Origin of the sequence: Mycolicibacterium sphagni (assembly GCF_002250655.1) — a bacterium.
Taxonomy (GTDB): Bacteria; Actinomycetota; Actinomycetes; order Mycobacteriales; family Mycobacteriaceae; genus Mycobacterium; species Mycobacterium sphagni.
The window spans coordinates 1-52,844 of the sequence record NZ_NOZR01000019.1 but is presented as its reverse complement, the minus strand read 5'-3'; the positions used below and the strand labels follow the sequence as shown (position 1 = coordinate 52,844).

The following is a 52,844-nucleotide window of genomic DNA, read 5'->3' as shown; positions in this document are numbered from 1 at the left end:
AGCGTGGTATTGCCAGCGGTGGCACGTCGGTGACATTCGGCGACTACGGCATCCAGGCACTGGAGCACGCCTACGTCACCAACCGGCAGATCGAGTCCGCTCGTATCGCCATCAACCGACACATCAAGCGTGGCGGCAAGGTCTGGATCAACATCTTCCCCGACCGTCCGCTGACCAAGAAGCCCGCGGAAACCCGTATGGGTTCGGGCAAGGGCAGCCCCGAATGGTGGGTGTCGAACGTCAAGCCCGGCCGCGTGCTGTTCGAGCTGAGTTACCCCGACGAGAAGATCGCCCGGGAAGCCCTGACGCGTGCGATCCACAAGTTGCCGATCAAGGCACGCATCGTGACCCGAGAGGAGCAGTTCTGATGGCAGTGGGCGTCAACGCCGGTGAACTGCGTGAACTCACCGACGAAGAATTGACCGACAAGCTGCGGGAGTCCAAGGAAGAGCTGTTCAACCTGCGCTTCCAGATGGCGACCGGTCAGTTGGACAACAATCGCCGGCTCCGCGTCGTGCGTCAGGAGATTGCGCGCATCTACACGGTGCTGCGCGAACGTGAACTGGGTCTGGCCTCCGGACCCGCTGGTGAGGAATCGTAAAATGGCAGATGACACTAAGAAAGAGGCCGGTCCCGAGCACACTCCGGCCACCGAGAAGCCCCGTGGTCGTCGTAAGACGGTCATCGGCTACGTGGTCAGCGACAAGATGCAGAAGACGATCGTGGTCGAGCTGGAATCTCGCAAGAGCCACGCGCTCTACGGCAAGATCATCCGGACCACCACGAAGGTCAAGGCGCACGACGAGAACGGCGATGCCGGTGTCGGCGACCGCGTCTCGCTGATGGAAACCCGTCCGCTGTCGGCGTCCAAGCGCTGGCGGCTGGTCGAGGTTCTCGAGCGCGCCAAGTAAGTTCGATCGGTAGAAACCCCCGTCGGAATGGACGGGGGTTTTTGCGTGTGCGGAGTTACCGTGTGGTCGTGCCCGACGAATTGATCGCCGTGTACGACGCCGGAGGCACCGAGATCGGTTCGGCGCCGCGCTCGCGTGTCTACGCCGACGGCCTGTGGCATGCCAGCGCCGGTGTCCTGGTCCGCTCGATCGATGGCCAGCGCATCTATGTGCATCGACGCACCGACACCAAGGCCGTGTTCGCCGGCATGCACGACTGCTTGGCCGGCGGCGTGATCGATCCCGGGGAGACCCCGCTTGAGGCAGCCACCAGGGAACTGCGCGAAGAACTCGGCATCGACGGGGCGCCGCTGACCGATCCGGTCGCCGCGAGCTGGGATGGCCAGTGGGCAGGAAGACCGATGCGATGTCATCTGTTCGCTTATCAGATTCGGCATGACGGGCCGGTCCGACACCAGCCTGAGGAGATCGCCGACGGCTGGTGGTGGACCGACGCGGAACTTCAGACCAGCCTGGCTGATCCGGGTTGGCCGTTCGTCCCCGATACGAGGATCCTGCTCCCGCATTTGCTGATTCGATGAACGCCCCACAGACCTGATACGGGCGAACTCCGGCTCCTTGAGATCGTGAAGACCCGGGCCGACGTCGCCACCCACGCCTACCGACAATCGCCAACGATGGTGATGGCCAACCAGTTTGGCGGCTGTACCAGGTCTACGAGCCGGCGCCGGAAAGCTGGGGCGGCACCGCGTGGCGGGTGTAGTCTTCGGGCCAAGCGCCCAACGCCGACCGGAATGAGCACCGATGACCGCTGAATTCAACGGCACGATCGCACTCGACATCCGTGACTCCGAGCCGGACTGGGGGCCGTACGCGGCGCCCAAGGCGCCGGACAACGCACCCAACGTGCTCTACCTGGTGTGGGACGACATCGGCATCGCGACGTGGGACTGCTTCGGCGGCCTGGTGGAGATGCCGGCGATGACGCGGATCGCGCAGCGGGGTGTTCGGCTCTCCCAATTCCACACCACCGCGTTGTGCTCACCGACCCGGGCGTCGCTGCTCACCGGTCGCAACTCCACGACCGTTGGCATGGCCACGATCGAGGAATTCACTGAGGGTTTCCCCGGTATCAATGGGCGCATTCCGGATGACACCGCGCTGATCTCGGAGGTACTCGCCGAGCGCGGCTACAACACCTATTGCGTGGGCAAGTGGCACCTCACCCCGATCGACGAGTGCAGCGTGGCAGCCACCCGGCGGCATTGGCCGCTGTCGCGTGGCTTCGAACGGTTCTACGGATTCATGGGCGGCGAAACCGACCAGTGGTATCCCGAGCTGATCTACGACAACCATCCTGTGGAGGCGCCGGCCACCCCGGAAGAGGGCTACCACCTCTCGGAAGACTTGGCGGACAAGGCAATCGAGTTCATTCGTGACTCTACGATGATTGCCCCGGACAAGCCATGGTTCACCTATCTATGCCCCGGCGCAGGGCACGCACCGCACCACATCTTCAAGGAGTGGGCCGACCGCTACGCGGGCAGCTTCGACATGGGCTACGAGCGCTACCGCGAGATCGTGCTGGAAAACCAGAAGAAGCTCGGGGTCGTGCCGCCCGACACCGAACTGTCGGCGGTGAACCCCTACGCGGATGTCACCGGACCCAACGGCGAGCCGTGGCCACTGCAAGACACCGTGCGGCCGTGGGACTCGCTGAGCGATGACGAGAAGCGGCTGTTCGCCCGCATGGCAGAGGTTTTCGCCGGTTTCCTGTCCTACACCGACGCCCAGATCGGGCGGATCCTGGATTTCCTGGAGGAGTCCGGGCAGTTGGACAACACCATCATCGTGGTGATCTCCGACAACGGTGCCAGCGGTGAGGGTGGCCCCAACGGCTCGGTCAACGAGGGGAAGTTCTTCAACGGCTACATCGACACCGTCGAGGAGAGCATGGCGTTCTTCGACGAGCTGGGCAGCCCGAAGACGTACAACCACTACCCAATCGGCTGGGCGATGGCGTTCAACACGCCCTACAAGCTGTACAAGCGCTACGCGTCTCACGAGGGCGGCATCGCTGACACGGCAATCATCTCCTGGCCCAACGGGATTGCGGCGCACGGGGAGTTCCGGGACAACTACGTGAACGTCGCCGACATCACCCCCACGATCTACGAGCTGCTGGGCGTCGTGCCGCCGGAGACCGTGCGGGGTATTCCTCAGAAGCCGCTCGACGGCGTGAGTTTCAAAGCCGCCCTTGATGATCCGTCCGCCGAGACGGGCAAGGAGACCCAGTACTACACGATGCTGGGCACTCGCGGCATTTGGCACAAAGGGTGGTTCGCCAACACTGTGCACCCCGCGTCCCCGGCCGGGTGGTCGAACTTCGACAAAGACCGCTGGGAGCTCTACAACATCGAGAACGACCGCAGCCAGTGCCGCGACCTGGCTGCCGAGCATCCGGACAAAGTGGCAGAGATGGAGGCGCTGTGGTTCTCCGAAGCCGAGAAGTACAACGGTCTGCCGCTTTCTGACCTCAACATGCTCGAGACGCTCGGGCGTCAGCGTCCGACGCTGGCCGGCAATCGCCCGCGATACATCTATTACCCCCATACCGCGCCCGTTCCGATGGGTGCCTGCGTGATGATCGCCGGCCGTTCGTTCTCGGTGCTGGCCGAGGTGAACGTCGAGAGCCCGGACGCTGAGGGCGTATTGCTCAAGCAGGGGGCAGGCCACGGCGGGTACGTGTTGTTCGTCGCAGACGGGCGGCTGCAGTTCGTCTACAACTTCTTCGGTGAGGAAGAACAGCGGGTGATCGCGCCCGACCCGGTGCCGCTCGGCGACCACACCCTGGGGGTGGCGTATGCCCGCACCGGCACGGTCGACGGCAGCCACACACCCGTCGGCGATGTGAGCTTGTACGTCGACGGCGACGTGGTCGCCACGGCGACGGGCGTCAAAGCCCATCCGTTCACCTTCGGGTTGGCCGGCGGCGGGGTCAGCGTCGGGCGAAACCTCGGACAGTCGGTGTCGGCGGCTTACCGGGCGCCGTTCGACTTCCGGGGCGGAACCATCAGCCGGGCGACCATCGACGTCTCGGGTGCGCCCTATCGCGACGCGGAGCGAGAACTCGCAGCGGCTTTCGCCAGGGACTGAGGGTCGCGTCATACTGGACGGGTGACTCGGCTGGTGTGCACCGCTGCGGCGGTGCTCGTGCTAGCCGTCCCGGGGGTTGCCGCATGTGTGCGGGACAGTGCGGGAACAGCTGTTCGTGACGAGGCGGCTTCTTCGTCGACCGGTGTCGCATCACCGTCGACCAGAGTGACCGACACTCCGGAATCCTCCGAGCCGGGAGTCCTGGAAACCACCCGCGTGCCGGTGCCGCCCAACGCCATGGTGTGCCGCCCCGAGCAGTCCGGACCGACGGCGCTGGCCACCGTCGCCGACCCGGTCGCGCCCCGGATCACAGTCCGCGTGCCGGACGGGTGGTCGTCGAAGAAGGGGACCGCTGACGTCGGCCTTGTGTTGTCCGGGCCCGACGACATGGTCGCTTCCGTCACCATCGCGGCCACTCTGCTGGACCCGGCCGCGGCTTTCACGCGGTACGGCGACGATGTGATGGCCAGATTCCCGATCAGCACGCTGAGCCTGCTGCCCGGCGACTTCTGCGGCTTCAGCGGGCAGAAGCTGATGGGCACGTGGGCCAGGGATCCCGACGCGTCGCTCGAATACCAGGACCGCATCGCCCACATCTGGACCAACACCGCCAACTATCTAGTGGCCGTCCACGTTGAGGCGCCGGCGGGAACGCCCGGCTTCGACGCCGCTGCCTCGGTGCTGACCGACGATTTCAACGTCGTCATACCCTGAGCCCATGCTCACTGAGCTCGTCGAGGTGCCCGGCGGTTCGTTCCGGATGGGGTCGACCAGTTTCTACCCCGAGGAAGCACCGATCCACACCGCGACCGTGGGGGCGTTCGCCATCGAGCGGCACCCGGTGACCAACGCCCAGTTCACCGAATTCGTCGCCGCCACCGGGCACGTCACCGTCGCTGAGAGACCCCTGGATCCGGCGTTGTATCCCGGTGTCGCCGAAGCTGATCTGCTGCCGGGATCGCTGGTGTTCCGCGCGACGCCGGGCCCGGTGGATCTGCGGGACTGGCGGCAGTGGTGGGACTGGGCGCCCGGCGCGAGCTGGCGCGCGCCTTTCGGCCCGGGCAGCGACGTCGCCGACAAGCCGGACCACCCCGTCGTCCAAGTCGCCTATCCCGACGCGGTCGCGTATGCGCGCTGGGCCGGCCGGCGATTGCCGACCGAGGCGGAGTGGGAGTTCGCGGCCCGGGGTGGCAGCACTGCGGCCTACGCCTGGGGTGATGAGCCGACGGTCGGGGGAGCGCTGATGGCCAATACTTGGCAGGGCCGCTTCCCGTTCCGCAACGACGGCGCGCTGGGCTGGGCGGGCACCTCGCCGGTCGGAACCTTCCCGCCGAATGCGTACGGCCTGGTCGACATGATCGGCAACGTGTGGGAGTGGACGACGACGCGGTATACGGCTCATCACGCCGTGCCTGGGGCACGAGCGCAGCGCACCGGGGAAGGCGGGAGCCAGCAGAATTCCTGCTGCCCGGCGCCCACTGAACCAGACCCGGCGGTCAGTCAGGCCCTCAAAGGCGGCTCGCACCTATGCGCCCCGGAGTACTGCCACCGCTACCGGCCGGCCGCTCGCTCGCCGCAGTCTCAGGACAGCTCGACCACACACATCGGTTTCCGCTGCGTGGTGGGCTAGCGCAGCTGCGCCGAGATCGACGACATGGCGCATTCCACTCGCAGTTGTGTGGCCGGGTGTCGGTTTGGGCGTGCGAGCTGGGCGGATTTGGTGCTGAGCTGCGGATCGCCTAAGCTCTAGGGGTTGCCTAGGGCAGACCTCGGTTATCTCGTCGCGAGAAAACCCTGCGTGCTCTTTGGGTGACAAAGACCGCGCACGTCAGGTCACGTCCGGGCCCCGGCCCGGGCCGTGGGTTTCCGTCTGCCGTGCACACAATAACCAGGTCGAGGAGATCTAGTGATTCAGCAGGAATCGCGGCTGAAGGTCGCCGATAACACGGGCGCCAAGGAGATCTTGTGCATCCGTGTGCTGGGTGGCTCGTCGCGGCGCTACGCCGGCATCGGCGACATCATCGTGGCGACCGTCAAGGACGCCATCCCCGGTGGCAACGTCAAGCGCGGTGAGGTCGTCAAGGCCGTCGTGGTGCGCACCGTCAAGGAGCGTCGCCGGGCCGACGGCAGCTACATCAAGTTCGACGAGAACGCCGCCGTCATCATCAAGAACGACAACGATCCTCGTGGCACCCGCATCTTCGGCCCGGTCGGCCGCGAGCTGCGCGAGAAGCGCTTCATGAAGATCGTCTCGCTGGCTCCGGAGGTTTTGTAAATGAAGGTCCACAAAGGCGACACCGTTCTGGTCATCGCCGGCAAGGACAAGGGCGCCAAGGGCAAGGTCATCGAGGCCTACCCGACTCGTAACCGCGTGCTGGTCGAGGGCGTCAACCGCATCAAGAAGCACACCGCGGAGTCGGCCAACGAACGCGGCGCATCCTCGGGCGGCATTGTCACCCAGGAGGCGGCGATCCACGTTTCCAACGTGATGGTCGTCGACTCCGACGGCAACCCGACCCGCATCGGCTACCGCGTGGACGAGGAATCCGGCAAGCGGGTTCGCATTTCCAAGCGCAACGGCAAGGACGTCTGACGATGACTACCGCAGTGAAGGTTCAGCCCCGGCTGAAGGCGCGCTACCGCGAAGAGATCAAGGCAGCGCTCAACAACGAGTTCAACTACGCCAACGTCATGCAGATCCCCGGCGTGGTCAAGGTTGTCGTCAACATGGGTGTCGGTGACGCCGCCCGCGACGCCAAGCTGATCAACGGCGCAGTCAACGACCTGGCGCTGATCACCGGCCAGAAGCCCGAGATCCGCAAGGCCCGCAAGTCGATCGCACAGTTCAAGCTCCGCGAAGGCATGCCGATCGGTGCGCGGGTGACCCTGCGCGGCGACCGTATGTGGGAGTTCCTCGACCGGCTGGTGTCGATCGCATTGCCGCGTATCCGCGACTTCCGCGGCCTGAGCCCCAAGCAGTTCGACGGGCACGGCAACTACACCTTCGGGCTCGCCGAGCAGTCGGTGTTCCATGAGATTGACGTGGACTCCATCGACCGGCCCCGTGGCATGGACATCACTGTCGTCACTTCGGCGACGAATGACGACGAAGGTCGGGCGCTGCTGCGCGCGCTGGGCTTCCCCTTCAAGGAGAACTGAGCAGATGGCAAAGAAGGCACTGGTCAATAAGGCCAATAAGAAGCCGAAGTTCGCCGTGCGGGCCTACACCCGCTGCAACAGGTGCGGACGTCCGCACGCCGTTTACCGCAAGTTCGGCTTGTGCCGAATCTGCTTGCGCGAGATGGCCCATGCCGGCGAACTGCCCGGCGTGCAAAAGTCCAGCTGGTAACAGACCCCTACAGAACAGGTGCGCAGCAGGCCCCCAAGGGAATCGACCCGAGTGGGAACCGCTGCGAGGAAGGTAGACAGGCCCAGTCATGACTATGACGGACCCGATCGCAGACTTCTTGACACGTCTGCGCAACGCCAATTCGGCGTATCACGACGAAGTGACCTTGCCGCACAGCAAGATCAAGGCGAATATCGCCGAGATCCTCAAGCGCGAGGGTTACATCAGCGATTTCCGGACCGAGGATGCCCGGGTCGGAAAGTCGTTGATTGTTCAGCTCAAGTACGGCCCCAACCGCGAGCGCAGTCTCGCCGGCTTGCGCCGGGTGTCCAAGCCCGGTCTGCGGGTGTACGCGAAATCCACCAATTTGCCGCGAGTGCTCGGCGGACTGGGCGTGGCGATCATCTCCACGTCTTCAGGCCTGCTGACGGACCGTCAGGCAGCGCGATCCGGCGTGGGCGGCGAAGTCCTCGCCTACGTGTGGTGAGGGAGGCTTAGACATGTCGCGTATTGGAAAGCAGCCGGTGACGATTCCCGCCGGTGTTGATGTGACGATCGACGGCCAGAACGTGTCGGTCAAGGGCCCCAAGGGCACGCTGGAACTGGCGATTGCCGCGCCGATCACCGTGGCGCGCAACGACGATGGCGCCATCGTGGTCAGCCGGCCCGACGACGAGCGGCTCAGCCGTTCGCTGCACGGGCTCTCGCGCACGCTGGTGTCCAACCTGGTGACCGGTGTGACCGAGGGTTACACCACCAAGATGGAGATCTTCGGCGTCGGTTACCGCGTGCAGCTCAAGGGCACCAACCTCGAGTTCGCGCTCGGGTACAGCCATCCCGTGGTCATCGAGGCTCCGGAGGGCATCACCTTCGCGGTGGAGACGCCCACCAAGTTCTCGGTCACGGGTATCGACAAGCAAAAGGTCGGCCAGATCTCGGCCAACATCCGTCGTCTGCGCCGCCCGGACCCGTACAAGGGCAAGGGCGTGCGTTACGAGGGTGAGCAGATCCGCCGCAAGGTCGGAAAGACAGGTAAGTAAGCCATGGCTCAAGCACAGAAGGAAGCCACCGATCGCACGCCGGTCGGGACGAGCGTTTCGGCCGCGCGCCGGGTTTCGCGCCTGCGTCGGCACAACCGGCTGCGTAAGAAGGTCGTCGGCACCGCCGAGCGGCCCCGCCTCGTGGTGAACCGCTCTTCGCGGCACATCCATGTGCAGCTGGTCAACGATGCCAACGGCACCACGATCGCCGCGGCGTCGTCGATCGAGGCCGATGTCCGCGCCGTCGAGGGTGACAAGAAGGCCCACAGCGTGCGGGTCGGTCAGCTGATCGCCGAGCGCGCCAAGGCCGCCGGTGTCGACGCCGTCGTGTTCGACCGCGGTGGCAACACCTACGGCGGACGGATCGCGGCGCTGGCCGATGCCGCTCGCGAGAACGGACTGAAATTCTAATGACTTACAACGGAAGGACCGCATGATGTCGGAGCAGAGCGCAGCGCCGGATACCGGCGCACCCTCGGCCGGCACCCGTACGGACGTACAGCGCAGCGGTCGTGACGACCGCGGTGGCCGAGGCCGTCGTGACGACCGCGGAGACCGCGGCGGACGTGGCGGTCGCGACGGCGGCGAGAAGAGCAACTACCTGGAGCGGGTTGTCACCATCAACCGAGTTTCCAAGGTGGTCAAGGGTGGTCGGCGCTTCAGCTTCACCGCGCTGGTCATCGTCGGTGACGGCCACGGCCTGGTCGGCGTCGGCTACGGCAAGGCCAAAGAGGTGCCTGCCGCGATCGCCAAGGGTGTCGAGGAAGCTCGCAAGAACTTCTTCCGTGTCCCGCTGATCGGCGGCACGGTCACCCATCCCGTGCAGGGCGAGGCCGCGGCCGGCGTCGTGATGCTGCGTCCGGCCAGCCCCGGTACCGGTGTCATCGCCGGTGGCGCGTGCCGTGCGGTGCTGGAATGCGCTGGCGTGCACGACGTTCTGGCCAAGTCGCTGGGCAGTGACAACGCGATCAACGTGGTGCATGCCACCGTTGCCGCGCTCAAGCTGTTGCAGCGTCCTGAAGAGGTAGCCGCCCGTCGCGGTCTGCCCATCGAAGACGTGGCGCCGGCCGGCATGCTGCGCGCGCGTCGGGAAAGTGAAGCGCTGGCTGCTGCAGCCGCGCGTGAAGGAAGCGCATAACCATGGCAGAGCTGAAGATCACCCAGGTACGTGGCATCGTCGGTGCCCGCTGGAACCAGCGGGAGAGCCTGCGGACCCTGGGCCTGCGCAAGATTCGCCAGTCGGTGGTTCGCGAGGACAACCCGCAGACGCGCGGACTGATCAACGTCGTGCACCACCTCGTCGAAGTAGAAGCGGTTGAGGGCAAATCATGAGCGTCATCAAACTGCACGACCTGAAGCCGGCTCCCGGCTCCAAGACCGCGAAGACTCGCGTCGGTCGCGGTGAGGGCTCCAAGGGCAAGACGGCCGGTCGTGGCACCAAGGGCACCAAGGCCCGCAAGAACGTGCCGGTGACCTTCGAGGGCGGGCAGATGCCGATCCACATGCGGCTGCCCAAGCTCAAGGGTTTCCGTAACCGGTTCCGCACCGAGTACGCCGTCGTTAACGTCGGCGACCTGAACAACGCCTTCCCGCAGGGCGGCACCGTCGGTGTCGACGACCTCGTGGAAAAGGGCCTGGTTCGCAAGAACGTGCTCGTGAAGGTGCTCGGCGACGGCAAGCTGACCGCCAAGGTCGACGTCACCGCCCACAAATTCAGTGGGAGCGCCCGCGAGGCCATCACCGCCGCCGGCGGTTCGGCCACCGAGCTGTAGATAGTCAACGACAAATGCCCCCGCCTCGGCGGGGGCATTTTTCGTTGTCAGCTCAGCTGCGGAATGACTTCGGCGGCAAGGCGTTCCATTTGCTCGCGATCTTCGGCGATGCTGGCTCCGGTCGGGTTCAGCAGCAGGGTCTGCGCGCCGGCCTCGATCACCTCACGCAGCCCGGCGGCGACCTCGGCCGGTGTGCCCGCCACCGGGACATCCTCCACGCCTGGCATTGTCCCGTAGATCCGGTGCAGACCCGCCAGTACCCGTTCGCGGGCTCGCGCGGATTCGTCGTCGATGATCAGGTAGACGCGTTTGCCGACCCGGAACGTCGCCGGGTCCTTGTGCTGTTCGTCGAGTTCGGTGCGAAGGTGTTGCACCGCCGTCGCGAAGTTCTCAGTCGTGGTCGATCCCGCACCCATGAACGCATCGCCATGGCGCACCGCCCGTGCGATCGCGCGAGGGGCATTGGCACCGAACCAGATCGGCGGGTGCGGCCGCTGCACAGGCTTGGGAGAAATCGGCAGATCGTCGACATCGCGGAAGCGGCCGTGAAACGTCACCCGCGGCTCGTCGGACCAAGCCGCCTTCATCAACGTCAGTCCCTCGGTGAAGCTGCTGATGAACGTGTCGGGGTCCACGCCGAAGGCTTGGAATTGGCGCCGCCCGCCGCCGGGCGCGACACCGAGCTCGAGGCGGCCATGGCTGAGCCGGTCCACCGCGGTGATGGACGAGGCCAGCTGAAGGGGGTCGTGCAACGACGTGATCAGCACAGCCACCCCCAGCCGCAGTGTCGTGGTACAGCCCGCTGCCCAGGCCAGCAGTTCCAGCGGCGCGATCAACGGGGCGGGCCCGATCACCTGTTCCAACGTCCAGCCGCCCTCGAAACCGAGCTCTTCGGCGCGAGCCAGATAACTGCGTAACCCGTCGCCGTCGAAGCCGTCGACGTCGAATTGCGGTATCGAGATGGAGTGCTTCACCACTCCACCGTACGAGCGTGCCCAGGATCAGCGCCGGTAGCCTCGACTGTATGTTCGCTTTCCTGCCCGCCGTCCCGGGTGCCGATGACATCCGCGACGCCCTGCGTCGCATCGACACCGCCCGCCACCACGGAGTGCCCGACGGCTGCATTCTCGAGCTCGACCTGCAGTCGATACCGCCGGAGGCCAGCGGCTTCGACCCGCTGACCTTCATCACCGGAGGCGGCCGGCCGATGCTGCTGCGGGACGCGGTCGCCGCGATTCACCGTGCGGCCGAGGATTCGCGGGTCGCGGGACTGATTGCGCGGGTACAGCTTTCGGCGGCGCCGGCCGGACCGGTGCAGGAACTGCGGGCGGCCATCGCCACCTTCAGTGAATCGAAGCCGTCGCTGGCGTGGGCCGAGACCTACCCCGGCACACTGTCGTATTACCTGGCTTCGGCGTTCTCCGAGGTGTGGATGCAGCCCACCGGCACCGTCGGTTTGATCGGTTTCGCCACCAGTGCGCTGTTCCTGCGCGACGCGCTGGGCAAGGCCGGCATCGAAGCGCAGTTCATCACGCGCGGCGAGTACAAGTCGGCGGCCAACCTGTTCACCCAGGACCGCTACACCGACGCCCACCGCGAGGCCGACTCCCGGCTGATCGCCAGCCTGCACAGCCAGGTGTGGCAGGCCATCGCCGAATCGCGGCACATCGACGTCGACGCGGTGGACGCGCTTGCCAACCGCGCGCCGCTGTTACGGGACGACGCGGTCACCGGTCGCCTGGTCGACCGCATCGGATTCCGCGACGAAGCGTACAACCGCATCGCTGAACTCGTTGGCGCTCAATCTATTCCCGGGTCGCTTCGCTCCTGCCCTCCGGAGGGGATTTCACCCGAGACCGGCGATGCCGACACCGACGACAACGCCCCGCCGCGGTTGTTCCTGTCTCGCTACGCGCAGGTCCGCAAGGGCGGCTCTCCGGTGCCGATGCCGCCTATGCCGTCGGTGCCGGGCCGCAAAAAGCGCCCCCGGATCGCGGTGGTGACTGTCGCCGGATCGATCGTCAGCGGCCGAGGCGGTCCGCAGGGTCTTCCGTTCGGGCGCTCCAGTGCCGGTGGTGACACCATCGGCGCGGCGCTGCGGGAGGTCGCCACCGACGACGATGTGACGGCGGTCGTGGTGCGGGTGGATAGCCCCGGTGGGTCGGTGACCGGCAGTGAGACGATCTGGCGGGAAGTGACGCGGGTGCGCGGCAAGGGCAAGCCGGTGGTGGCCTCGATGGGCGCGGTGGCCGCCTCGGGTGGTTACTACGTCGCGATGGGCGCCGACGCGATCGTCGCCAACCCGGGCACCATCACCGGATCGATCGGAGTGCTGACCGGCAAGCTGGTGGCCCGCGAACTCAAGGAGCGTCTCGGGGTCGGATCCGACAGCGTGCGCACCAACGACAATGCCGATGCCTGGTCGGTCAACGCGCCGTTCACCCCGGAGCAGGAAGCCCTGGTGGAGGCCGAGGCGGACCTTTTCTACACCGATTTCGTGCAACGAGTCGCCGAGGCACGTCACATGGCGGTCGAGGCCGTCGACGCAGTGGCCCGCGGCCGGGTATGGACCGGTGTCGACGCGCTCGAGCATGGACTGGTCGACGAACTCGGCGGACTCCGCACGGCAGTGCGGCGGGCCAAGGTGCTCGCCGGGATCGATGTCGACGCCGAGGTCGAACTGGTCTCTTACCCCAGCTCGTCACTGCGGGATTTCCTGCGCCCCAAGGCATCCTCGCAACCCGCCGCGGCATCGCTGCCCGAGGCCGTAACGGTATTGCTCGGTCAGTCGGTCAGGGGCGCGCTTACCCAGGGTGAGCGGGCGCTGACCGGAACCAGCCTGCTGTGGCTGGGGGAGAGCAGTTTCTAGCCGGATGTGGCTGCAACCCGTTGAGCTCGACAGTCGCGGCGTGGCGCGTATCAGCCGGGCCTGCGGGGCAATACTCTGCTTTGCTATGTGGCGATCCCCCATGCGTGGTCGAGGCCGCCGGTGTCGGTGACGTCGAACCCCGGATCTCGGCGTCGGAGAGGTCCGCTCGCTGTCGCCAGGGGGGCAGGGGCGCTGGGCGCGGTGGCGGTGCTGGGGATGACAGGTTTGGGCTGGACCGGACTACACCACGCGTTGGGTGGGATCATCACGTCGGAAGCTCTTATCGGCGGCCCGACATCAACCCGGGGCGCGCAGAACATCCTCATCATGGGTCTCGACAGCCGCCTCGACCAACACGGCAATCCACTGCCCCAGGACGTCTACGACGCGCTTCATGCCGGTGACGAGACGGTCGGCGGGTACAACGCCAACGTCCTCATCCTGGTGCACATCCCGTCGAGTGGTTCCCCCACCGCGATTTCGATCCCTCGTGACGACTATGTGGACCTCGCGGGCTGCCCCACCGGTGTGTGCCAGGGCAAGATAAAGCAAGCCTATGGGCTCGCGTATCAACATGCCCTCGACACGATCGCGAACGACTCCGAGCTGAACAATTCGCTGGACCCGCAGGCCAAGGAACAGAAGGGGCGCGAAGCTGGCCGCAAGGCCGAGATCGCCACCGTGGGCCGACTGCTGCAAGTGCCTATCGATCATTTCGTTGAGGTGACGCTGGGCGCGTTCTTCGAGATCGCCAAAGCCGTCGCACCAATTACCGTTTGCCTCAACGCGGATACCTCAGACGACTTCTCTGGGGCTCAATTCCACCAGGGAGAGCAGCAACTCGACGCGGCGCAGGCGATGGCGTTCGTGCGCCAGCGCCGGGACACCGATGACGCCAATTTCACCGACATGGACCGCACCCGGCGCCAACAAGCGTTCATCGTCTCCCTGGTCAGCGCGCTGAGACGGAGCGGAGACCTCGACAATCCGCTGGCCATGAACAAGCTGTTGGACATCACGAAGCAGAACCTCGCTGTCGACGCCGAGATGGACCTGGCTGGGTTCGCGCAACGGGCGTCATCGATGACCAAGCATCCGCCGTCGCTGTACACCCTTCCGATCACCGGCTTCGGGCAAGCCCCCGATGGTGAGGACGTCAACCTCATCGATTTGGCCGCCGTCCGGTCGATCGTTCACGACTTGCTGTCGGCCGACGACACCGCGACAGACACGTCGTCGCCGACGTCGGATCCCTCGAGCAACCCCATGTACGGTGTCGGCGCCACGCTCAGTGTGGTGAATGCTTCCAGCTACGACGGTTTGGCCGCCCAGCTGGAGAAGACGTTCACCGCCAACGGATTCCAGCAAGGTCGGACCAGCACTGCCGAATCAGTCTCGAATACCAGTGCCGTGGACTACGGTCCAGGGGCCGAGGACGCCGGGAAATCGCTTGCGGCACAGCTTAATCTGGCTGCTGCGCCGAACGATGCGTTGTCTGCTGGTGCTGTGGAACTGACTGTCGGCACCGATTTTCCGGCGGGGGAATACGTACACAGCGTCGATAGCACCAGCGCGACTGCGGGCCCGGCGGCTATATCCACAGTCTCGGCCACCGCGACTGGAACCGCGTCGCCGGCTCCAACCGATCTCAGCCGTATGACCGGAGAGTCCGTACCCTGCGTGAAATAGCGCCCAAGATGTGCTGGCGCAGCGTCTAGTTCAAAGTGGCGCTGACGTAGACGATCTCGCCGAACGGGCTATTGTCGTCCTGCTCGGGTGGCGTCGGCAGTCCACTGCGCTGGAATAGCTCGGGGCCGGGAGTGCCGGTGACGGCCCAGCCCTTGGCGCCCAGGTACTCGATCACGTGGCTGCGGGGGCCGGTGTACACGAGCGACCCCATATCGAGGTCCAAGCCGTGATCGCGGGCGGTGGACGTCATGTCTGTGCCGGCCTGCGGGTCGAAATCGATGATACCGGGCACATATTCGGTGGCCACGGCGCTGCCGGGCGCGCTCAGTGAGGTGATCGTGTCGAACAGCCGATCCTGGGCCTCCGGCGGGAGGTAAACGAGTAGTCCTTCGGCCAGCCATGCGGTGGGCGCGGCGGCATCGAAACCGGCTGCCTGCAGGGCGGTGGGCCAGTCCTCACGCAGATCGATGCCGATGGTGTGGCGTTGCGCGGTCGGGGCGGCGCCCAATCCATCGAAAACGCCGGTTTTGAATTCGATCACCTGGGGCTGGTCGATCTCGAACACGACCGTGCCCGACGGCCACGGCAGCCGATACGCGCGGGCGTCCAGGCCCGAGGCTAGGATCACCGCCTGACGGGTACCGTCGGCGGTGGCCGAGGTGAAGTAGTCGTCGAAGAACTTGGTGCGCACAGCCATTGCGTCGATCATGCCCTGCACCCGCTCGGGTGCGACATCGCTGAACAACGCTTCGTCGAGTTCGCCGTCGATCATCTTGACGAAGAAGTCGACGCCGACCGCGCGGACGAGTGGATCGGCGAACGGATCATGGATCAGCCCTCGTGGATCCTTGGTCGCCAACGCGCGTCCGGCGGCCACCGCTGTCGCGGTGGTGCCCACGCTGGACGCCAGGTCCCAGGTGTCGTTGTCAGTGCGTGCCATTGTGTCTCCTAGTTCGTCGAAGTCAAAGCTGCCGAGATGTACTGGAAGCCAGTGAACTTCTCCGCCATTTCGTCGTCGTGGCTCTCGAATCCGTTGGCCTCGAACAGTTCCTGCATCAGATCGCCGGTAACCTGCCAGCCCAGCCCGTTCAGATAATCGATCACGTGGCTACGTTCGCCGTGATACACCAGATCGGCGAGGTCGTCGTGGAACCCGAGCTTTCGCCAGCGTTCCTGTCCGTCGTCATCGGGCTCGCCGGATTCTCCGGTGAATGCCCCCATGCTGGGCATGAATTCGGTGGCCAGCCTGCTGCCGACCGGGCTCAGTGCTGTGATGTGGTCGAACAACCGGTCCTGGGCTTCCGGCGGCAGATAGATCAGCAGGCCTTCGGCGATCCACGCCGTCGGCTGGCTTGGATCGAATCCGCTGGCGCGCAACGCGCCCGGCCAGTCGTCGCGCAGATCCACTCCGATGGTGTGAAGGTCGGCGGTGGGGGTGGCTCCCAGGTTGCGCAGCGTGGTCGTCTTGAAATCGATGACGCCGGGTTGGTCGATCTCGAAGACACCGGTGCTCGCCGGCCACGTCAGCCGGTACGGCCTGGCGTCGAGGCCCGACGCCAGAATGACGGTCTGCCGGATGCCCGATGCCGTGGCGTCGATCACGAAGTCGTCGAAATAGCGTGTGCGCACGGCCATTCCCTGCGCCATCCGCCGCAGATCAGATTCCGCGTCGTCACTGTCGATATTCCCGTCGAGGATCCGCAGGAACACCTCCATGCCGACGGCCTTGACCAACGGCTCAGCCCACGGATCGTCGATCAGGGTCGCCCGATTGGCCAGCGCTCGGGACGCGGCAACGGCTGTTGCGGTCGCGCCCACTCCGGAGGCCAGATCCCAGGTGTCACCGTCGGTGCGGGCCATCACTGCGCCCTGGCGCGGGTCGCGGTCAGGTAACCGGCGCTGTCACTGAATTCGACTGCCATCTCGTCGTCAGGCAGCTCGAAACCGTTGGCGGCATACGATTCCCGGGTGGTCTGGACGTTGATCCGCCAGCCGCGCTCACCCAGATAGTCGCCCACCGCGTTGCGCTCGCCGTCGTAGAACAGTGCGGGCAGGTCGATGTCCGAGCCGATGCGCGCCGAATAGTTCTTGAACCGCTCGCGCCAGCTGTCGGGCAGTGTCATTCCGGCGGCCATGTACTCGGTGGCGAACCGGCTGTCGGGGGCGGACAGCGCGGTGACGCTGTCCAACAACCGATCCTGCGCCTCGGGTGGCAGATAGATCAAGAGTCCTTCGGCGATCCACACAGTCGGCTGATTGGCGTCGAAGCCGTTCTCCCGCAAGGCCGCCGGCCAGTCGTCCCGCAGGTCGACACCGATCGCGCGCCGCTCGGCGGTGGGGGAGACGCCCTGATCGGCCATCACACGGGACTTGAACTCGATGACCTGGGGCTGGTCGAGTTCGAACACCACGGCGCCGGCCGGCCAGCTCATCCGGTAGGCGCGGGTGTCCAGCCCGGAGGCCAGGATCACTGCCTGGTTGATGCCGTCGCGAGCCGCGTTTGTGAAGACGTCGTCGAAGAACCGGGTCCGAACCGCGATCTGTTCGGTCATCCGGCGGCGGTTGAGCATCGGGTCGTCCTCGATGCTGGCCTCACCGTTGGCCATCCGGATCAGGTAGTCCACGCCGACAGCCTTGACCAGTGCATCGGCATAGGGGTCGTGGATGAGTGCGTCGGGTCCCTGGGAGGCCAGCGCGCGGGATGCCGCGACCGAGGTCGCGGTGGCGCCCACACTGGAAGCCAGGTCCCAGGTGTCGCCGTCGTATCGGATCGATTCGCTCATGGGGTTACTTCCGGATTGCGGTGACGGACAACGAATTACTCAGGGACTTGCTCAGATCCCCAGTGGGGAAGGCGCGCCCGTAGTGCGCGAACATCTCTACGCGGCTGCGCCCATTGACCTCCCAGCCATGGTTGGCGAGGTAGTCGATGGCGGGATTGCGCTCGCCCTTATAGAACAGGTCGCTCAGGTTGAGGTCGAGCCCCATGTCCCGCCATCGGTCGCTGACCGCGGCGGAGCGGTCAGCAAGGGCGGCGCCGGCGTCGGGGTGGTACTCGGTGGCGATCCGGCTGCCGGCCGGGCTCAACGCGGTGATGTTGTCGAAGAGCCGGTCCTGGGCGTCTGGCGGGAGGTACATCAGCAGCCCCTCGGCACTCCACGCCGTCGGCTTCGTCTCGTCGAAACCGTTGGCGCGTAAGGTTGCCGGCCAGTCGTCGCGCAAATCGACACTCACCGTGCGGAGTTCGGCCGTGGGAGAGGCGCCCAGTGCGGCCAGTGTTGCGGTCTTGAACTCGATGACCTGGGGTTGGTCGATCTCGTAGACCACGGTGCCGGCCGGCCAGTCCAGGCGGTAGGGCCGAGAGTCCAAGCCGGAAGCCAGGATAACGGCCTGCCGCACCCCAGCCTTGGCGGCGTCGAGGAAGAAGTCGTCAAAGAATCGGGTTCGCACCGCCATCACGTCGGTGAGGGCCTGGGCGGTGTCGCCGGTGTCGACAGCCGCGAGATCAATGTCACCGTCGACCATCTTGGTGAAGATGTCGATGCCGACGGCGCGCACCAGCGGCGCCGCGAACGGGTCGTCGATAAGTGCGTTGTCCTCGCGGCTGGCGACCGCGCGGGCTGCGGCCACCATGGTCGCCGTGGTCCCGACGCTGGTGGCCAGGTCCCAGGAGTCGGCGTCGCTGCGGCTCATCGGGCGTCGCCGTAGACGGCGCTGAGGTAGTACATATTGCTCATCGGTTCGTCCTCGTCGAAGGTGTCCCGCTGGCCGGCGGCCAGCAATTCGTTGACGGGGTAGCTGCTGACATTCCAGCCGTGGCCGGCGAGGTAGTCGCGGGCCTCGTTGCGCTCACCCAGGTAGACCAGGCTGGCGAAATCAAGGTCGAAGCCGTTGTCGCGCCAGTGCGCCGACATCGTCTCCATCTTCTCGCGCGACTCTTCGCTTTCCTCCGCATTGGACGGGGGTGCGGTGTCGATGGCGATCCGGCTGCCCGGCGCGGACAGCTCGGTGACGGTGTCCAGCAGGCGGTCCTGCGCTTCCGGGGGGAGATAGCCCAGCAGGCCTTCGGCGCTCCACGCGGTCGGCGCCTGCGGGTCGAACCCGGCCTCGCGCAGTGCGCTGGCCCAGTCGTTGCGCAGATCCATGGCTACCGGGCGGCGATCGCACGTCGGCGCGGCACCCTGGTCGGCCAGGGTCTGGGTCTTGAACGCGATGACCTCCGGCTGGTCGATCTCGAAGACCACCATGCCGGCCGGCCAGTCCAGCCGGTAGGCGCGGGAGTCGAGTCCCGACGCCAGGATGACCACCTGGCGGACCCCAGCGGCTCCGGCGGCGCCGAGGAAGAACTCGTCGAAGAACTTCGTCCGGACCGCCATGTTGTCGGTCATCCGGTTGACGCCCATGGCCGACTGGTCGTCGGGGGTGTGGAGGTCACCGAGTGCCATCTTGGTGAAGAAGTCGATGCCGACGGCCCGCACCAGTGGTTCGGCGAAGGGATCGTCGATCAGGGGTTCGGCCTCCCGGCTGGCCGCGGCGCGGGCTGCGGCGACCAAGGTCGCGGTGGCTCCCACGCTGGACGCCAAATCCCAGGTGTCGTTCTCGGTACGCGTCATATCCAGAGCCCTTTACATCCGCAATTTATACTTAGCCAATATAACCAGTATTGACTGTACGTGATTCCGGCTGGGAGACCTCTGTGAGCGCGATGGCCTCGGCGGTACCGATCCACGGATTCCCGCCCTGCCTGGGCCAACTGTTACTCTCGTAGACTGTTTGAGCGCGCGATGCTGCAGGGGGAAACCTGGCGGCGATCGGTGCAAGGCAGGATTACCCGAACGCTGGCCAGACCAGCCCCATTGGCACGCTGAGACTCACGTCCGGCTGCCCAGGAGGAAGAGTGCTCTCGGCTTTCATCTCTTCGCTCAGGACGGCCGACCTGAGGCGAAAGATTCTGTTCACCCTGGGCGTGGTGATCCTGTACCGGGCCGGCGCATCGCTGCCGTCCCCCGGGGTCAACTACAAGAACATCCATCAGTGCATCGAGCAGGTCAGCGGCGGCAGCGGGGGTCAGATCTACTCGCTGATCAACCTGTTCTCCGGCGGCGCACTGCTGCAGTTGACCGTGTTCGCGGTGGGCGTAATGCCCTACATCACCGCCAGCATCATCGTGCAGCTGCTGACGGTGGTGATCCCGCGGTTCGAACAGCTGCGTAAAGAAGGTCAGGCCGGCCAGGCCAAGATGACCCAGTACACGCGGTACCTGGCGATCGCCCTGGCTATCTTGCAGGCCACCAGCATCGTGGCCCTGGCCGCCAACGGCGGCCTGCTGCAGGGCTGCTCCCTGGACATCCTGCAGAGCACCAGCATCTTCTCCCTGGTCATCATCGTGCTGGTGATGACCGCGGGAGCGGCGCTGGTGATGTGGATGGGCGAGCTGGTCACCGAGCGCGGCGTCGGCAACGGCATGTCGCTGCTGATCTTCGCCGGCATCGCCGCCCGCATCCCCGCTGAAGGCAAGAGCATCCTGGACGGCCGCGGCGGCCTGGTCTTCACCGCCGTCTGCGCGGCGGCCCTGCTGATCATCATCGGCGTCGTCTTCGTCGAGCAGGGACAGCGCCGTATCCCGGTCCAGTACGCCAAGCGCATGGTCGGCCGCCGGATGTACGGCGGCACGTCGACCTATCTGCCGCTGAAGGTCAACCAGGCCGGCGTTATCCCGGTCATCTTCGCCTCATCGCTGATCTACATCCCGCACCTGATCACTCAGCTGATCCAGAGCGGCCGCACCACCCCGAGCAACGGCTGGTGGGATCGGTTCGTCGCGAACTACCTCACGAACCCCGCCGACCCGGTGTACATCGGCATCTACTTCGGCCTGATCATCTTCTTCACCTACTTCTATGTGTCGATCACGTTCAACCCCGATGAGCGTGCCGATGAGATGAAGAAGTTCGGCGGGTTCATCCCCGGTATCCGACCGGGCAAGCCCACCGCCGACTACCTGCGTTACGTGTTAAATCGGATCACCCTTCCCGGCTCGATCTACCTGGGTGTGATCGCCGTTCTGCCGAACCTGTTCCTGCAGATGGGTAACAGTGGCGGTGTCCAGAACTTGCCGTTCGGCGGCACAGCGGTTCTGATCATGATTGGCGTCGGCTTGGATACGGTCAAACAGATCGAGAGCCAGCTCATGCAGCGCAACTACGAAGGGTTCCTGAAGTGAGAATTGTTTTGCTTGGCCCGCCTGGCGCGGGTAAGGGAACTCAGGCGGCCAAGCTGGCGGACAAGCTCGGGGTCCCCCACATCTCGACCGGCGATCTGTTCCGGCACAACATCGGCGAGGGCACCGAGCTCGGCCTGGAGGCCAAGAAGTACCTCGACGCCGGTGATCTGGTGCCCGCCACCCTGACCAACGCGCTGGTCGACGACAGGCTCGACGATGGGGACGTGGCCGACGGATTCATCCTCGACGGATTCCCCCGCTCGGTGGAGCAGGCCGACGCCCTCAAGCAGATGCTCAGCCGGCGCAGCCTCAAGCTGGACGCCGTCGTCGAGTTCCGGGTGCCCGAAGACGAGCTGGTCACCCGGCTGATGGCGCGCGGCCGCGACGACGACAAAGAAGAGACCATCCGCAACCGGTTCAAGGTCTACCGCGACGAGACCGCACCGCTGCTGGACTACTACCAGGACGAACTCAAGACCGTTGACGCCGTCGGCGGCCTTGACGAAGTGTTCGCCCGGGCGCTGCACGCACTCGGCCGCTAAATCTCGATGGTCTCGCTGCCCGGACTGCGCAACCGCAAAACCGTCCCCGCCCGCACACCGGGCGAGTTGGACGCGATGGCCGCTGCCGGGTCCGTGGTGGCCGCTGCGCTTCGTGCGGTCCAGGCCGCCGCCGCACCCGGGGTGTCCACCAAGGAACTCGACGACGTCGCCGAGACCGTAATCCGCGAAGCCAACGGCATCCCTTCGTTTTTGGGCTACCACGGCTATCCGGCCAGCATCTGCTCGTCAGTCAATGACCGTGTGGTGCATGGTATTCCGACGCAGGACGAGAAGTTGGCGGCCGGCGATCTGGCGTCGATCGACTGCGGGGCGATCATCGAGGGCTGGCACGGCGATGCCGCCGTCACCTTTGGGATCGGCCCGCTGATCGCGATGGACGAGGCGTTGTCGGCCGCGACAAAGCAGTCCATGGAAGCCGGGATCGCGGCGATGATCCCCGGCAACCGCCTCACCGACGTCTCCCACGCCATCGAGACCGGCACCCACGCCGCCGAGCGCACGTTCGGCCGGCGGTTCGGCATCGTCGCGGGTTATGGCGGGCACGGCATCGGCCGGCAGATGCACATGGACCCGTTCCTGCCCAACGAGGGCGAGCCCGGCCGCGGACCGCTGCTGGTCGCCGGTTCGGTGCTGGCAATCGAGCCGATGCTGACCTTGGGCACCACCAAGACCCGGATCCTGGCTGACGAATGGACCGTCGTCACGGCGGACGGGTCACGCGCTGCGCACTGGGAGCACACCGTCGCGGTCACCGATGACGGGCCGCGAATCCTCACGATCTAGTCCTGGTTCACCGCGCGCTGTGGCGCATACGGTGAACCAGACACCCACCGGTTACGTGTCTCTGCCGGGAGGTTGATGATGGACGACCCGGAAGCGGCGTTGGTGCGGGTGCTCTACCAGGAGCATGCCGCCGCCCTATGGCGCTATGCGCTGCGACTCACCGGGGATCCCGCGCGTGCCGAAGATGTGGTCCAGGAGACGCTGCTGCGGGCCTGGCAACACCCCGAGGTGGCCGGCGACGCCGAGCGTTCTGCACGGGCGTGGCTGTTCACCGTCGCTCGCAACATGATCATCGACGAACGCCGCAGTGCCCGGTATCGCCGGGAAACCGACTCGCTGGACACCGAGGGGGCCCCCGAGCCCGCCGGGCCCGACGAGGTCAACACGGCATTGGACCGGCTGTTGATCGGCGATGCGCTGGCTCAGCTGTCGCCCGACCATCGGGCTGTCGTCCGCCGTTCCTATTATCTTGGCTGGACGACGGCGCAGATCGCGGCCGACCTTCAGATCGCCGAGGGGACGGTGAAGTCGAGGCTGCACTACGCGGTGCGTGCGCTTCGCCTGACGTTGCAGGAAATGGGGGTGACCCGGTGAAGGATCCGAACGATCTGTACGAGACGTGGGACGCCGCCTACGTGTTGGGGTCGCTGTCGAGCAACGAGCGCCGCGAATACGAACTGCACTTGGCCGGATGCGTGCCCTGCCGAGCGGCAGTCGGCGAGCTCAGCGGCATGCCCGCCCTGCTGGCCATGCTCAGCGCCGACGAGGTGGCCGCGATCGACACCGGCGATACCGAACCGCCCCCGCTGCGTCCCCAGCTGCTCGACGGCATCCTCTTCGAGGTACGGCGCCGGCGTCGGCGCGGACGGTGGATCACCTGGACGGTGGCCGCCGCGGCAGCCGCGGTGCTGGCCGTCGGGATCCTCGTTGCGATCAAGCCGGCACCGTTCGAGGCGCCGCCCGCCACGTCGCAGGTATCGGCGGCAGCGAGCATGACGCCGGTCACGCCGTCGTCGTTCGAGGCGTCGGTACAGGTGATTCCGATGGGGTGGGGCACCCACGTCGAGATGACGTGCACGTACCACGAGGAAATCGGCGACGACGACGCTGACGACAGCGACAAGCTGGTGATGTATGCGGTCGGCCGCGACGGCAGCCGCGTCCAGCTGGCGACGTGGATGGCCCGCGAAGGCGAGTCGGCCTCGCCGACCGGCAGCACGTCGATGCCGATGGAGAAGATCGCCGCTGTGCAGGTGGTCAAAGCCGATACCGGCGATGTTCTGCTGCAACACAGCATGTAATCCTGACCTAGCGATCAGTCTGATATTGACACCTGGGATAACGCTGGGTGTCAAAGGCTTTCTGCTAAAAGGGTTTTCAGTGGACCACCGCGGCTATCCGTGAACCGAACCCTGTCACCCTTCGTGTCACTGTCAGGGCCGGGAGACAGGTGATCGGAATGGACAGGCAACAACGTGTGGTCGACCACATCGTCGACCAGCTCGCGGCCACCGGCGTCGACTACCTGTTCGGCGTCGACGGCGCCAATATCGAGGATCTCTACGACGCCGCATACTTCCACGACGGGGTCACAGCAGTTCTGGCCAAGCATGAATTCTCCGCGGCGACAATGGCCGACGGGTTCAGCCGGGCGGGTTGCGGGCTGGGTGTGGTCATGGCGACCTCAGGCGGTGGCTCGCTGAACCTTGTGCCGGGGCTCGGGGAATCGCTGGCCAGCCGCGTGCCGGTGCTGGCATTGATCGGACAGCCGCCCACCGCGATGGACGGCCGCGGGAGCTTTCAGGACACCAGCGGTCGCAACGGCGCACTGGATGCACAAGCGTTGTTCTCGGCGGTGTCGGTGTACTGCCGACGCATCACCTCTGCGGAGCAGATCCTCACCGCCCTGCCGGAGGCAATCGCCGCGGCGTGGCGTGGTGGACCAGCAGTTCTGTTGTTGCCCAAAGATATTCAGCAATCGCTAGTGCCGGTGCGGAGCCGGCTGTCGTCGGCCCCAGAGCCCACGACGGTCGGTGACCCGTGGCCGATCGCCCGGGCGCTGCGCCGGGCGCGCGGATCCGTGACGATCATCGCCGGCGAGCAGGTGGCGCGTGACGACGCCCGCGACGAGCTGGAGCGGCTGCGTGCGCTGCTGCGAGCCAGGGTTGCGACGGTCCCCGACGCGAAGGATGTCAGCGGCTCACCGGGACTGGGCTCGTCGTCCTCGCTCGGTGTGACCGGCGTGATGGGTCATCCCGGCATCGCGGACGCGATCCGTGACAGCGCCCTGTGCTTGCTGATCGGAACCCGGCTGAACGTCACCGCGCGCACCGGTCTGGAAGAAGCCCTGGGCGGCGCGCCGACGATGTCCATGGGTTCGGCGGCGCCGTATCTCGCGTGTACCCATATCCATACCGACGATCTCAAGGCGTCGTTGTCTCAGCTGGCGATGATGCTGTCCGGTTACGGACGCCGACCCAACGGCGTGCGGGTGCCCGAGGTGGTCGGGCACGAAGAGCTGGTCCCACCCCGCTACGACGGCGACGGAATCCGTTATCGGGAAGCAGTTTCCGCGCTTGATGCCGTGCTGCCCGACGATGTCGACATCGTTGTCGACGCGGGCAACACGGGTGCGTCTGCGATCCACAATCTCCCGGTGCGCAGATCGGGACGGTTCATCGTCGCGCTCGGCATGGGTGGTATGGGCTACAGCTTCGGGGCGGCCATCGGGATGGCCTTCGGCCGGGGGCGCCGCGTCGTGGTGGTCGCCGGCGACGGTTCGTTCTTCATGCATGGCATGGAGATGCACACCGCATGGCAATACCGCCTACCCATCACCTTCGTGCTGTTCAACAACAACGCACACGCCATGTGCGTGACCCGTGAGCAGCTTTACTACCGAGATATCTACAGTTACAACCGATTCCGACCAGCCAATCTGGGTGCTGGCCTGGCGGCCATGTTGCCCGGGCTGCACTCGGTCAACGTCGCCGAGGCCGGGCAACTTCCCTCGGCGCTGGGCGAAGCGCTGGCCGGTGACGGTCCGTCCGTCGTCAGCATCGAGTGCTCCGCCGACGAAATCCCGCCGTTCGCGCCATTCCTGGCTGCGTTGCAGAAATCAGGCTCACACATCGGCCCGCAGGGCCGCCCAACCACAGAAGAGAGCAGACCCCATGTCGCTGCCCGCGCTTGACGACATCGTCATCCACACCGGATCCGCCGACCCGATCGACGGATTAACCCGGATCGAGACGTCCCCTCGGGAGAAAGCCACCCCGGTCATCATGGAGATGATGCGGTCGGTGTACCCGCACGACGAGGTCTTCGGCACGTACTGCACCGTCAACGATTACATCGACTGCCCGCCTGACGAACTCTACGAGTATCTGTCCGACACCCGCTCGCTGGAGGAGTGGACGTACAGTTTGCGCGGATTCGAGGCGACCGACGAGCCGGGGCTCTGGGTGGCGTATGACCGATTGGGTTCGGAGACAGAGATATACACCCGCACGGTGGCCAACCCTGAGGCGCGCACCGTGGACTACCACTGCGCGTGGGACCAGGGTAGGCACCTGTGGATGATTTACCTGATGCGGGTGATCGACGCGCAGGTCGTGCTCGACAAGCCGGGTTCGGTTGTGCTCTGGACGAATTGCCGTCACCCGTTCTACGACCAGAATCCCTACCCCGAAACCGCTCCACCGCAACGTCCGGTGTGGGTCGGCGACTTCTGGGACATGTTCGGCGCGGGCCACGAACTCGAGATGAAGAACCTCAAAGCGATCGCCGAGTACCGGCATCGCAACGGACTGCCGGTAACCCCCAAGTGGATGAAATAAGCACTGCCATGAAGCAATCCAGCGTCAGCCTGATCGACATCTCGAGCTACCTTCCCGGCGAACCGGTGCCGGCCGACTACTACGCGCAGTTCGCCGAGTCCGATGAGTTGCGGGACAACCTGATGTTCCGTGCGCCGAAGTTCCGTCACCACGTCGCACCCGACGAGACCGCCACCGACATGATCGAGCGCGCCGCTGCCGGGCTGATCGAGCGGCACGGCGAGGACGTGGTCACCGGTGCCGATATCTTGATCACCCACACCCAGATGCCGGACATGCCGTTCTACGGCAGCGGCGGTGCGATCGCGCATCGCCTTGGGATGCGGCCGAATTGGGTGCTGGATCTACACAACGGCGGATGCGCGGCCTTCGTGCTGGGGCTGCAGGTCGCGCGCCAGTTGTTGTCCTCGGGTGCCGGGCAGACCGCGTTGGTGGCGATCGCGCAGAACTCGGCCGGTCAGGTCTTCGACCAGCCGACTGTGCGGACCAAGGCACAGGCGGCAGTACCCGGCGACGGTGCGGCCGTCGGGCTGGTCACCCTGTCCGACGAGTCACCGATCCTGGACATCGAAACCCGGACCTACGGCGAATTCGCCGGGGACATGACGATCACGTTCGACCCGCCGCGCAAATGGTGGCAGCCCGGATCTGCCGAGGGCAACCTCGGATTCACCGAGTCCAAGATCACGAAGGTGCTGGCGCGGGGCAACCGGCAGGTGCCGGAGGTGGCCCTGGCGGTTTGCGATCGCATCGGCATGAAGTCCCGTGACGTCGGCCTGTTCGTCAGCAATCAGCCCAACCGGGTGTTCCTGCGCAACTGGCGTGAAGCGCTCGAGCTACCCGTCGAACGGCATGTCGACACCTTCGACCAGTGCGGCAACCTGTTCGGGGCCGGTATCCCGGTCAACCTCGACCGGGCGATCAGCGACGGGCGGATCTCGGCCGGCGACACCATCCTGATGGCGGCGTTCGCCCACGCCGGTGATTTCGCCGGGGCGGCCGCGGTGCGCTGGGGAGGTCGGGCCGCCTGATGATCCCCTTGACGCGCGTTGCCGATGACACCGTCGTCGCACTCCCCGAAGCAGTCGATCCAATGGCGTTGTCGCTCAACGAGAATCCATTCTCGCCGCTGCCCGCCGTGCGGTCGGCTCTCATCAGTGCGATTGACTCCGCCAACCGGTATCCGGAGTTCTTACCGGAGGGCCTGCGGCGGTTGATCGCCAGCCGGATCGGCGTGGCCGAGGAGCAGGTCGTGCTGGGCCAGGGCGCCACCGGTGTCGCGATGCAGCTGTTGCACGCCATGACCGAGCCAGGCGACCGGATCGCCATGGCCACACCGACCTTCGACGGCTATCCGATCTTCGCGCGTATGGCCCGGCTGCAACCGATCATGGTGCCGCTCGACGAATACGGCCACCACGATCTGGAGACGCTGGCCGAGGCCGCGCAAGAAGCCAAGGTGGTGGTTTTGTGCCGGCCGCACAACCCGACCGGCACCGTGGAGTCCGCGCTCGCGGTGGAACGATTCCTCGCCTCAGTGCCCAGCGAAACCATCGTCCTGCTCGACGAGGCCTACATCGAGTTCGTCGCACCAGCATTCCGGCTCGACGGATTGTCGCTGATCGAGCGGTATCCGAATCTGCTGGTACTGCGCACGTTCTCCAAGGCCTACGGTCTGGCCGGTCTGCGTATCGGCTACGGCTTCGGATCCGCCGACCTGATCGGCAGGCTGTGGCGGATGCAGTTGCCGTTCGGCATGGACAGCACCAGTCTGGTGGCGGTCGCTGCGTCCTATGACGCGGAACGTCAGCTGCAGCGGCGTATTCGGGTGATCTCCGCCGAGCGGCGTTACCTGCGGATGCGGCTGCGCGCGATGGGGGCGTACGCCGTCGAAGGGCACGCGAACTTCGTGTACCTGCCGCCGGCGGGCAAGCCGTGGCAGGAGGTGTTCGACCCGGCGGGCTTGCGGGTGCGGCACTACGGCGACGGCGGGGTGCGGATCACGGTGGGGGACCGGTGGTCGACGCGCGCGGTGCTGACCGCCGTGGCGACGTCGCGGTAGTGCCCTACGACGGTGGGTCGATGCGGTATGAATGGGCGGATGCCCGATTCACCACCGCCCGAGAAGCCGGACCCGATCGCTGCCGCGCGCCGGAATTGGGAGCGTGCCGGCTGGGGTGATGTCGCCGAGGGCATGGTGGCGGTGACGTCGGTGATGCGGGCCCACCAGATCCTGCTGGCCCGGGTGGAGAACGCCCTGCGGCCCTACGATCTGAGCTTTTCGCGGTTCGAGCTGTTGCGATTGCTGGCCTTCAGCCGCACCGGTGCGTTGCCGATCACCAAGGCCTCCGACCGGCTGCAGGTGCATGTCACCAGCGTTACGCATGCCATTCGCCGACTGGAGGCCGACGGACTGGTCAGGCGGGTGCCGCATCCCACCGACGGGCGCACCACGCTTGTGGAGATCACCGAGCTGGGGCGCTCGACGGTGGAGGATGCCACCGCGACGCTCAATGACCAGGTCTTCGCCGACGTCGGGGTGTCGGCGCAGGAAGCCCGCGCGTTGGTGGCGTCGATCGAGACGCTGCGCCATCACGCGGGAGATTTCTAGCGCAGGGTGTCGATGACCGCGCTGAAATCCAGATCGGCGTGGTCGGCGGCGAACTTGCTGTAGATCTCGGCGGCGTGAGTACCCAGCGGCGCGGTGGCACCAGTGGACGACACCGCGTCCATCGCCAGACCCAGGTCCTTGTTCATCAGCGCGGTGGCGAATCCGGGCTGGTAGTCGTTGTTGGCCGGTGAGGTCGGAACAGGGCCGGGCACAGGGCAGTTCGTATGCACGGCCCAGCAGTTGCCGGTGGCGCCGGTGATCACGTCGAATAGCGACTGCGCCGACAGGCCGAGCTTCTCGGCCAACACGAATGCCTCGCCTACGGCGATCTGCTGCACTGCGAGCACCATGTTGTTGCACAGCTTGGCAGCCTGCCCGGCGCCCGATGATCCGCAGTGAATCACCTTGCTGGCCATGGGTTCCAGCACCGCGCGAGCCTTCTCCAGGGCGTCGGCCTCGCCGCCGACCATGAAGGCCAGCGTGCCTGCTGTCGCGCCCTTGATGCCGCCGGAGACCGGTGCGTCGAGCTGGGCCATCCCGGCGGCCGCGGCCTGGGTGTGGACTTCCCGCGCGTCGTCGACGGAGATGGTGGAGGTGTCGATGAACAGCGTGCCCGCCTTGGCAGCCGGAAGTGCTTCGGCGTAGCAGGCTTTCACGATCGCCCCGTTGGGCAGTGAGGTGATGACCACGTCGGCCTCGGCGACCGCGGCTGCGCCGGCGTCGAACACCGTCGCACCCTTCTCCTCGGCGGCCGCACGCAATGCGGGCACCGGGTCGAAGGCGCGCACGGTGTAGCCGGCCTTGACGAGGTTGGCCGCCATCGGCCCACCCATGTGACCCAGTCCCAGGAATGCGATCGTCGTCATGTGCAGGCTCCTTTGCCTCACGCGGAATTTCGTCCGGGTGACTCACCCTGATTGCGAGCACGGCTCGCGAGGCCCCGCCCGATCACCACGCGCATAATTTCGTTGGTGCCCTCGAGGATTCGGTGCACGCGCAGATCGCGGACGATCTTCTCGATGCCGTACTCCCGTAAGTAGCCGTATCCGCCGTGCAACTGCAACGCCTGATCGGCCACCTCGTAGCAGGAGTCGGTGACATAGCGCTTGGCCATCGCACACAGCTCGACCTTGTGGGGCTCGTCGTTGTCCAGCGCGACGGCTGCGCGCCACAACATCAGCCGAGAGGTCTCCAAAGCGGTGGCCATGTCGGCCAGGGTGAATCGGATGGTGGGCTCGTCGAGCAGTGCCCCGCCGAACGCGTGGCGGTCGGCCAGATAGCTCGCGGTCTTGTCGTAGGCAGCTTGGGCGCCGCCCAGCGAGCAGGCCGCGATGTTGAGGCGTCCGCCGTTGAGGCCGCTCATCGCGATGCCGAAGCCGGTGCCTTCACCTTCGGGGCCGCCAAGCATCGCCGTCGCCGGCACCCGCACACCTTCGAGAATCACCTGCGCGGTGGGCTGGACGTTCCAGCCCATTTTTTCCTCTTGCGCGCCGAAACTGAGCCCCGGCGTGTCCTTTTCAACGATGAAGGTAGAAATTCCACGGTGACCGGACTCGTTCTCTTTGAAGCCGGTGCGGGCCATCACCACGTAGAGATCTGAGGTGCCTGCTCCGGAGATGAACTGCTTGACCCCGTCGAGCACATAGTGGTCGCCATCGCGAACGGCTTTGGTGCGCAACGCCGCCGCGTCCGATCCGGCGCCGGGCTCGGTGAGGCAGTAGCTGGCGATGGTCTCCATCGATGCGAGCTTCGGGAGCCACGACTTGCGTTGATCGTCGGTGCCGAAGGTGTCGACCATCCACGCGCACATGTTGTGGATCGAGATGAACGCCGCCAGGGCGGGGTCGGCCGCCGAGAGCTGCTCGAAGATCCGCACCGCGTCCAGTCGCCGCAGCCCGCTGCCGCCGACGTCCTCGGCGCAGTAGATCGCCGCCATTCCCAGCTCGGCCGCCTCACGCAGCACGTCCACCGGGAACTCCTTGGAGTGATCCCAGTCGAGCGCATACGGCGCAAGGCGTTTGGCGGCGAACGCGGCTGCCGTCTCGGCGATGACGCGTTCGTCGTCTTCGAGCGTCAGGAAGGTCATTTCATCGTGGGGATGACGAACTCGGCGCCGTCCTTGATGCCCGAAGGCCACCGCTCCGTGACGGTCTTGGTCTTGGTGTAGAACAGGATCGAGTGCGGGCCGTGCTGGTTGAGGTCGCCGAAGCCGGACCGCTTCCAGCCGCCGAACGTGTGGTACGACACCGGAACCGGGATCGGCACGTTGACGCCGACCATGCCGACCTGCACCCGGGACACGAAGTCGCGGGCGGTGTCACCGTCGCGGGTGAACACTGCGACGCCGTTGCCGTATTCGTGCTCAGATGGCAGCCTCAGCGCTTCCTCGTAGTCGTGCGCGCGCACGATGCACAGCACCGGGCCGAAGATCTCGTCGGTGTAGATCGACATGTCGGTGGTGACGTGGTCGAAGAGCGTGGGGCCGATGAAGAAGCCGCCCTCCAGGCTGGTATCAGCGAAAGTCAGTTCGTCGCTGGCTTTCTCGCGACCGTCGACCACGATTTCGGCTCCGGCGGCCACACCGGCGTCGATGTAGTCACGGACCCGCTTGAGCGCGGCGCCGGTGACCAACGGGCCGTAGTCAGCCTTGGGATCCAGGCTGTGGCCGACGCGCAGGCCGTTGATCCGCTCGACGAGCCTGGCGCGCAGCCGGTTTGCGGTTTCCTCGCCGACGGGCACCGCGACGCTGATGGCCATGCACCGCTCGCCCGCGCTGCCGTAGCCGGCACCGATGAGGGCGTCGACGGCCTGGTCCAGGTCGGCGTCGGGCATGACGATCATGTGGTTCTTGGCGCCGCCGAAGCACTGCGAACGCTTGCCGTTGGCGGCGGCCGTGGAGTAGATGTACTGCGCGATATCGGAGCTGCCGACGAAGCCGACGGCCTTGATGTCGGGGTGGTGAAGGATGGCGTCGACGGCCTCCTTGTCGCCCTGCACCACCTGGAACACGCCCGCCGGCAGGCCGGCCTCCAGGAACAGCTCAGCCAGGCGCACCGGCACCGAGGGGTCGCGCTCGGAAGGCTTGAGGACGAAGGCGTTTCCGCATGCCAGGGCGGGGCCGGCCTTCCACAGCGGGATCATCGCGGGGAAGTTGAACGGGGTGATGCCGGCGACGACACCGAGCGGCTGGCGGATCGAGTACACGTCGATGCCACCGCCGGCGCCTTCGGTGAACTCACCCTTGAGCAAGTGCGGGATGCCGATGGCGAATTCGATGACCTCGATGCCCCGCTGGATGTCACCGCGGGAGTCGGCGACGGTCTTGCCGTGCTCGATCGAGAGCAGCTCGGCGAGCTCGTCGGTGTTGGCGTTGACGAGTTCGATGAACTTCATCAGGACGCGGGCCCGGCGCTGGGGATTCCAGGCGGCCCATTCCTTCTGCGCCTCGACCGCGGAGGCCACCGCGGTGTCGACGTCGGCGGCCGATGCGAGCAGCACCTGGGCCTGCACCTCGCCGGTGCTCGGGTTGAGGACGTCAGCGGTGCGCGTGCTGCCGAGGCTGCTGCGCTTGCCGTCGATGAAGTGCTGAATCGTTGTGCTCATGATGCCCCTTGGCTGACCTGGCGGCTGAATACTAGGACATCCTAGTAACGCGTTGACCGGCTCCGCAAGGGGGTCCGTCGAGACCGCGGTGAGTGCATCGAGACTGCAGCGAGAGCGAGTTTTGTCGCCGAAATGCGATCTGCACGCAGTCTCGATGAAGGGGTCTAGCGCCACTGATAGCGCGTGCTGGGCCTGCCGGTCTTGCCGTATTCGGTCAGGCGGGTGACGGCCCCGTCGTCGGCGAGGCGCTCGAGGTAGCGCCAGGCGGTCACCCGCGAGACGCCCACCAGTTTGGCGGCTTCGTCAGCGGTCAGCCCGTCAGCGCGGTCGCGCACCGCGCGGGCGATCTCGTCGGTGGTGGCCGGCGCGGCACCCTTCGGGGTCACCGATTTGTCGGTGCTGATTCGCAATTCGCCCAGCGCCCGGTCGACTTCGGCCTGGCTGGCGGCATCGGTCCCGGCGGGCAGGGCGCTGCGGTAGCGGCGGTAGCGCTCCAGGCGGTCGCGGAACGCCGCGAACGTGAACGGTTTGAGGAGGTAGGCCAGCGCGCCGTGCGCCACCGCGGCGCGCACCATCTCCAGGTCGCGTTCGGAGGTGATCGCGATGATGTCGGGTGCCGGCCGCAATCCCGACAGTGCCGAGGCCAGCGCGATCCCGCTGGCGTCGGGCAATCCGAGATCGAGCAACACCAAGTCGACAGGGGAGTCGGTGGCGGCCTCCGAGGCGATGCGCATCGCGTCGCGGGCGGTGTGGGCCAGCCCGGTGACGGTAAACCCTTGCAGCCGAGCCAGATACGTGCGGTGCGCCTCGGCGATCAGCGGGTCGTCTTCGACGATCAGGACGTTGATCATCGGATAGTCACCGTCACCACCGAGCCGTAGGTGACGTCCGCGCTCAAGGTGCCGTCGTGACGGTTGACGATCTGGGCGACCAGCGCCAGGCCCAGACCCTGATGGCCGGCGTCGCTGCCTGACTTCGTCGAATACCCGCGCTGCAGGGCGCGCTGAAAGGTCTCGGGATCCATGCCGGGCCCGCTGTCGGCGACTTGGATCTGCAGTCCGTCGGCGTCCTGGTTGACGGTCACCTCGACCCAGGGGTCGTCGCGGTCGCAGGCGTCCATGGCGTTGTCGATCAGGTTGCCCAGCACGGTGACCATTTCCTGGGAGCTCAGCAGGGACTCGGCGGGCAGATTGGTCTCTTCGGTGATGGTCAGCTCAATGCCGCGTTCGCCGGCCTCGGCGGTCTTGCCGAGCAGCAGGGCCACCAGGGCGGGTTCGCCGACGGCGTCGGACACCCGGTCGACGAGCTGCTGGGACAGCGCCAGTTCTTGGGTGGCGAACTTGACCGCCTCCTCGGGGCGGCCCATCTCGACCAGGGTGACGACGGTGTGCAGTTTGTTGGCCGATTCGTGGGCCTGCGCGCGCAGCGAATCGGTGAACCCCTGCAGGGAGCTCAATTCGCCCAGGGCGCCTTGTAATTCGGTGCGGTCACGGATGGTCACCACTTCCGAGTCCGAGGCGCTGACTTGGGAACGGTTGACCACCAACACGCGGTCATCGGTGAGACGCACCTCGTCGCGCACGCCGGGATCGTTGCCGCGCAGGAACTCTGGCAGGTCGGCACGGGTGATGGGACCCGACGGCAGGGCCAGCAGGCGGCGGGCTTCGTCGTTGGCCAGAGCCACCCCGCCGCGGTCCAGGACGATGAGCCCCTCGGAGACCGAGTGCAGGATGGCGTCGTGGTGGTCGTACATCACCCGCAGCTCGTCGGGGGCCAGCCCGTGCGTCTGGTGCAGGATCCGTCGACGGATCGCCCAGACACCGACGAAGGACAGGGCCAGTGCTGCGATGCCGACGCCGACGATCGTCGGCCACTGGGAACGCCACCGCGCGGCCAGGCTCTCGATGGTGATACCGGCTGCGACCAGGCCGATGACCTGGCCGTTGGCGTTACGGACCGGCGCGATGGTGCGCACTGACGGGCCCAAGGTGCCGGTGTAGACCTCGGTGTAGGTCTCGCCGCGCAGCGCCGGTTCGATGGTGCCGAGGTACCTCTGGCCGATCTGCTCGGGATTGGTGTGGGTGAACCGGGTGCGGTCCGGCGCCATGATCGTGATGAACGCGATGTCGGTGCTTTTGCGGACGGCCTCGGTGACCGGCTGGAGAACCTTTGCGGCGTCACCGTTTTCGATGGCCTCGGCGGTAGACGGTGAGTCGGCCAACGAGACGGCGATGGCGGTGACCTGTTGGCGGGCGGCGTCGTCGCCGTGGCGTTTGGCGTCGAGAGGCGCCAGTGCGCTGCCGGCGAGGACCACCAGCACGATCACCGCGGCCTGCAGCGCGAAGGCCTGCCCGGCCAGTGAGCGGGGGAGGACCGCCACTGCTCACCTCCGCGTTGAACGTAATGAACTAAAGCGTGACCTGCGTCACGTGCTGGTTAACCATCCTTGCAGACCTATTGCAAGAAGAACCGGAAGGAAACCGCTCATGACCACGGTTGTGGATCGTTCTGGCGGAGACGACAAGCCCGCCGCGCCCAAGAGCCGGGATCGCACCCACTGGCTGTATCTGGCGGTCATCGCCGCGGTGGTCGGCGGCGTGATCGTCGGCCTGGTGGCCCCGGGTGTCGGCAAGAGCGTCGGCGTCCTGGGGACGATGTTCGTCAGCCTGATCAAGATGATGATCGTCCCGGTGATCTTCTGCACCATCGTGCTGGGCATCGGGTCGGTGCGTAAGGCCGCCACCGTCGGCAAGGTCGGCGGGCTGGCCTTCGGCTACTTCCTGGTGATGTCGACGATCGCGCTGGGCATCGGTCTGCTGGTGGGCAACCTGCTGCACCCCGGTAGCAGCCTGAAACTCTCGGAATCGACGGCGGCCAAGGGCGCGCAGCTGGCCGAGCAGGCCCATGCGTCGGGCGGTCTGGTCGAGTTCGTACAGCACATCATTCCGACGTCGTTGTTCTCGTCACTGACCGATGGCAATGTGCTGCAAGGATTGTTCATAGCGCTGCTGGTCGGATTCGCGCTGCAGGCGATGGGCAGCAAGGGCGAACCGATCCTGCGCGGGGTGGAGCACCTGCAGCGGCTGGTGTTCAAGATCCTGTCAATGGTGTTGTGGCTGGCGCCGATTGGCGCGTTCGGCGCGATGGCGAACGTGGTGGGTCTGACCGGGTGGAGCGCGGTGACCAACCTGCTGACGCTGATGTTCGGCTTCTATCTGACGTGCGTGGTGTTCGTCTTCGGCGTACTGGGGACGCTGCTGCGGATGGTGTCAGGGGTGTCGATCTTCCGGTTGGTGCGCTACCTGGCGCGGGAGTACCTGCTGATTTTTGCGACGTCGTCCTCGGAATCGGCGCTGCCGCGGCTGATCGCGAAGATGGAGCACCTCGGCGTGCAGCAGAGCACGGTGGGTGTTGTTGTGCCAACGGGATATTCGTTCAATCTGGACGGCACCGCGATCTATCTGACGATGGCCTCGCTTTTCATCGCCGACGCGCTGGGCGACCCGTTGTCGGTGGCCGAGCAGCTGGGTCTGCTGGTGTTCATGATCGTGGCGTCCAAGGGGGCGGCCGGGGTGAGCGGCGCCGGGTTGGCGACGCTGGCCGGCGGGTTGCAGGCACACCGCCCCGAGTTGCTGGACGGGGTGGGGCTGATCGTGGGGATCGACCGGTTCATGTCCGAGGCGCGGGCGGTGACCAACTTCTCCGGCAATGCGGTGGCCACGATACTGGTCGGCTCGTGGACCAAGACGGTGGATATGGCCAAGGTCAACGAGGTGCTGTCCGGTCGGGACCCGTTCGACGAGGTGACGATGCTCGACGACGATGACGTGCCAGCACCGAAGGAGGCGCTCGCCGCCTGAATTCACGACTCACGACACCCCGGGTGGCCCCTTCCCCCCGGGGTGTCGTGCTGTGGGTACGGTGCTTTTGTCGGTTTCCACCGGTGCATGCCCCCATAGCCCAATCGGCAGAGGCAGCGGACTTAAAATCCGCACAGTGTCGGTTCGAGTCCGACTGGGGGCACCAGCTCAAGGCGTATTTAGGGAAACCTTACTGTACTCGGTGGTGTACACGATGGAGGGGCCGAGTTCAGTAGGTGTACACAGCGGGTGCCGCATGTACGCAAGTGCGCGGGCAAGCTAATTGTTGTGTTGGTCGACGTCAGCTTCGCTGGCGAACACGACCTGGGTGATGTTCGGGTTGAACCCGAAGCCCTCCAGATCCCGGTTGCGCGCCGCCCGCCCCATCACCTGCATGATGGCGCCGATGACCTCGGGGAGGCGTTCGCGGGGGATGTACTGGGCGAGCTGGACCAGGGCGGTGATCTGGTCGGCCATCCACGGTGTCATCAACCCGAACGACGTCATCTCGACGCCGAGGGCATCCAAGATTTTCGCGATGGTGTCGTCGTGCGGGGTGGCGCCGTTCTCGATGTCCTTGATGGTCGTTTCGCCGACGCCCGATTCCTCGGCGAGTTGGCGCCGTGACCAGCCGCGGCCTTCTCTGGCGCGGCGCACCGCGGCCCCGCAGATCCGCCTGTCCGCCTCGTTCAACGCCTCCACGCTTTCACGCTATCGCCGGTCACGGGAATGCAGTGGATGCACAGCAATCTGGTAGGAAACTCCACATTTCGTCGGAGGGCAGGCTTAGAGTGGCGCCACGGCAGCCTCAGGCATTCCCGCGCGAATTTGGCGGGAAAGCCCACCGTTGCCGCCCGTCTCAATCGGATCGCCGGGGGGCGCAACATGCAGGATGGCCGAGGAAACACCGGCGTCGAGATCACGAGCCCCCGGGGGTCTTCCGTCCGCAGCCTGCGCCGCCAGCTAATGCACGAGCTAGCCATCATCCCCGGCAGCACCTGGACGGCGGAAGAGCTCGGGGCTGTCCTGTTCGTGGTGCGGGCTATCCGTCAGGCTCGCAGCGAGAGCGGCGTCGAAGTCGCGGTCGGTGACAACGTCATCCCCTTGGGTGCTTACCGGTGAGCCTGCCCGACGGCCGCCCTCCAGCTCCTCCAGGTCCTGCTGCAGGAATGTGACCGCAGCATCGGCCGGGTTGAGGGCATCGATCGCGTTCGCTCGCACGGTGCGCTCATCGTCTTTCAGAAGGATCGTTCGGACGGCGTGGATTGATCGGCGCAGAGCCTTGAGCATGGCGTCCATCCGCTCCGCTGCCGGCTGGGCGCGGATCGCTCCGTAAGTAGTGATCAGGTCATGCAGCGACTGCTGATTGATCTGGTCGCCGATCGGATCGACTGGTGTTGTCGTCGTGTCTGAAGGGTCGGCCGGGGTTGGTTCGTGTCCGGCGAGGATGTCGTCGATGCTTCCGTAGACCCAGTCCAGTGCGTACTCGATCTGAGCCTTTGTGCCCTGCGTGTAGTTGGTCCGCCGGGCGTTCTCGACATCCCCCAGTGCTCGGGGTGTCAGGTTCGCGCGTTTAGCGAGAGCCGTGGTGGTGAGCATGCCGAGTTCCACTCGCCGTGCGATCACCTTGTCGGCTACTCGTTTCCAGTCGTTCGTGGTCATGAATCACATGGTGCAGGAAACAACCGGAAACATCTAGTTTTCCCTTGTAGCGATCGAATGAACAGATCCGGAAACCCATGCCTGAAACTACCGGAATGTAGTTCCGCTCTGATCAGCTGATACAGGGCATTTCCGGACACGTTTCCGTGTCGTTCTTGACTCGGTTCCATTTCGTTCCTAAGGTGGTCGGCATGGACAGGAACGACGATCCGGTAAGAGTCGGCGCCACCGTCAAAGCTCTCCGCGAGGCATACGGCTGGAAACTCGGCAAGTTCGCTGTAGCCGTCGGAACCACCCACCCGCACCTGTCGAACATCGAGTCCGGCCGCAAGCGCCTGACGCCCGAGATGGCGCGAAAGATCGCCGACACCCTCGGCGTGCCCCTGGCCGCGATCACCACGTCGCGCCCGGTCGACGACGTCGCCTGAAACAAGAAAACGGCCTCCACCCGGGCAGGGGTGAAGGCCACCGACAACCGAGAGAAAGGATCGGAATGTCAAAGACTGAGCCTACCAACTCCCGCCCTGTGGTGACCGGACCCCGCATCCCCGAGACGGACGGAGTGTCCGGGACGTGGGCCGCGCTCGAGCGCACCAGTCCGATCGTCCAAACGTCCGAAGACGGAATTGCTACGACCACGTCGATGCGGGTCGCCAACGGCACGCGTAATGAGCACCGCGCGGTGCTTCAGTTGATTGGCGAGAACCTGGCCGACTTCGAGGAGTTCGGAGGGGTCGCATTTGAAATGCAACCCTTCGACACCGCCGGCGGTGTCCAGCACCGCCGGGTCGCGATCCTCAACGAAGAACACGCGACCCTGCTGCTGACCTATATGCGCAACAACGAGATCGTCAAGGACTTCAAAAAGCGGTTGGTGCGGGCGTTCTCCGAGCTGCGCCGAACCGCCAACGAGGTCCAGCCGCTCACCCCGTTGGAGTACGCCCGCCGACTTGTGGACGCGGAGGAGCGTGTCGAAGCCGCGACCGCGCGCGCCGATCAGGCGGAGAAGCGCTTCGAGATCGAACAGCGGCACCGCCGCGCGATCGAGGGCGGTGACGGCATCCTGCTGACCGACTTCGGCAAGAAGTACTTCTCCGAGGTGCGGCACACCGACTTCTTCGAGCACCTCTACGCCAAGCGGTGGTTGATCGACCAGCGCGGCAGCCGCGTGTTGGACAACGGCGACATCCGCAACGGCCACGACCACCGCAAACCCACCTACAAGGGTCGGCCCTTCATCTACGAGCACGACACCGGCCTGCATGGCGGCAAGCGTCGCTTTCAGCCGCGCGTCAGACCGCAGCGAGAGATCGAACTCCGGGATGCCCTTGCGGCCGAGGGGCTTCCGGTAAACACCCACAGCACCGGCCTGGTCCTCATTTCGAACGACGAGATCAAGGGGCTGGGCGCATGACCGCGCGGATTCTCTACGACAAGCCGGCTGCCGCCGAGGCGCTCTCCACCAGCGAGCGGCGCATCGACGAACTCCGGCGCGCTCGACTGCTGGTGGCCGTCCAAGACGGCCGGGAGTGGAAGTACACAGCCGACGAGCTCCAGCGCTACGCCGGATCCCTCAAAACCTCTGTGGAGGGGTGATGAACACCTTGTTGTGGATCCTTGCGAGCCTTGGTGTTTGGCTGGCCGCAAGCGTGGTGTTCGGCCTGGGGTGGATAGCCGGGATCGTCGTCGCCGGGAGCAAGTTGCGGGCAGAGGCTGAAGGGGAGCGTGAGCCGTGACCCCCGCTGCTCATCGCGTGGTCGACGCGAAAGATATTGAAGCAACGCCTGTTGTCGATGACGACGTGGTCATTGAGTGCGGCATCCAGGTGGTACCAGACGGGCCCGCGCGAGCTGGGGTGCGGTGATGACCATCGGTGAACGCATCGACAACACGATCTCGGATGCCCTGGTGGCTGCCGGTATTGGGCTGAGGGTCGTCTTCACAGCTGCCCATCATCTATTCAGCGCCGCGTGGCCGGCAAGGGTCGAGCGGGAGTGCCGCGCCTACTTGGCGATGCGGGATGTCGCCGACGTCGAGCCCAACCAGCTGCCCGACGAGCTGTGGGTACCACGGGGCCCCTCTCCGCTGGTTTTCGCAGCCGGCGAGGACCATTCGCGCGCAGTGCACCCCGTCTATCGCCGTCTGCAGGAGGAGTTCGAAGCAGAACACGGGGAACCGTTAGGGGAGCGCCCTGACATCTACCCCGAAGCGATCGGCCGTCCAGGTTTTATCCAGTCGTACAGCAGTTTTGGCGCCTGGTACGCCGACGGCGGACCAGCCGAATGGGTCGAGCCTGCCGAGCGGCTCACCCGCAATCCCGAGACATATCGACGTCTCCTGGGATGTGTCGAAGACGCTGCCGCCCCGATGGACGTATCCCAAAAGCAGCCCGCCGGTGCCGGTGGAGTCGGGCCCGGCATCGGCGAGGCTGAAGCCGCCGACTGCCCGATTCACGATCCGAAGTAAAGCGGCCCCGCGCTGTCTCACCAGCCGGGGCCATGGACACCACAACAACGAAGGGAAGTGCAGTGCCGAGCACCAATTCTAAATCACCAGTGGGCACGATCACGGCAGCGGAGCTGTCGAGAGTGATCGACGACGCCGCGCTGTTCGCCAGCCGCGACACATCGCTCCCGATGATCAACGCGATCCGGCTGGAGTCGACCGCGAAGCAGCTGATCGCGGTGGCCACGGATCGGTTCACCCTGGGCGCGTCGATGGCCAGCTACAACGACGGCGACGGACCCGAGTTTGAGGCGACCTTGAAACTGGGCCAGGCGCAGCTGGTGGCACGAATTGCGAAGTCCTGCAGGGAAGCGTTCAACAGCGTCGCGATCAAGTTGACGAGCGGCAAGCTGTCTTTCGCCTTCACGTCAGGTGAGGCGCTGACACTGCCCATGCTCCATTCCGAGGTCGACTTCCCCGACTGGCGGAAGCTGGTCACTCCCACCGCCGACGACACGCCAACCAAGGTCATCGGCTACGACCCTGCCCTCCTGGCAAGGTTCAGCCGCGTCCACGGTGCCAGCCGGATCGCCATCAAGTTCTCCGGGCCAACAAAGCCAGCCATGGTGTCGGCCGGAACCCAATTCATCGGCGCGATCATGCCGGTGCGTCTCGGCTCCGACGATCCGGAATGGCAGTCGCCTGAATGGATTGCGCCCGCACCACCCAAGGCGAAGGCGGCGGCCCCGGCAAAAAAGGCTGCACCTAAGACCGCCGCGAAGAAGGCGTCATGAGATCCCGCACAGTGCAGCGGTTCTGGTGGCTGGTGGTGTTCGGGTGGCTGATCGCCGCCGCGATCTTCGCCGGCGGTGTCGCGCGAGCGTGGGGGCTGGGGTAGATGGCCGAGAACGAAGTGCAAGTCGTCCTCACCGATTACGAGTTCAGCGTCGGCGAGATTCAGGAGTTCCTCGATGAGATCCGCAACCAGAACCGGATGTCCGTGAACGCGTTGATCACGATCACCCACGACTGCCCGAAGCAGGGTTACGGGCGAGGTCAATTCACGCTGTCGGCGAGCACAGCGAACCGGCTCAAGGGGGAGGACTAGATGAGCCTCAACCCTTCCCGCACTGCCCGCCACGAGGTCGTGGTGATGCCCGACGACAACCCGCTGTTCGGACGGACGTACCGGCCGGTGTGCCAGGTGCGGGTGAATCAGCGTGTCGTCGACGGCGAGACCATCGATGATCCCTGCTACGAAGGCCCGTTCGTCCCGTCGCCGCGCCGCGCCCAGGACATCGCTGAGGAGCACCGTCGCAAAGGCGCAGGCACCTGGAAGGCCGCCCGATGACCGCCGCACTTGCCGACGCTGATGTTGTCGCCGCGCTGACGAAGTCGGTCCACTCCACCGAGGCGTCTCGCCGGGTTGGTTGGGCGAGGATGTACGCAGCGCTCGCCGCGGGGGAGAAAGCTGAGCGCGAGCTCGGCATCGCCCGCGAGGACATTGCGCTGCTGTCGAAGTTCGCCGGATTCACCTACGGCGCACTTCAAGCCCTTGGGCTTCGAGACATCTACCACGCCTATCTGCGCGGCGACCTCGACCAACTGCAGAGCTATTTCCCGAACGGGGCAATGCAGCACGGACGCGAGGTCGGCAGCACCTGGGGCAAGGACTGGATCAACCGCCTCGCCGACAAAACCGAGTACTACAAGGCCCGCGCCGCAGCCCACGAGGTCAACGAGAAGCAATGGGCTGCAGCGAAAGTGGCCGCAGCGAACGAGCTGGCCACCGAGTACGGGTTCGCCTCGGCCGACGAGATGCGCGAATACCTCGCACAGCACAAGCCGGAGTCAACGCGATGAGCTACGAACGCATCACATGCCCCCGCTGCCGCCGCGGCGTCCCGATACGGGCCCGCCGCTACGCCATCCACTCGATCGTCCCCCGCGGGGATATCCAGTGCCGGATGAGCTGGCAACTCGTTCCGGTCACCGGGGTCGACGAGGAAGCCTACGAGACGCGGGCGGCGATCGTCGCCGACCTCGCCTGCCAGATGCAGGACGTGGACCCGCTGCTGGTGTGGGACTACCTGACAGCTGTCCCCGCCAGCGAATTACAGCGGCTCCTCATGGTCGCGTTGGCGGGAATCCCGTTGGACCGCAGGATCGACGACATCTTCAGCTGGGTGCATCAACTCCCCGTAGCGCAGGGGCGCACCGCATGAGCCGACTGCACGCGGTAGCGATCACCACCACCCTGTTCTGGCTGATCCCAGCGGTCACCTTCTGGGCGGCCGGAATGCCCAAGCCAGCCGGGATCGCCTTGGCCATCAGTGCTATCGGAGCGGTCACGTGGGGCTACTTCGCTGTCACCGCGGAGTGGGATAAACGCCACACCCGCAACGACATCGCCGAAGTGGTTTGCCGCGGCGACTACGTCGACCTCCGACCAGTCTGGCCGGCTGAAGCGGGGAGCGTCGAATGAGCGACCGCACCGGCATCGAATGGACCGACGCCACCTGGAATCCCGTCACCGGATGCACCGTCGTGTCAGACGGCTGCACCAACTGCTACGCCAAGACCTTCTCTGAGCGATTCCGGGGTACGCCGGGCCACTACTACGAGAACGGGTTCGATCTGCAGCTGCGGCCCGAGAAGCTGGACCAACCGCTACGTTGGCGCCGGCCGCGGCGGATCTTCGTCAACTCGATGTCGGATCTGTTCCACGACGGCGTGCCCGACGAGTACATCGCGCAAGTGTGGGGCGTGATGGCGTGGAGCCCTTGGCACACCTTCCAGCTGCTCACCAAACGGCACGCCCGCATGCGCAGTCTGATCGGCAGCCCCGAGTTCAAATCGCTGGTCGATGACGCCTGGTATGACATCGGCCGCCGGTACGAGCTCGACAAGCGCAAAGTGGCGCACCCCGGCCATCCCTACGACCGTTGGCCGCTACCGAATGTGTGGCAGGGTGTCAGCGCGGAGAACCAGCGCTGGGCCGAGATCCGCGGCGAGGCGTTGCGGGCGACTCCGGCTGCGGTGCGGTTTTTTTCGTGCGAGCCGATGCTGGGCCCGATCGACTTGTTGGGCGACGTCGAGAAGCCCGGCCCAGCGATCACTCGCACGGGCTGGCACAACCCCGGTGGACCTTGGGGGCCAGACGAGTACGGCTACGACGACCAGGTGGCGATCGACTGGGTGATCGTCGGGGGCGAGTCCGGGCCCGGGGCGCGGCCGATGCACCCCGATTGGGCCCGGTCGCTTCGGGATCAGTGCCAGCTGGCGGGCATCGCGTTTCTGTTCAAGCAGTGGGGCGAGTGGGTCGAGGACGTCATCGATCGCGGATCCCATCGGGTGCTCAACGTGCCGCGGGATGCGAAGAACCGCAACAGGTGCGCGCTGCACCTGTCGGGCGGGACAGCGCTCAACCCCGACAACCCGTTCAACCCGTTCGAGCGCGGACACGGCGGCTGGACCGCGATGCGGCGGCCTGGCAAGAGGGCCGCCGGCCGCGAGCTCGACGGCCGCACTTGGGACGAATACCCGGAGGTAGCAGCTCATGCATGACCCGATGGTTCTCGCGTTCGACATCCGGCGCCCGTGGCCAGAAAGCTCACGGATGGTGGCGCCCGGCAAACCCCGCTGGCGTTGGCGGTGGCGCCACCGCTGGTTTGTGCCGGCGTTCGTCACGTTGGCGGGCCGTGAGTTCTACTTTCCAGCCCTGATTTCGGTGTGGCACGTTGAGCCGCACGGCGTCGACGCTCTGCAGGGTGAGTGCAAGGGCACCCGGTGGCGGTGGCATATCCACCATTGGCGGATTCAGTGGAATGTGTTGCAGCGCTGGCGCCGACGCCTACTGACGCGATGCGCCTGGTGTGGCGGGCGGGACACCAAGTCGGACCCGGTCAACTGCAGCGTGAACGGCATTCTCCGCCCCCGCGTGAAGACACGATGGTGGCAGAGCGAATCCGCGATCGCGCACGGTGATTGCTCCAGCGTTGAGCACGCCCACCGACTCTGCCTGTGCGAGAACCCTGGCTTGAGCCACGGTGACTACGGCCAGTGCGCGTTCTGCGGGAAGTTCCGGGCCTGGCGGCATGTGCCCACTATCCCCGATCGCTATCTCGCGTCGCTGCCTGAGGGCTCGCGGATCCCGGCCGGCAAGCAGGAGTGGCTGAAGGTCGAGTGGGCGAAGGTCCGCGCTGAGCGTGAGGCGGCGTCCGAAGGAGATACGCATGTCTAGCGTCGCGGTCGCTCACCTGCCCGGCGGTGGGCACGAGATCTACACCCACTTCAACGGTCAGCGGGTGGTGCTCGTCATCGTGCGGCCGGTTGGGACGCTCGAATTCGGCGCGCTGCGTTCGGCTTTCTCGGAGATGTGGGTGCCGGAACTGATCGAGGCCCTGTACCTGGCGCGCGCTATCGCTCGGCGCGAAAAGCCCTGGGAGCCCTATACCGATACACCAGTAGGTCTGATGGAGGAGCACGCACTCCGGCTCGAATGGCACAACCCAGACCGGCAGATCGTGGTCACGGACGAGGCCGATATCCGGGTGATCCGCCGCGGCTTCAGTGGCGCGGACGTGGTCGAGGTGTCGCGTTGGGTGTTCGGATGGTCGGCCAATGCCTGACGAACCTCGCGACCACGTCGTTCGGGACCGGCTGCCCTGGCGCACTGACGATCTCACCGAGTGCGGCCGGACGCTCGACGACGTCGCATCGCACATCACCCGCGACCAGCTGATGTGGCGACTCAAGGAGCACGGCAAGCAGCGCACCGCATTCACGGTGTGCATGACGTGCTGGCAGACAGCGTCGGACCGTTCGCGGGAGTCGTGGGAGACCAACCCGACCGCGCTGCTGTCTCGCCAGATGCGCCGCGGCGCTGGCGGAATCGTCTACTTCGACTACCGCGACCCTGCCCGGACTCCGCACGTCGACCTGATGAGCGCGGAGCTGCACGCGATCGCCGCGCTGATCGAGGCGCATCGCGAGGAGTTTGACCAGCGGGTGGCGGCGGCCTCGGAGGCGGCGTTGTTCGCGCACCGGCGGGCGCAGAAGGAGCGGCGCCGCGATGGGTGAGCCGATCCGGACCGGCCAGCTGCTGGAGCTGTTGAAGCGGCACTACATCAAGCCCGGCGTCCCGCTGCCGGGCGGCATTTTCCTGCCCGAGGTCGGGTGGAACGGCGGCAACACCGCGGCCGGCGGCTGCGACGCCATCTACGTCGGGTTCACCAGCACCAGCGGCCGAATCCTGGTCGGCCACGAGCTGAAGGTCAGCCGCGCCGACTGGCTGAACGAGCTGAACAAACCGGGCAAGGCAGACGGCTGGGCCGACGAGTGCCACGAGTGGTGGCTGGTGGTGTCGGATCCGGCGTTCGTGCACGACGGGGAGCTGCCCGCCGGATGGGGGCTGATGTCGCCCGGCACCAGCAAGACCCGCATGACCGTCCACCAAAAACCCGACCGCAAACCCACGATCGAGCACCAGCCGTCGTGGAAAGCGGTGCGTTCCATCATGGCCCGCCAGGACACTCTGCGGGCTGCGGCCATCAGCGCCGCCAAAGACGATGCACACCGAGCCGCGACGGCCGAGGTCGAGGACCGGGTCCAGCAACGCATCAAGTCCGAGCTCGGCCGCGCCGAGAACGACGGATTGATCCTGAGCACCACCCGGCAGCGACTGCAGGCGTTGGAAAAAGCCTTGGGCCACAACATCAACTGGGATGAAGCGCGGGTCGGCTGGCTCAACCACGCGACCCTCGCGGAGATCGCACAGATCCGCGAGGCGCTGGAGATGGGGCTGGGCGTGAAGGCCGCAGCCCGGCGCCTGGCGGGTGCACAGAACAGCCACCGAATGGACGGGTTGAACCGGCTGGAGAGAGCGGTCACGGAGATGCGCGCGGCGCTGGCGCAGTTGGAGTCGCTCGATGTCTGAGCAGACCGAGTTGCCGTTGTGGGAGCGGAAGCACGACCTGCCGCCGCGGTGGGATGGGATGCCGGTCGAGTGGGGCGAATGGACCGCCGAATCGATGCTGCTACACCGAAACGACGCGCCGGCGGCCTTCCTGTCGGCCGCCGGCTGCGTCCGACACCTGGTCAAGGGAAAGCCCACCGCTTACCCAATGAGCAGAGGCGACGACATCACGATCCGCCGCGTCGGCAAGAGACAAGCAGGCCGCCAGCTCGATCGACGCACCTGGGACGAATACCCCGAGGCGGTGACCATCTGATGGAAGACACCCGCGCGACGCGGATCCGCCAGTTGGTCGAGCAGGCCGACGCTCTCGCCGCTGAACTCACCGCTGAGGTTGGTGGGGAACGCCGCATCGTCTTGACGTCAATCCGGCGGGGCTGCAAAGGCATCCGTAACGACGTCGCACGTTTGGAGGCCATCTAGATGTGCGGACTGTGCGGAGGTCGGGGATGGCTGCGGGCCGCGCCGGTTGAGACTGTCGCCGTCTGGCCGGGTTCGAACCCGGCCCCCGATCATCAGGCGCGCGTCGCCTGGGAGCAGGCAGTGCCGGCGCCCTGTCCGGGCTGCTGGCCCAAGAACATTCAGATCATCATCACGTAGAGGGGAAGCAAACCATGATGCGTAGGGAAGCGGCGCAGATCCTGGCGATGGTGGCGTGGACGAAACGCCAGCTGGGGAAGATTGAGGCCCGGGCGAAGGCCGAGATTGATGTGCAGTTCGCTGAGGAGAAGATCGCCGCCACGGTGGAGGTGGACGGTAAGCCGGTGGTGGTGGGTTACACGCAGATGGTGCAGCCGAAACCCCAACTGCAGGTGACGGATCCGGAAAAGTTCGTGCAGTGGGTGGCCGAGCGTTGGCCCACGGAGATCGTGGAGTCGGTGCGGGAGTCGTTCCTGCCGGTGCTGAAGGAACGCTGTGTCGACGGGATCCTGATCGATGATCAGGGGGAGCCGTGCCCGTTCGCTTCGCTGACGGACCCTGACCCGTACAGCCGCACCTTCCTCACGAAGAACGGTGAGGAGACACTCACTCCGGTGTTGGGTAGCTGGTCGCTGGAGGACCTCGTCAAGGTGATCGAGGCCGCCTGATGCCGTTGCGTACACGTGAGCCGAACCAGGGCCAGGTGTGGCCGCTGGTCCTCCTGGAAGGCCCGGAGTTGTCGGGGAAGAGTTTCGCCGCAGCGGAATTCACTGCCTCCGAGCGGGTGGGTGACTGCTACTGGCTGCCGGTGGGGGAGTCCGACGACTACGGCCAACTGGGCAACTATGTGGTGGTCGAGCATGACGGGTCGTGGCACGGCATCCTCGACCAAGTCGGCCAGGTCCACGCCGTCGCGCAACAACCAGCCGCGAAGCCCACCGTCCTGGTCGTTGATTCGATGACGTTCGAATGGGAGCTGCTGAAGGACTGGATCACTGTCCGGGCCCGCGAATCCCGGCAGGCGCAGAAGCTGCTGCGGGAGGATCCGAACGCCGACATCAAGTTGTCGAACGTGTTGTGGGACGACGCATCCGAACGCCACGCCCAGCTGATGGGACTGCTGACCACGTTCAACGGCATTGTGGTCGTCACCGCCCGCTGCCGCGAAACCGTCGCCGTCGACTCCGACGGCCGGCCCATCGTCGACTCCCTCGACTACCGGGTCGACGCCCACCGAGGCCTCACCCACCAAGCCACCGTGTGGGTTCGGATGTCCCGGCAGGAGGCGCCCACCCTGATCGGCTGCCGCTGCCCCGACATGCGGATCCGGCCCGGCGTGGACACGCCGTTGCGGATGCCTGAATTCACCTTGGGCGGGCTGCTGTTCAACGTCCTCGGCTACACCGCAGATGCCCAACCCCGCACCATCGCACCCCTCATCGCCGATGAAACCGAGCTGTGCGCCCAGGCCCGCGCCGCGATCCGCGCCTTCACCCGCGACAACGAACTGAGCCAGGAGCTGGTGTTGCAGGCGTTCTTCAAGCAGCACGGGATGCCGTTGAAGGACTGCACCGACCTCGCTGTGCTCCGCGGCTTTCTCCAGCAGCTCAAGACCAACCAGGAACAGGTGGCGTGATGGTCCAGACAACCGTTTACGGCTGCGACTGGTGCGACGACATCGTCGAGAAGAACCCTGATGGCACGCCGAGGTACGCGGCGAAGATCACAGCCCTGACTGTCGGCCTGATGCCCGTCACCAAGGACTACGACATCTGCGGGAACTGCCGGAAGGTGTTCCAGGCCATCACCGAAGGGAAGTTCCGCCGGTGACCGAACGCCATGGATCGTTGATGCACTGGAAGGCTGACTGCGGCCATTGGATGGTCGTCTACTCGCTGGAACCGACGCCCGCCCAGTGCCCGGACTGCGCCGACAAGAACCGGGACGCACTCGAATCGGTCCTCAAGCACTGGGGCCGCAACTTTCGCGTCGCGGTGTCGGCCGCCGAGGAGTGCATGTCCGACGACGTCGCGGAAGCGCTCCGCAGGGATGGCGTCGAAGCCCCCGACGAGCTCGTCGAGAAGTTGCAGCTCATCGCCGATAAGTGCGCTCGCGCGGTATCCGACCTCGATGATGCCCGCCGAGACATGGACAAGCTGCTGGGTTCACTGCCGCCGAGGACTGAGCGACTGACCATGTCGGAGGCGTCGTGACGGGCTTCTCTGCGCTGGTGTGCGCGGTGATCGATTGCCGTAGCGGCGGTGTGTGCGAGGTGTGCGGGGCGCACCGGGCGGTCGAACGGCATCATCGGCGGCCGCGCGGCGCCGGCGGATCCCGGCGCGAGGATACGAACTCCGCAGCGAACGCCCTGCACCTGTGTACCTACTGCCACCACCTGATCGAACACAACCGGGCCCTGGCCTACCTGGTGGGTTGGCTTCTGCCGCAAACACAGTCACCCGAACGTGAGCGGGTGTTGCGGCGCGGCGACTTCGTCCTCCTGGCCGACGACGGCTCCGTCCAGCCGCACGAAGGGTGGGCAGCCGCGTGAAGTGCTGCAGGCATGAAACCCACAACGATTACGGATGCCAGCACTGCCGGGTCTGCGGCCAGAAGCGGCCCAACGATCCACTAGGTCACTGCGTCGGCCAAGGCCACATCTTCGACCGATGCGTATGCAGAGAAAGCGGGAAAACGGAATGACCACGGCTACAGCTGAGCACCGACCGGCAGCCCGCCAGCGTCGGTTCAGCCATGACGACCTGGTGGCCGTGGACCTCTTCTCCGGCTTCGGCGGTCTCACCCGGGGAATCCAGCAGGCTGGGTTCACGACGATCATGGCGGCCAACCACAACCGCTACAAGGTGGAGGTCCACGAGGCCAACCATCCGGAGGCCGAGCATTGGATCGCCGACCTCGTCGATCGCGACGCTTCGGACTACCACTCCGCGCGGGATCTGCCCGCCGCTGACCTGCTCGTCGCCGGCGTGAGTTGCGTCAACCACTCCCAAGCGAACACGAAAAAGGCCTACGCGCAGGGCATGTCACTGTTCGACCTGGACGACCCGGAGTTTGAGGAGAACGTCACCAGGTCCGAGCGTGACCGGGCCACCGCGAATTGCGTGCTCCACTATGCGGCCGAGCATCACCCCCGCTTGATCTTGGTCGAGTGCACGACGGAACTGTCGTCGTGGGGGCCGGCCGTCCCGGGTCGCGCGAAGGTGGGTGACGGCTCGACGTACCGGTGGTGGCTGAAGCAGTTCGAGCAGCTGGGCTACCGGTATCGGGTGCTGTACCTGAACTCGATGTTCTTTGGCGTCCCGCAGTCCCGGGATCGGCTCTACATCGCGTTCTGGGACCGCCGGATCCCGACCCCGGACTTGGACCACCGGCCGCAGTCCTGGTGCTCACGCTGCGACACCGTGGTGGAGGCGGTGTGGACGTGGAAGACCGGTGTCCCGCCGACCGGCTCGGTGCGCTACGGCAAGCAGTACGAGTACCGCTGCCCGTCATGCCGGGCCGTGGTGGTGCCGCCGATGACACCGTCGCTGGCCGCCCTGGATCTGTCCGACCTGGGCACCCGGATCGGGGACCGCAAGAAGCCGCTCGCTGCGGCGACGATGGCACGCGCGGAGCGGTGCCGCCAGCGGTTCGCCGAATTCCCCGCGGTGCTGATGCCGGCCAAGGCGGCGCACGGCACCGAGAAGCATCCCTGGCAGCCGCTGGCGACGCAGACCAGTCAGCAGGAGACCGCGATCCTTTCGACCGGAGCGATCATGGCCGCCGCAGGAAACACCTACGAACGGCCGGGTTCGGACTGCCGCAGCCGCGATTTCAGTGAGCCGTTGTGGGCGCAGACCGCGACCAACACGACGGGGGTCATCACCCCACCAGTGGCCGTCACCGGACAGGTGATGGCGGCACACCGACACAACGGCGACGGCAAGCACGTCACCCAGCCGATGGACACCATCACATCGACGCACGAGAAAGCGGTCCTGCTGGCGGTCAACAACTTCCAGGGAGCACCGCGCGGGGCCGACGAACCGTTGCCCACGCAGCCCGGCTCTGAGACGTTGGGCCTGCTGTCCTCGGGTGTGGTGCCGTTCCGGAAGAACACCATCCCCACCACGCACGGCGAAGCGATGCCCACCGTCACCAGCGACCAGATCCCCGGGGTACTCACCGCGGCTGGGATGGTCCAGTACAACGAGGGCATCGACCGCCGCGTCTCCGGTGTCGACCGACCGCTGAAAACCGTTGTGGGGGCCGGAAATCACCTGGGTCTGCTCTTCTCCGGCTGGTACAAGCAGAACGGCAGCCAAGGCACTGAGACCGCACCGCACCCGCTCTCTGACCCGTTCGGCACCCTCACTTCACGCGACACCACCGCGCTGCTTACGGCGGAGTGGCACGCGATGCTGGCCGACCTGACCCTCGACGACTGCTACTTCCGCATGATGGCCGCCCACGAGATCGGCCGCGGCTGCGGCTTCGACGTCAACTTCGGCTCGTACCAAGGCACGTTCATCGTCTGGGGTTCCGCCCGCAACCAGACCGACGGATTCGGCAACGCGGTCTCACCACAGGTCGGTGAGTGGATCGGGACACGTCTACGGGCCGCACTGCACGGTGAGGTGGCGGCATGACGGCCCGCGAGTTTCTCCGCGCTCACATGCACGCCATCTCTGAGACCTACCTGGCCCACGACGCCACCATCGACGAGCGCAATGGCCTTCACGTGTGCCCGTGCGGGATGCGCGGCACCGAGGCTGAGTGGGAGCAGCACGTCGCCGACACAGTCGCTGACCTGATCGGTGACGTGCCGGTGCAGCAGCCGCTGATGGAGATGGTGCTGTGACGGCGCCGTGCCCGTGCTGGACGGGGCCGGTGGCGCTCCACTCAAACCCGGAGCACTGCTGTTTCCGCGGCGGGTCGATCGAGGATTACCAGCCGGGCGTTGCGCCGCCGTGTGGGCATTTCCTGGAGGTGCCCTGATGGTCTGGCTTCCCTTCCCTCGTTCCGTGCTGATCGGTATGGGCCGCTGTCCTGATTGTGGCTTTCATCCACCGACACAAGGCCATAGAGACAACTGCCCAAGCAAGGAGGTATGAGCGCGATGGCTCGCGATCACACCCGCATGAACTCCGAGCTCGCGAATACGCCGTCGGATTGGTTCCGGATCAGCCGGACACCGGGCTGGTTCGTCTACACGATGTACGAGTCGGCCGGGCGCATAGCAGCGCCCCTCTACGTGGGAATGACCAAGCACCCGTATGCGCGCCTGTCACACCACCGCCGTCTCCAGGTGTGGTGGCCGCTGGTCGGCGACATCGTCATCGAGCGTTACGACAGCGAATCGGACGCGGCAGAGGCGGAAGAGCGGTACATCCATTGGTGGAAGCCGCTATTCAACGTCACCGGCAACGTGCACACCCCGCAACAGGAGAATGCATAATGCCGTGGTTCTACGTCGATGACGGCTTCTCCGATTCGAAGCCGGTGATGAACATGCCGGACCGCTACCGGCTGGCCGCGTGCGGTCTGTGGGTGCTGGCCGGCTCCTGGTCGGCGAAGGAAGAGCTCGACGGATTTGTGCCGACGTCAAAGCTCAAGCAGCTCGGCGCGCGGCCGCCGATCATCGCCGCACTGACCGATGCCGGGCCGATGTCGGCGCCGCTTTGCACCGAGGTTCCCGGTGGACTTCAGTTCAACTCGTGGGAGAAATGGCAGCCAACTAAGGCCGAACTTGATGCAGAACGCATCGAGAATGAGCGCAAAAGAGAAGCAGATGCCGAGCGGAAACGCATCGAAAGAGCCGAGAAAAATGGTGAGATTCCGCCGCGTCCACGCCGCCGACGTAAGGGCAGAACCGCTGTAACCAGCGAAGATATCGCCAAATCGGCCATCGGCGACCGGTCGCTATCCGAGACGCGTCCGAACGGACAAACCACGGATGTCCAATGTGACTCGCGGGCGTACGCGGGCGCGCGCCTGGACCCGACCCGACCCGACCCGACCCGACCCTCTTCTTTGGTTACGAAAGAAGGGGGGGTTACGTCAGCAGACGCG

Annotated in this window: 69 protein-coding genes, 1 tRNA gene and 1 pseudogene (1 of these 71 running past the window's edge); 58 read left to right on the top strand and 13 right to left on the bottom strand. The window is 65.9% G+C overall.

All coding sequences use genetic code 11. The features are described 5' to 3' along the window. From rplP to rplO, 17 genes are all read left to right on the top strand, one after another. Positions 1 to 368: the 3' portion of a 50S ribosomal protein L16 gene (gene rplP, locus CG716_RS20485; protein ID WP_094482954.1), read on the top strand. It extends 49 nt beyond the left edge of the window; the window shows 368 of its 417 coding nt (coding positions 50-417); its start codon lies off the left edge, out of view; its stop codon occupies positions 366 to 368. Next, positions 368 to 601 carry a 50S ribosomal protein L29 gene (gene rpmC, locus CG716_RS20480; protein ID WP_094482953.1) on the top strand — a complete coding sequence of 78 codons (234 nt, stop codon included), beginning with the start codon at positions 368 to 370 and terminating at the stop codon, positions 599 to 601. The genes rplP and rpmC overlap by 1 nt, the downstream gene beginning before the upstream one ends. 1 nt (position 602) lies before the next feature. After that, on the top strand, positions 603 to 911 hold the full coding sequence (gene rpsQ / locus CG716_RS20475; protein ID WP_094482952.1) for a 30S ribosomal protein S17: 309 nt from the start codon (positions 603 to 605) through the stop codon (positions 909 to 911). A 68-nt stretch (positions 912 to 979) separates the two neighbouring features. Continuing rightward, the gene (locus CG716_RS20470; protein ID WP_094483015.1) at positions 980 to 1,492 is read left to right on the top strand and encodes an NUDIX hydrolase; all 513 of its coding nucleotides are present in this window, start codon (positions 980 to 982) and stop codon (positions 1,490 to 1,492) included. Between the two features lie 223 nt (positions 1,493 to 1,715). Then, the gene (locus tag CG716_RS20465) at positions 1,716 to 4,067 is read left to right on the top strand and encodes an arylsulfatase (RefSeq protein WP_094482951.1); all 2,352 of its coding nucleotides are present in this window, start codon (positions 1,716 to 1,718) and stop codon (positions 4,065 to 4,067) included. A 165-nt stretch (positions 4,068 to 4,232) separates the two neighbouring features. Next, the gene (locus CG716_RS20460; protein WP_234817935.1) at positions 4,233 to 4,781 is read left to right on the top strand and encodes a hypothetical protein; all 549 of its coding nucleotides are present in this window, start codon (positions 4,233 to 4,235) and stop codon (positions 4,779 to 4,781) included. 4 nt (positions 4,782 to 4,785) lie between these two features. After that, positions 4,786 to 5,697: a formylglycine-generating enzyme family protein gene (locus tag CG716_RS20455; protein WP_094482949.1), complete on the top strand. Its 912-nt coding sequence runs from the start codon at positions 4,786 to 4,788 to the stop codon at positions 5,695 to 5,697. A gap of 276 nt (positions 5,698 to 5,973) precedes the next feature. After that, positions 5,974 to 6,342, top strand: a complete 369-nt coding sequence (gene rplN, locus CG716_RS20450; protein WP_094482948.1) for a 50S ribosomal protein L14 — start codon at positions 5,974 to 5,976, stop codon at positions 6,340 to 6,342. Further along, positions 6,343 to 6,660: a 50S ribosomal protein L24 gene (gene rplX / locus CG716_RS20445; RefSeq protein WP_094482947.1), complete on the top strand. Its 318-nt coding sequence runs from the start codon at positions 6,343 to 6,345 to the stop codon at positions 6,658 to 6,660. A gap of 2 nt (positions 6,661 to 6,662) precedes the next feature. After that, the gene (gene rplE / locus CG716_RS20440) at positions 6,663 to 7,226 is read left to right on the top strand and encodes a 50S ribosomal protein L5 (protein ID WP_094482946.1); all 564 of its coding nucleotides are present in this window, start codon (positions 6,663 to 6,665) and stop codon (positions 7,224 to 7,226) included. Positions 7,227 to 7,230: 4 nt separating this feature from the next. Continuing rightward, positions 7,231 to 7,416 carry a type Z 30S ribosomal protein S14 gene (locus tag CG716_RS20435; RefSeq protein ID WP_047329118.1) on the top strand — a complete coding sequence of 62 codons (186 nt, stop codon included), beginning with the start codon at positions 7,231 to 7,233 and terminating at the stop codon, positions 7,414 to 7,416. Between the two features lie 88 nt (positions 7,417 to 7,504). Next, the gene (rpsH, locus tag CG716_RS20430) at positions 7,505 to 7,903 is read left to right on the top strand and encodes a 30S ribosomal protein S8 (protein ID WP_094482945.1); all 399 of its coding nucleotides are present in this window, start codon (positions 7,505 to 7,507) and stop codon (positions 7,901 to 7,903) included. A gap of 13 nt (positions 7,904 to 7,916) precedes the next feature. Then, positions 7,917 to 8,456 (top strand): 50S ribosomal protein L6, encoded by a 540-nt coding sequence (rplF, locus tag CG716_RS20425; RefSeq protein WP_094482944.1) that lies wholly within the window; start codon positions 7,917 to 7,919, stop codon positions 8,454 to 8,456. Positions 8,457 to 8,459: 3 nt separating this feature from the next. Further along, a complete protein-coding gene (gene rplR, locus CG716_RS20420) occupies positions 8,460 to 8,867 on the top strand; it encodes a 50S ribosomal protein L18 (protein WP_094482943.1) in 408 nt (135 codons plus the stop codon). Positions 8,868 to 8,892: 25 nt separating this feature from the next. Then, positions 8,893 to 9,594, top strand: a complete 702-nt coding sequence (gene rpsE / locus CG716_RS20415; RefSeq protein WP_410431443.1) for a 30S ribosomal protein S5 — start codon at positions 8,893 to 8,895, stop codon at positions 9,592 to 9,594. Positions 9,595 to 9,596: 2 nt separating this feature from the next. Continuing rightward, the gene (gene rpmD / locus CG716_RS20410; protein ID WP_094482941.1) at positions 9,597 to 9,788 is read left to right on the top strand and encodes a 50S ribosomal protein L30; all 192 of its coding nucleotides are present in this window, start codon (positions 9,597 to 9,599) and stop codon (positions 9,786 to 9,788) included. Then, on the top strand, positions 9,785 to 10,228 hold the full coding sequence (gene rplO / locus CG716_RS20405; RefSeq protein ID WP_094482940.1) for a 50S ribosomal protein L15: 444 nt from the start codon (positions 9,785 to 9,787) through the stop codon (positions 10,226 to 10,228). Before rpmD ends, rplO begins: the two co-directional genes overlap by 4 nt. A 47-nt stretch (positions 10,229 to 10,275) precedes the next feature. Here rplO and CG716_RS20400 read toward each other — a convergent pair whose 3' ends face one another. Further along, on the bottom strand, positions 10,276 to 11,202 hold the full coding sequence (locus CG716_RS20400; protein WP_094483014.1) for an LLM class flavin-dependent oxidoreductase: 927 nt from the start codon (positions 11,200 to 11,202) through the stop codon (positions 10,276 to 10,278). Between the two features lie 50 nt (positions 11,203 to 11,252). Between CG716_RS20400 and sppA the strand changes: the two genes are divergently transcribed. Together sppA and CG716_RS20390 are read left to right on the top strand one after the other, a co-directional pair. Beyond that, positions 11,253 to 13,097 (top strand): signal peptide peptidase SppA, encoded by a 1,845-nt coding sequence (gene sppA / locus CG716_RS20395; protein ID WP_094482939.1) that lies wholly within the window; start codon positions 11,253 to 11,255, stop codon positions 13,095 to 13,097. Positions 13,098 to 13,313: 216 nt separating this feature from the next. Next, on the top strand, positions 13,314 to 14,786 hold the full coding sequence (locus tag CG716_RS20390; RefSeq protein WP_094483013.1) for an LCP family protein: 1,473 nt from the start codon (positions 13,314 to 13,316) through the stop codon (positions 14,784 to 14,786). A gap of 25 nt (positions 14,787 to 14,811) precedes the next feature. Here CG716_RS20390 and CG716_RS20385 read toward each other — a convergent pair whose 3' ends face one another. Genes CG716_RS20385 through CG716_RS20365 form a run of 5 tightly spaced genes read right to left on the bottom strand, consistent with a single transcriptional unit; the run spans position 14,812 to position 19,399 of the window. Further along, positions 14,812 to 15,726: a class I SAM-dependent methyltransferase gene (locus tag CG716_RS20385; protein ID WP_094482938.1), complete on the bottom strand. Its 915-nt coding sequence runs from the start codon at positions 15,724 to 15,726 to the stop codon at positions 14,812 to 14,814. Between the two features lie 8 nt (positions 15,727 to 15,734). After that, positions 15,735 to 16,646, bottom strand: a complete 912-nt coding sequence (locus tag CG716_RS20380; protein WP_094482937.1) for a class I SAM-dependent methyltransferase — start codon at positions 16,644 to 16,646, stop codon at positions 15,735 to 15,737. Continuing rightward, positions 16,646 to 17,569: a class I SAM-dependent methyltransferase gene (locus CG716_RS20375; RefSeq protein WP_094482936.1), complete on the bottom strand. Its 924-nt coding sequence runs from the start codon at positions 17,567 to 17,569 to the stop codon at positions 16,646 to 16,648. The genes CG716_RS20380 and CG716_RS20375 overlap by 1 nt, the downstream gene beginning before the upstream one ends. Positions 17,570 to 17,573: 4 nt before the next feature. Then, on the bottom strand, positions 17,574 to 18,479 hold the full coding sequence (locus tag CG716_RS20370; protein ID WP_094482935.1) for an SAM-dependent methyltransferase: 906 nt from the start codon (positions 18,477 to 18,479) through the stop codon (positions 17,574 to 17,576). Further along, complete coding sequence (locus CG716_RS20365) at positions 18,476 to 19,399, bottom strand: class I SAM-dependent methyltransferase (RefSeq protein ID WP_165774225.1); 924 nt, start codon at positions 19,397 to 19,399, stop codon at positions 18,476 to 18,478. The genes CG716_RS20370 and CG716_RS20365 overlap by 4 nt, the downstream gene beginning before the upstream one ends. Before the next feature lie 284 nt (positions 19,400 to 19,683). Between CG716_RS20365 and secY the strand changes: the two genes are divergently transcribed. From secY to CG716_RS20315, 10 genes are all read left to right on the top strand, one after another. Continuing rightward, positions 19,684 to 21,009, top strand: a complete 1,326-nt coding sequence (secY, locus tag CG716_RS20360) for a preprotein translocase subunit SecY (RefSeq protein WP_094482933.1) — start codon at positions 19,684 to 19,686, stop codon at positions 21,007 to 21,009. After that, positions 21,006 to 21,551 carry an adenylate kinase gene (locus tag CG716_RS20355; protein ID WP_094482932.1) on the top strand — a complete coding sequence of 182 codons (546 nt, stop codon included), beginning with the start codon at positions 21,006 to 21,008 and terminating at the stop codon, positions 21,549 to 21,551. The genes secY and CG716_RS20355 overlap by 4 nt, the downstream gene beginning before the upstream one ends. 6 nt (positions 21,552 to 21,557) lie before the next feature. Further along, entirely contained in the window at positions 21,558 to 22,355 is a 798-nt protein-coding gene (map, locus tag CG716_RS20350) for a type I methionyl aminopeptidase (RefSeq protein ID WP_094482931.1), read from the top strand. Between the two features lie 78 nt (positions 22,356 to 22,433). Next, complete coding sequence (locus CG716_RS20345; RefSeq protein ID WP_165774224.1) at positions 22,434 to 22,949, top strand: sigma-70 family RNA polymerase sigma factor; 516 nt, start codon at positions 22,434 to 22,436, stop codon at positions 22,947 to 22,949. After that, positions 22,946 to 23,656: an anti-sigma factor family protein gene (locus tag CG716_RS20340; RefSeq protein ID WP_094482929.1), complete on the top strand. Its 711-nt coding sequence runs from the start codon at positions 22,946 to 22,948 to the stop codon at positions 23,654 to 23,656. The genes CG716_RS20345 and CG716_RS20340 overlap by 4 nt, the downstream gene beginning before the upstream one ends. A gap of 158 nt (positions 23,657 to 23,814) precedes the next feature. Further along, positions 23,815 to 25,548, top strand: a complete 1,734-nt coding sequence (locus tag CG716_RS20335) for a thiamine pyrophosphate-binding protein (RefSeq protein ID WP_094482928.1) — start codon at positions 23,815 to 23,817, stop codon at positions 25,546 to 25,548. Next, entirely contained in the window at positions 25,529 to 26,194 is a 666-nt protein-coding gene (locus CG716_RS20330; protein ID WP_094482927.1) for a DUF8713 domain-containing protein, read from the top strand. Before CG716_RS20335 ends, CG716_RS20330 begins: the two co-directional genes overlap by 20 nt. A gap of 8 nt (positions 26,195 to 26,202) precedes the next feature. Continuing rightward, positions 26,203 to 27,225 (top strand): 3-oxoacyl-ACP synthase III family protein, encoded by a 1,023-nt coding sequence (locus tag CG716_RS20325; RefSeq protein ID WP_094482926.1) that lies wholly within the window; start codon positions 26,203 to 26,205, stop codon positions 27,223 to 27,225. Continuing rightward, positions 27,225 to 28,256, top strand: a complete 1,032-nt coding sequence (locus CG716_RS20320) for a pyridoxal phosphate-dependent aminotransferase (protein WP_094482925.1) — start codon at positions 27,225 to 27,227, stop codon at positions 28,254 to 28,256. The genes CG716_RS20325 and CG716_RS20320 overlap by 1 nt, the downstream gene beginning before the upstream one ends. Positions 28,257 to 28,295: 39 nt before the next feature. After that, positions 28,296 to 28,805 (top strand): MarR family winged helix-turn-helix transcriptional regulator, encoded by a 510-nt coding sequence (locus CG716_RS20315; protein ID WP_094482924.1) that lies wholly within the window; start codon positions 28,296 to 28,298, stop codon positions 28,803 to 28,805. Here CG716_RS20315 and mmsB read toward each other — a convergent pair. From mmsB to CG716_RS20290, 5 genes are all read right to left on the bottom strand, one after another. Continuing rightward, positions 28,802 to 29,671: a 3-hydroxyisobutyrate dehydrogenase gene (gene mmsB, locus CG716_RS20310; protein ID WP_094482923.1), complete on the bottom strand. Its 870-nt coding sequence runs from the start codon at positions 29,669 to 29,671 to the stop codon at positions 28,802 to 28,804. The two genes, CG716_RS20315 and mmsB, sit on opposite strands and share 4 nt — an antisense overlap. 17 nt (positions 29,672 to 29,688) lie before the next feature. Continuing rightward, the gene (locus CG716_RS20305) at positions 29,689 to 30,891 is read right to left on the bottom strand and encodes an acyl-CoA dehydrogenase family protein (RefSeq protein ID WP_094482922.1); all 1,203 of its coding nucleotides are present in this window, start codon (positions 30,889 to 30,891) and stop codon (positions 29,689 to 29,691) included. Next, positions 30,888 to 32,408, bottom strand: coding sequence for a CoA-acylating methylmalonate-semialdehyde dehydrogenase (locus CG716_RS20300; RefSeq protein ID WP_094482921.1), 1,521 nt, complete (start codon positions 32,406 to 32,408; stop codon positions 30,888 to 30,890). The genes CG716_RS20305 and CG716_RS20300 overlap by 4 nt, the downstream gene beginning before the upstream one ends. 164 nt (positions 32,409 to 32,572) lie before the next feature. Further along, positions 32,573 to 33,259, bottom strand: a complete 687-nt coding sequence (locus CG716_RS20295) for a response regulator (RefSeq protein WP_094482920.1) — start codon at positions 33,257 to 33,259, stop codon at positions 32,573 to 32,575. Then, positions 33,256 to 34,788 carry a sensor histidine kinase gene (locus CG716_RS20290; RefSeq protein ID WP_094482919.1) on the bottom strand — a complete coding sequence of 511 codons (1,533 nt, stop codon included), beginning with the start codon at positions 34,786 to 34,788 and terminating at the stop codon, positions 33,256 to 33,258. Before CG716_RS20290 ends, CG716_RS20295 begins: the two co-directional genes overlap by 4 nt. A gap of 106 nt (positions 34,789 to 34,894) precedes the next feature. Here CG716_RS20290 and CG716_RS20285 point away from each other — a divergent pair, with 106 nt between their 5' ends. Beyond that, a complete protein-coding gene (locus tag CG716_RS20285; protein ID WP_094482918.1) occupies positions 34,895 to 36,268 on the top strand; it encodes a cation:dicarboxylate symporter family transporter in 1,374 nt (457 codons plus the stop codon). An 89-nt stretch (positions 36,269 to 36,357) separates the two neighbouring features. Then, a tRNA-Leu gene (locus CG716_RS20280) sits at positions 36,358 to 36,434 on the top strand. Positions 36,435 to 36,547: 113 nt separating this feature from the next. Here the strand turns inward: CG716_RS20280 and CG716_RS20275 are convergent. Both CG716_RS20275 and CG716_RS20270 read right to left on the bottom strand, forming a co-directional pair. Further along, a complete protein-coding gene (locus tag CG716_RS20275; protein WP_094482916.1) occupies positions 36,548 to 36,970 on the bottom strand; it encodes a type II toxin-antitoxin system RelB family anti-toxin in 423 nt (140 codons plus the stop codon). Positions 36,971 to 37,243: 273 nt separating this feature from the next. Then, complete coding sequence (locus CG716_RS20270; RefSeq protein WP_094482914.1) at positions 37,244 to 37,930, bottom strand: hypothetical protein; 687 nt, start codon at positions 37,928 to 37,930, stop codon at positions 37,244 to 37,246. A 191-nt stretch (positions 37,931 to 38,121) separates the two neighbouring features. On the opposite strand from CG716_RS20270, the gene CG716_RS20265 reads away from it, so the two are divergent. The 27 genes and pseudogenes from CG716_RS20265 to CG716_RS20145 all read left to right on the top strand — a co-directional run. Next, positions 38,122 to 38,358, top strand: coding sequence for a helix-turn-helix domain-containing protein (locus CG716_RS20265; protein ID WP_094483012.1), 237 nt, complete (start codon positions 38,122 to 38,124; stop codon positions 38,356 to 38,358). A 65-nt stretch (positions 38,359 to 38,423) separates the two neighbouring features. Then, entirely contained in the window at positions 38,424 to 39,344 is a 921-nt protein-coding gene (locus CG716_RS20260; RefSeq protein WP_094482912.1) for a Rha family transcriptional regulator, read from the top strand. After that, positions 39,341 to 39,526 (top strand): hypothetical protein, encoded by a 186-nt coding sequence (locus CG716_RS20255; protein WP_094482910.1) that lies wholly within the window; start codon positions 39,341 to 39,343, stop codon positions 39,524 to 39,526. Before CG716_RS20260 ends, CG716_RS20255 begins: the two co-directional genes overlap by 4 nt. Further along, complete coding sequence (locus CG716_RS30265; protein ID WP_165774223.1) at positions 39,526 to 39,666, top strand: hypothetical protein; 141 nt, start codon at positions 39,526 to 39,528, stop codon at positions 39,664 to 39,666. Before CG716_RS20255 ends, CG716_RS30265 begins: the two co-directional genes overlap by 1 nt. 127 nt (positions 39,667 to 39,793) lie before the next feature. Then, positions 39,794 to 40,396, top strand: a complete 603-nt coding sequence (locus CG716_RS20250) for a hypothetical protein (protein ID WP_094482908.1) — start codon at positions 39,794 to 39,796, stop codon at positions 40,394 to 40,396. 32 nt (positions 40,397 to 40,428) lie between these two features. Further along, positions 40,429 to 41,169, top strand: a complete 741-nt coding sequence (locus tag CG716_RS20245; protein ID WP_094482907.1) for a DNA polymerase III subunit beta family protein — start codon at positions 40,429 to 40,431, stop codon at positions 41,167 to 41,169. A gap of 104 nt (positions 41,170 to 41,273) precedes the next feature. Then, positions 41,274 to 41,483, top strand: coding sequence for a hypothetical protein (locus CG716_RS20240; RefSeq protein ID WP_094482905.1), 210 nt, complete (start codon positions 41,274 to 41,276; stop codon positions 41,481 to 41,483). Then, a complete protein-coding gene (locus CG716_RS20235) occupies positions 41,484 to 41,726 on the top strand; it encodes a hypothetical protein (protein ID WP_094482903.1) in 243 nt (80 codons plus the stop codon). It abuts the gene before it with no gap. Further along, on the top strand, positions 41,723 to 42,238 hold the full coding sequence (locus CG716_RS20230; protein WP_094482901.1) for a hypothetical protein: 516 nt from the start codon (positions 41,723 to 41,725) through the stop codon (positions 42,236 to 42,238). The genes CG716_RS20235 and CG716_RS20230 overlap by 4 nt, the downstream gene beginning before the upstream one ends. Further along, positions 42,235 to 42,600, top strand: coding sequence for a DUF7368 family protein (locus CG716_RS20225; RefSeq protein WP_094482899.1), 366 nt, complete (start codon positions 42,235 to 42,237; stop codon positions 42,598 to 42,600). The genes CG716_RS20230 and CG716_RS20225 overlap by 4 nt, the downstream gene beginning before the upstream one ends. After that, complete coding sequence (locus tag CG716_RS20220; RefSeq protein ID WP_094482897.1) at positions 42,597 to 42,860, top strand: hypothetical protein; 264 nt, start codon at positions 42,597 to 42,599, stop codon at positions 42,858 to 42,860. The genes CG716_RS20225 and CG716_RS20220 overlap by 4 nt, the downstream gene beginning before the upstream one ends. Then, a complete protein-coding gene (locus CG716_RS20215) occupies positions 42,857 to 43,942 on the top strand; it encodes a DUF5131 family protein (protein WP_094482895.1) in 1,086 nt (361 codons plus the stop codon). The genes CG716_RS20220 and CG716_RS20215 overlap by 4 nt, the downstream gene beginning before the upstream one ends. Next, positions 43,935 to 44,618 (top strand): hypothetical protein, encoded by a 684-nt coding sequence (locus CG716_RS20210; RefSeq protein ID WP_133066987.1) that lies wholly within the window; start codon positions 43,935 to 43,937, stop codon positions 44,616 to 44,618. The genes CG716_RS20215 and CG716_RS20210 overlap by 8 nt, the downstream gene beginning before the upstream one ends. Further along, on the top strand, positions 44,611 to 45,006 hold the full coding sequence (locus CG716_RS20205; protein ID WP_094482891.1) for a hypothetical protein: 396 nt from the start codon (positions 44,611 to 44,613) through the stop codon (positions 45,004 to 45,006). Before CG716_RS20210 ends, CG716_RS20205 begins: the two co-directional genes overlap by 8 nt. Then, positions 44,999 to 45,457: a hypothetical protein gene (locus CG716_RS20200; RefSeq protein ID WP_094482889.1), complete on the top strand. Its 459-nt coding sequence runs from the start codon at positions 44,999 to 45,001 to the stop codon at positions 45,455 to 45,457. The genes CG716_RS20205 and CG716_RS20200 overlap by 8 nt, the downstream gene beginning before the upstream one ends. Then, entirely contained in the window at positions 45,450 to 46,313 is an 864-nt protein-coding gene (locus CG716_RS20195; protein ID WP_094482887.1) for a hypothetical protein, read from the top strand. Before CG716_RS20200 ends, CG716_RS20195 begins: the two co-directional genes overlap by 8 nt. Continuing rightward, on the top strand, positions 46,306 to 46,608 hold the full coding sequence (locus CG716_RS20190; protein WP_094482885.1) for a hypothetical protein: 303 nt from the start codon (positions 46,306 to 46,308) through the stop codon (positions 46,606 to 46,608). Before CG716_RS20195 ends, CG716_RS20190 begins: the two co-directional genes overlap by 8 nt. Next, positions 46,608 to 46,775, top strand: a complete 168-nt coding sequence (locus CG716_RS30260; RefSeq protein WP_165774221.1) for a hypothetical protein — start codon at positions 46,608 to 46,610, stop codon at positions 46,773 to 46,775. Before CG716_RS20190 ends, CG716_RS30260 begins: the two co-directional genes overlap by 1 nt. A gap of 191 nt (positions 46,776 to 46,966) precedes the next feature. Further along, positions 46,967 to 47,440 (top strand): hypothetical protein, encoded by a 474-nt coding sequence (locus tag CG716_RS20185; RefSeq protein WP_094482883.1) that lies wholly within the window; start codon positions 46,967 to 46,969, stop codon positions 47,438 to 47,440. Further along, positions 47,440 to 48,408, top strand: coding sequence for a DEAD/DEAH box helicase family protein (locus CG716_RS20180; protein WP_094482881.1), 969 nt, complete (start codon positions 47,440 to 47,442; stop codon positions 48,406 to 48,408). Before CG716_RS20185 ends, CG716_RS20180 begins: the two co-directional genes overlap by 1 nt. Then, positions 48,408 to 48,602, top strand: coding sequence for a hypothetical protein (locus tag CG716_RS20175; protein ID WP_094482879.1), 195 nt, complete (start codon positions 48,408 to 48,410; stop codon positions 48,600 to 48,602). Before CG716_RS20180 ends, CG716_RS20175 begins: the two co-directional genes overlap by 1 nt. Next, entirely contained in the window at positions 48,599 to 48,985 is a 387-nt protein-coding gene (locus CG716_RS20170) for a hypothetical protein (protein ID WP_094482877.1), read from the top strand. Before CG716_RS20175 ends, CG716_RS20170 begins: the two co-directional genes overlap by 4 nt. Then, positions 48,982 to 49,323 (top strand): hypothetical protein, encoded by a 342-nt coding sequence (locus CG716_RS20165; RefSeq protein ID WP_094482875.1) that lies wholly within the window; start codon positions 48,982 to 48,984, stop codon positions 49,321 to 49,323. Before CG716_RS20170 ends, CG716_RS20165 begins: the two co-directional genes overlap by 4 nt. A gap of 148 nt (positions 49,324 to 49,471) precedes the next feature. Next, positions 49,472 to 51,421, top strand: a complete 1,950-nt coding sequence (locus CG716_RS20160) for a DNA cytosine methyltransferase (RefSeq protein WP_094482873.1) — start codon at positions 49,472 to 49,474, stop codon at positions 51,419 to 51,421. Next, positions 51,418 to 51,633: a hypothetical protein gene (locus tag CG716_RS20155; protein ID WP_094482871.1), complete on the top strand. Its 216-nt coding sequence runs from the start codon at positions 51,418 to 51,420 to the stop codon at positions 51,631 to 51,633. The genes CG716_RS20160 and CG716_RS20155 overlap by 4 nt, the downstream gene beginning before the upstream one ends. A gap of 249 nt (positions 51,634 to 51,882) precedes the next feature. Further along, entirely contained in the window at positions 51,883 to 52,230 is a 348-nt protein-coding gene (locus CG716_RS20150; protein ID WP_094482869.1) for a GIY-YIG nuclease family protein, read from the top strand. After that, a pseudogene (locus CG716_RS20145) lies at positions 52,230 to 52,844 on the top strand (hypothetical protein); the annotation flags it as partial. The gene CG716_RS20150 and the pseudogene CG716_RS20145, both read left to right, overlap by 1 nt.

What these genes read in the sequence shown, in the direction of transcription:
- rpsQ (WP_094482952.1), top strand. Translation starts at nt 603, where the DNA reads ATGGCAGATGACACTAAGAAAGAGGCCGGTCCCGAGCACACTCCGGCC.
- CG716_RS20390 (WP_094483013.1), top strand. Translation starts at nt 13,314, where the DNA reads ATGACAGGTTTGGGCTGGACCGGACTACACCACGCGTTGGGTGGGATC.
- CG716_RS20375 (WP_094482936.1), bottom strand. Translation starts at nt 17,569, where the DNA reads ATGAGCGAATCGATCCGATACGACGGCGACACCTGGGACCTGGCTTCC.
- rpmC (WP_094482953.1), top strand. Translation starts at nt 368, where the DNA reads ATGGCAGTGGGCGTCAACGCCGGTGAACTGCGTGAACTCACCGACGAA.
- CG716_RS20335 (WP_094482928.1), top strand. Translation starts at nt 23,815, where the DNA reads ATGGACAGGCAACAACGTGTGGTCGACCACATCGTCGACCAGCTCGCG.
- CG716_RS20385 (WP_094482938.1), bottom strand. Translation starts at nt 15,726, where the DNA reads ATGGCACGCACTGACAACGACACCTGGGACCTGGCGTCCAGCGTGGGC.
- CG716_RS20265 (WP_094483012.1), top strand. Translation starts at nt 38,122, where the DNA reads ATGGACAGGAACGACGATCCGGTAAGAGTCGGCGCCACCGTCAAAGCT.
- CG716_RS20185 (WP_094482883.1), top strand. Translation starts at nt 46,967, where the DNA reads ATGATGCGTAGGGAAGCGGCGCAGATCCTGGCGATGGTGGCGTGGACG.
- CG716_RS20205 (WP_094482891.1), top strand. Translation starts at nt 44,611, where the DNA reads ATGTCTAGCGTCGCGGTCGCTCACCTGCCCGGCGGTGGGCACGAGATC.
- sppA (WP_094482939.1), top strand. Translation starts at nt 11,253, where the DNA reads ATGTTCGCTTTCCTGCCCGCCGTCCCGGGTGCCGATGACATCCGCGAC.
- CG716_RS20320 (WP_094482925.1), top strand. Translation starts at nt 27,225, where the DNA reads ATGATCCCCTTGACGCGCGTTGCCGATGACACCGTCGTCGCACTCCCC.
- CG716_RS20455 (WP_094482949.1), top strand. Translation starts at nt 4,786, where the DNA reads ATGCTCACTGAGCTCGTCGAGGTGCCCGGCGGTTCGTTCCGGATGGGG.
- CG716_RS20220 (WP_094482897.1), top strand. Translation starts at nt 42,597, where the DNA reads ATGAGCCGACTGCACGCGGTAGCGATCACCACCACCCTGTTCTGGCTG.
- CG716_RS20295 (WP_094482920.1), bottom strand. Translation starts at nt 33,259, where the DNA reads ATGATCAACGTCCTGATCGTCGAAGACGACCCGCTGATCGCCGAGGCG.
- rplE (WP_094482946.1), top strand. Translation starts at nt 6,663, where the DNA reads ATGACTACCGCAGTGAAGGTTCAGCCCCGGCTGAAGGCGCGCTACCGC.
- CG716_RS20200 (WP_094482889.1), top strand. Translation starts at nt 44,999, where the DNA reads ATGCCTGACGAACCTCGCGACCACGTCGTTCGGGACCGGCTGCCCTGG.
- mmsB (WP_094482923.1), bottom strand. Translation starts at nt 29,671, where the DNA reads ATGACGACGATCGCATTCCTGGGACTGGGTCACATGGGTGGGCCGATG.
- CG716_RS20150 (WP_094482869.1), top strand. Translation starts at nt 51,883, where the DNA reads ATGAGCGCGATGGCTCGCGATCACACCCGCATGAACTCCGAGCTCGCG.
- map (WP_094482931.1), top strand. Translation starts at nt 21,558, where the DNA reads ATGGTCTCGCTGCCCGGACTGCGCAACCGCAAAACCGTCCCCGCCCGC.
- CG716_RS20370 (WP_094482935.1), bottom strand. Translation starts at nt 18,479, where the DNA reads ATGAGCCGCAGCGACGCCGACTCCTGGGACCTGGCCACCAGCGTCGGG.
- CG716_RS20215 (WP_094482895.1), top strand. Translation starts at nt 42,857, where the DNA reads ATGAGCGACCGCACCGGCATCGAATGGACCGACGCCACCTGGAATCCC.
- CG716_RS20300 (WP_094482921.1), bottom strand. Translation starts at nt 32,408, where the DNA reads ATGAGCACAACGATTCAGCACTTCATCGACGGCAAGCGCAGCAGCCTC.
- CG716_RS20225 (WP_094482899.1), top strand. Translation starts at nt 42,235, where the DNA reads ATGAGCTACGAACGCATCACATGCCCCCGCTGCCGCCGCGGCGTCCCG.
- rplR (WP_094482943.1), top strand. Translation starts at nt 8,460, where the DNA reads ATGGCTCAAGCACAGAAGGAAGCCACCGATCGCACGCCGGTCGGGACG.
- rpsE (WP_410431443.1), top strand. Translation starts at nt 8,893, where the DNA reads ATGTCGGAGCAGAGCGCAGCGCCGGATACCGGCGCACCCTCGGCCGGC.
- CG716_RS20255 (WP_094482910.1), top strand. Translation starts at nt 39,341, where the DNA reads ATGACCGCGCGGATTCTCTACGACAAGCCGGCTGCCGCCGAGGCGCTC.
- CG716_RS20160 (WP_094482873.1), top strand. Translation starts at nt 49,472, where the DNA reads ATGACCACGGCTACAGCTGAGCACCGACCGGCAGCCCGCCAGCGTCGG.
- CG716_RS30260 (WP_165774221.1), top strand. Translation starts at nt 46,608, where the DNA reads ATGGAAGACACCCGCGCGACGCGGATCCGCCAGTTGGTCGAGCAGGCC.
- CG716_RS20380 (WP_094482937.1), bottom strand. Translation starts at nt 16,646, where the DNA reads ATGGCCCGCACCGACGGTGACACCTGGGATCTGGCCTCCGGAGTGGGC.
- rplX (WP_094482947.1), top strand. Translation starts at nt 6,343, where the DNA reads ATGAAGGTCCACAAAGGCGACACCGTTCTGGTCATCGCCGGCAAGGAC.
- CG716_RS20230 (WP_094482901.1), top strand. Translation starts at nt 41,723, where the DNA reads ATGACCGCCGCACTTGCCGACGCTGATGTTGTCGCCGCGCTGACGAAG.
- CG716_RS20465 (WP_094482951.1), top strand. Translation starts at nt 1,716, where the DNA reads ATGACCGCTGAATTCAACGGCACGATCGCACTCGACATCCGTGACTCC.
- rplO (WP_094482940.1), top strand. Translation starts at nt 9,785, where the DNA reads ATGAGCGTCATCAAACTGCACGACCTGAAGCCGGCTCCCGGCTCCAAG.
- CG716_RS20330 (WP_094482927.1), top strand. Translation starts at nt 25,529, where the DNA reads ATGTCGCTGCCCGCGCTTGACGACATCGTCATCCACACCGGATCCGCC.
- CG716_RS20250 (WP_094482908.1), top strand. Translation starts at nt 39,794, where the DNA reads ATGACCATCGGTGAACGCATCGACAACACGATCTCGGATGCCCTGGTG.
- CG716_RS20315 (WP_094482924.1), top strand. Translation starts at nt 28,296, where the DNA reads ATGCCCGATTCACCACCGCCCGAGAAGCCGGACCCGATCGCTGCCGCG.
- CG716_RS20155 (WP_094482871.1), top strand. Translation starts at nt 51,418, where the DNA reads ATGACGGCCCGCGAGTTTCTCCGCGCTCACATGCACGCCATCTCTGAG.
- rpsH (WP_094482945.1), top strand. Translation starts at nt 7,505, where the DNA reads ATGACTATGACGGACCCGATCGCAGACTTCTTGACACGTCTGCGCAAC.
- CG716_RS20235 (WP_094482903.1), top strand. Translation starts at nt 41,484, where the DNA reads ATGAGCCTCAACCCTTCCCGCACTGCCCGCCACGAGGTCGTGGTGATG.
- CG716_RS20365 (WP_165774225.1), bottom strand. Translation starts at nt 19,399, where the DNA reads ATGACGCGTACCGAGAACGACACCTGGGATTTGGCGTCCAGCGTGGGA.
- CG716_RS20210 (WP_133066987.1), top strand. Translation starts at nt 43,935, where the DNA reads ATGCATGACCCGATGGTTCTCGCGTTCGACATCCGGCGCCCGTGGCCA.
- CG716_RS20180 (WP_094482881.1), top strand. Translation starts at nt 47,440, where the DNA reads ATGCCGTTGCGTACACGTGAGCCGAACCAGGGCCAGGTGTGGCCGCTG.
- CG716_RS20260 (WP_094482912.1), top strand. Translation starts at nt 38,424, where the DNA reads ATGTCAAAGACTGAGCCTACCAACTCCCGCCCTGTGGTGACCGGACCC.
- rpmD (WP_094482941.1), top strand. Translation starts at nt 9,597, where the DNA reads ATGGCAGAGCTGAAGATCACCCAGGTACGTGGCATCGTCGGTGCCCGC.
- CG716_RS20270 (WP_094482914.1), bottom strand. Translation starts at nt 37,930, where the DNA reads ATGACCACGAACGACTGGAAACGAGTAGCCGACAAGGTGATCGCACGG.
- CG716_RS20245 (WP_094482907.1), top strand. Translation starts at nt 40,429, where the DNA reads ATGGACACCACAACAACGAAGGGAAGTGCAGTGCCGAGCACCAATTCT.
- rplF (WP_094482944.1), top strand. Translation starts at nt 7,917, where the DNA reads ATGTCGCGTATTGGAAAGCAGCCGGTGACGATTCCCGCCGGTGTTGAT.
- CG716_RS20240 (WP_094482905.1), top strand. Translation starts at nt 41,274, where the DNA reads ATGGCCGAGAACGAAGTGCAAGTCGTCCTCACCGATTACGAGTTCAGC.
- CG716_RS20345 (WP_165774224.1), top strand. Translation starts at nt 22,434, where the DNA reads ATGGACGACCCGGAAGCGGCGTTGGTGCGGGTGCTCTACCAGGAGCAT.
- CG716_RS20285 (WP_094482918.1), top strand. Translation starts at nt 34,895, where the DNA reads ATGACCACGGTTGTGGATCGTTCTGGCGGAGACGACAAGCCCGCCGCG.
- CG716_RS30265 (WP_165774223.1), top strand. Translation starts at nt 39,526, where the DNA reads ATGAACACCTTGTTGTGGATCCTTGCGAGCCTTGGTGTTTGGCTGGCC.
- CG716_RS20195 (WP_094482887.1), top strand. Translation starts at nt 45,450, where the DNA reads ATGGGTGAGCCGATCCGGACCGGCCAGCTGCTGGAGCTGTTGAAGCGG.
- CG716_RS20435 (WP_047329118.1), top strand. Translation starts at nt 7,231, where the DNA reads ATGGCAAAGAAGGCACTGGTCAATAAGGCCAATAAGAAGCCGAAGTTC.
- CG716_RS20190 (WP_094482885.1), top strand. Translation starts at nt 46,306, where the DNA reads ATGTCTGAGCAGACCGAGTTGCCGTTGTGGGAGCGGAAGCACGACCTG.
- CG716_RS20325 (WP_094482926.1), top strand. Translation starts at nt 26,203, where the DNA reads ATGAAGCAATCCAGCGTCAGCCTGATCGACATCTCGAGCTACCTTCCC.
- CG716_RS20305 (WP_094482922.1), bottom strand. Translation starts at nt 30,891, where the DNA reads ATGACCTTCCTGACGCTCGAAGACGACGAACGCGTCATCGCCGAGACG.
- CG716_RS20175 (WP_094482879.1), top strand. Translation starts at nt 48,408, where the DNA reads ATGGTCCAGACAACCGTTTACGGCTGCGACTGGTGCGACGACATCGTC.